Genomic DNA, 56,403 nt, shown 5'->3' on the forward strand with positions numbered 1-56,403 from the left:
GTGGTCGCGACCTCGAGGAGGTGGTCGCGCAGGTCGCCCACGGTCAGGTGCGAGACCGCCGCGAACGCCTCGGCGTCGTGCCGGTCGAGGATCAGGCGGGTGACCTCGTCGTCCTCGGCCGGCACGACCTGCTCGTCGAGGAAGGTCGTCAGGGGCAGGTCGGCCAGCACCCAGGCGGCCGCCGCCCGCTCCGCGTCGGTCTCGGCGGCGCAGCCCGCGAGCTGGTCACCGGAGCGGAGAGGGGTCGCCCGGGCCATGACCTCGACCAGCCCGTCGAACGCGTACGTCGTCCCCGCGACGCTCTGCTTGCGGATCGGCATCGATCCCGCCCTCCGGTCGGCCGGGCCTCAGCCCAGCTCGGACTCCGCGGCCGCGAGGGCGGCGAACTCCTCGTCGGGGGAGTTCGCGACCAGGCGGTGGCGGCTGTAGAGCCCGAAGTAGAGCAGGAACGCGGCGAAGGTGGCCAGGCACCAGAGGGCGGCCACCGGGTCGACCAGGAAGGTCCCGATCACGGCGAGGACGGCGACGACCAGCGCGAAGCCGGTGGTCACGACGCCGCCCGGGGTGCGGTAGGGGCGCGGCATGCCGGGCTCGCGGACCCGCAGCACGATGTGGCTGACCATCATCAGCACGTAGCTCAGCGCGGCGCCGAAGACCGCCATGTTGAGCAGCAGCGCCCCCTGGCCGGTCAGCGACAGCAGGAAGCCGATGACCCCGGGGACGACGAGCGTCAGCACGGGGGCGCGGCGGCGGTTGGTCACCGACAGCGAGGTGGGCAGGTAGCCCGCGCGGGACAGGGCGAACAGCTGGCGGGAGTAGGCGTAGATGATCGAGAAGAAGCTGGCGACGAGCCCGGCGAGGCCGATGTAGTTGACGACGGTCGCGGCCGTCCCGCCGCCCAGGGCCTCGACCAGCGGGTTGCCGGACGCCGACATCGCCTCGGCGCCGCCGGCGCCCGTGGCGAGCACGAGGGTGAGCGCGCAGGTCGCGAGCAGCACGACCATCGCGGCGATGATGCCGCGGGGCACGTTCCTCTCCGGGGCCGCGGTCTCCTCGGCGGCGAGCGGGACGCCCTCGATGGCGAGGAAGAACCAGATGGCGAACGGGATGGCCGCCCAGATGCCGAGGTAGCCCAGCGGCAGGAAGTCCGACGCCCCGGCGGCGTCGGTGGGCGCGATGTCGACGAGGTTGGCGGCGTCGAACTCGGCCAGCGCGGCGACGCCGAAGACGACCAGGCCGAGCAGCGCCACCGACGTGACGACGAACATCACCTTGAGCGCCTCGCCGACGCCGGCGAGGTGGACGCCGATGAACAGCAGGTACGCCGCGGCGTACACCCACCAGCCGTCGGTGATGCCGAACAGGCCGAGCGACTCGACGTAGGCACCGATGAATGTGGCGATCGCGGCGGGCGCGATCGCGTACTCGATGAGGATCGCCGTCCCCGTCGCGAACCCGCCCCACGGGCCGAGGGCGCGGCGGGCGAAGGTGTAGCCGCCGCCCGCGGCGGGCAGCGCGGACGACAGCTCCGCCATGCCGAGCACCAGCGCGAGGTACATGCCGGCGACGATCACGACGGCAATCAGCAGGCCCCCGAAGCCACCCTCGGCGAGGCCGAAGTTCCAGCCGGAGTAGTCGCCGGAGATGACGTAGCTGACGCCGAGCCCGGCGAGCAGGACCCAGCCCGCCGTGCCCGTCCTGAGCGTGCGCTTCTCGAGGTAGTCGTCGCCGGCGACCTGTCCGGTGGCCTGGGTGGGTGCGTGCTGCTGGTCGACCATGGTGTGCCTCCTGGCATCGACCCGAGAGGGGTGGGGGCGACGCTAGACCTCCCGTGTTGCGAGCACGTTGCGTCGCGCTGTGGGCCCCGGCCCGGTCTCAGCCCAGCGGGTCCGCCGAGCCGAGGCGCCAGAGGGCGACGCCGTGCATCCCGAGCCGCTCCGCGAGGGCGACGCGGGCGTCGTACGAGCGGGCGTCGGACCACCACAGGACGGTGCCGTTGCTGAGCCTCGCCGACCACTCCGCGTGCTCCCGGCTCCAGCGGGCGGTCGCGCCGTCCTTCTCGACCAGGTTCCGGGCCTGGGCGACCGTGACGCTGCGCCCCGTCCCCCTCCGCGGCCAGGTGTAGCCGTAGCCGGCGATGCCGAGGTCGAGCTGGTCGGCGGGGACGAAGCGCGAGGCCACCTCGACGGCGTCCTCCTGCCACCCCACGGGGCCGATCGGGCCGGGCTCGGACCAGGTCGGGCCGGAGTAGTCGTAGGTCATGAGCACGACGACGTCGACCAGCCGGCCCAGCGCCTCGAGCTGGTAGCCGTTGTTCCGGTAGCCCCGCGCGGAGCTCGACGCGGACACGTCGATCGACAGCGTCATGTCCGTCCCGAGGGCGTCGTCGAGCGCGCCGGCGAGCTCGACCAGCCCGCCCGCGTCGGTCCTCGGCACCAGCTCGAGGTCGATGTTCACCCCGCCCCAGCCGCCGTCGCGGGCGAGACCGGCGACCTGGGCGGCCACCGCGTCGATCCTGTCCGGGCTGCTGAGCAGGCGGTGCGCGGCGACGGGGTCGAACCCGCCCTTCGCGTTGCTGTAGTTGCTGAGCAGCAGCTCGGTGGCGAGGCCGTGGCCCGCCGCCTTCGAGCGGACCCGCTCCATGTCGTCGGACGGCGGGTCGACCGCGGCGCCGGAGGGTCGCAGGCCCACCGCGGCGACCGTGACCGTGTCGAGCGCTCCGGCGTCTCGGGTCAGCTGCCCGGTGCGCAGGCTGCCGAGGGCGAAACCGGTGACCGCCAGGCCCTCCTGCTGCTGGGCTCGGGCCGGTGCGTCGGCCGAGGCCGAGGTGGCGAGGGCGGGGGCTGCCGCGAGGACGACCGTGGTCGCGAGAGCGACCAGCCGGCGAGCGACGGTCGGGAGGGAGGAGGTCTGCACCCGAGGAACCTACGACCGTCGGCGGCCGTGCCACCTGTGAATCGGGTCCCCGGTCTGGACCGGGCCGGGACTAGCGCGACCCGTGGCGGCGTTCATCCGGCGTGGAGACCTACGACGCCGTCGTGATCGGGGCCGGCCAGGCCGGTCTCTCGGCGTCGTACCACCTGCGGCGGCTGGGGCTGCAGCACGTCGTCCTCGACGCCGACGACGCCCCCGGCGGCGCCTGGCGGCACCGCTGGGACTCCCTGACGATGGACGACGTCCACGGCGTCGCCGCGCTGCCGGGCACCGAGCCGCCGCGGGCCGCCGGTCGGGCCAACGAGGTGGTGCCGGCGTACTTCGCCGACTACGAGCGCCGCTTCGACCTGCCGGTCCTGCGTCCGGTCGCCGTGGACGCCGTCACCGACGACGGCGAGGGGTCGCTCCTCACCCGGGCCGGGGCGCGGACCTGGCGCTCGAGGGCCCTCGTGAACGCCACCGGCACCTGGACGCGGCCGTTCGTGCCGACGTACCCGGGCATGGCGACCTTCCGCGGCCGGCAGCTGCACACCAGCGACTACGACGGCCCGGCCTCGTTCGCCGGACGTCGGGTGGTCGTCGTGGGCGGCGGCGCCTCGGCCGTGCAGCTGCTCGGCGAGGTCGCCCCGGTCGCGGCGGCGACGCTGTGGGTCACCCGCCGTCCGCCGGTGTGGCGCACCGACGACTTCGACCGCGAGGCCGGGCGGGCCGCCGTGGCGCTCGTCGAGGAGCGGGTGCGGCGCGGGCTCCCGCCCGCGAGCGTCGTCAGCGTCACCGGCCTCGCCCTGCGCGACCAGGAGCGGGCCGCCGAGCGGCTGGGCGCCTACCGGCGGCGTCCGGTGTTCGACCGGGTCGTCCCCGACGGCGTCGCGTGGGACGACGGCACCACCTGGGACGCGGACGTCATCCTCTGGGCCACCGGCTTCCGTCCGGCCGTCGCCCACCTCGCCCCGCTCGGGCTGCGCTCGCCGCGGGGCGGCATCCGTCTCGACGGCACCGCGGCCGTGGCGGACCCTCGGGTGCAGCTCGTCGGCTACGGCCCCTCGGCGAGCACGATCGGGGCCAACCGGGCCGGCCGCGCGGCCGCCGTGGCGGTGCGCGACGCGCTCGCGGCGGCAGGCCCGGCGCCGGTGGCGGGGGCGTCGCGGGGCGCCTGACCACTTCGCGCAACCCCCGATATCTGGAAGGTGCAAGCACTAGCGTTCGGGCATGGCCCGTCTCCCTGTCCAGCGCGACGACCTGCCCGGGTCGTGGTGCCTGGACGCGCTCCTGGCGGGCATGCTCCTCGCCGCGAGCGCGGCCTGGGCCGGGGTCCTGGCCGGCGGGGCCGTGATGGTCGACCTGACGCTCGCCGGGTCCTTCCTGGTGGCCTCCCTGGCCTTCGCGTGGCGAGCGGTGCGGGGCCGGCGGCGCGAGCACCGGCGTCCCGACCGCTGGGACCGCTGGGACCGCTAAGCCCGTCGAGTCCGTCGAGTCCGTCGATGGGCCCCTACGGCCTGACGAGGATCCGGACCGGGCTGCCCTCGCGCTCGCGGAGGCGCCGGATGCCCTCGCCGACGTCCTCGAGGTCGACGACCCCGCTGATGGACCGCGACAGGTCGAGGCGACCCGTCGAGATCAGCCGGGCGAGGACGCCGACGTCCGCGACGCTGTAGCCGAGGTGGCCACGCGCCTGCTTGCGGCTGAGGTTGAACACCATGCTCATGCCGAGGCCGAGGTCCTCACCGCTCATCCCCACGCCGACCACCCGGCCGCCGTTGCCGAGCGAGGCCAGGGCCTGCTCGAACGTGACGGCGAGGCCGACAGCGTCGAACGCGGCGTCGAGGCCGACGCCACCGGTGACGTCGAGGATCTTCGCGGGCAGGTCCGGGTCGCGGGAGTCCAGCGCGAGGTCGGCGCCCAGGTCGAGCGCGCGCTGCCGCACCGTCTCGTCGAGGTCGACGGCGACGATGGGCGTCGCGCCCATCAGCCGCGCGATCTGGACGACGTGGGTGCCGACTCCGCCCGCGCCCCAGACCCCGACGGACTCCCCCACCCGCAGGTCGGCGGTGTGGACGACGGCGCCGTACGGCGTGGAGACGGCGTCGGCCAGGATCGCCGCCTGCTCCATGGAGACGTTGTCGGGGATCCGCGTCAGGCCCGCCGCCTGCGCGAGCGTGTACTGCGCCCAGGCCCCGTCGTACGCGAAGGCCATGAGCTGCAGGGCCGTGCACCGGTCGTACTGGGCGCGGCTGCAGTGGACGCACCGCCCGCAGGGCCTGCCGGCGGCGGGGACGACTCGGTCGCCGACCTCCCAGCCCACGACGCCGTCGCCCAGGGCGGCGATGGTGCCGGAGGCCTCGTGGCCCTGGGTGATGACCGGCGGCCCCATCGCGGGGAAGGTGCCGTCGAGCAGGGACAGGTCGGAGTGGCAGATGCCGCAGAACGCCACCTCGAGGAGCACCTCGCCCGGGCCGGGCTCCGGGACCGGCACGTCGGTGACCTCGAAGGTCAGGGTGGTGGTGTCGAGGCGCTGGGCCCGCATGGTGCTCGGGATCGAGCTCATCAGACGGCCACCCTCTCGTCGTGGGCCCCCGCGTCCGCCCCGGCCGGCAGGTCGGCGTGCGCCGTGGTCCGCAGGTCGCGACGCAGGTTCGCGCGCATCGTGGTGAGCGAGTCGAGGACGTAGTTCTGCCGGACCCGCCACGGCCCCGAGTCGCCCTGGCGCGGGAAGGCGTCGATGGAGCGCTGGACGTAGCCCGCGGCCAGGTCGAGGAGCGGACGCTCGGCCAGGTCGCGGTCGGGCGCCGGCTCCACGGCGGCGAGGTCGTGGCGGCCCATCCAGGACAGGACCTTGCACACGAGGCGGTGGGAGAGGTCGGCGCGCAGCGTCCAGGAGGCGTTGGTGTAGCCGATGCAGACCGCGAAGTTCGGGACCCCGGTCATCATCGCGCCCTGCCAGACGAACTGCTCCGACAGCGGCACGCGCTCGCCGTCCACGTGGGGCTCGATCCCGCCGAACGCGAGGAGCTGCAGGCCGGTCGCGGTGACGACGACGTCCGCCTCCAGCACGCGGCCCGAGCTCAGTCGGACGCCCTCGGGCACGAAGGTCTCGATGGTGTCGGTGACGACCTCGGCGTCCCCGGACTTGATCGCCTTGAAGAAGTCCGCCCCCGGGGCGGCGCACAGTCGCTGGTCCCACGGGTCGTACGACGGGGTGAAGTGGTCCGCCACCATCTGCTCGTCGCCGAGGACCTTCGTCGTCAGGCCCAGCAACAGCTTCCGCGCCCGGCTCGGGTAGCGCTGGCAGAACTGGTAGAAGGCCGTGCCGAACGCGATGTTCTTGCCCCGGACCAGCGTGTGCGCGAGCCCGGCGGGCAGGTGGTCGCGCAGCCAGTCGGCCTTCGGGTCCCGGCTCGGGACGGCGCTGATCCAGGTGGGGCTGCGCTGCAGCATCGTCACGTGGGCGGCCCGGCCCACTCCCGACGCCTCGTCGTCACGCACCATCGACGGCACGAGGGTCACCGCGGTGGCGCCGGAGCCGATCACCACGACGCGCTTGCCCGCGTGGTCGAGGTCGGCGGGCCAGAACTGCGGGTGGACGACGGTCCCGGCGAACTCGTCGAGTCCCGGCAGGTCGGGGGTGTATGTGTTCTCGTAGTCGTAGTAGCCGGCGCAGGAGTAGAGGAAGCCGCAGGTCATCGACACCTGCTCGCCGTCGCGCTCCAGCGTGAGGTGCCAGCGGGCCTCGTCGGTGCGGAAGTCGGCGGCGACGACCTTCGTGCCGTAGCGGATGTGGGCGTCGACGCCGGTCTCGGCGGCGGTGTCCTGGATGTAGCGCAGGATCGTGGGGCCGTCGGCGATCGACTTCTCGTCCGTCCACGGCCGGAACTGGTAGCCGAGGGTGAACATGTCGGAGTCCGAGCGGATGCCGGGGTAGCTGAAGAGGTCCCAGGTGCCGCCCAACGCCTCGCGGGCCTCGAGGATCAGGTAGTCACGGTCCCCGACCTCGGTCTGGAGCCGGTAGCCGGCGCCGACGCCGGACAGGCCGGCTCCCACCACGACGACGTCGACGTGCTCGGGCAGCGGGGTGCGGGTCTCGGTCATGGCTCCATCGTCCCGCCGAGCGGGTGGACGGTTCTTGATCGTGCGCGACAAACCGTTGATCCTGGGCGACATGCCCGTGATCCGCTCCGCCGGTCTGCGGGGGTTCCGCACCGTGGTCGAGACCCTGGGCGGGGACGCCGACGACCTCGCCCGGCGCGCCGGCCTCGACCCCGCCGCCCTCGGCACCGACGAGGACCTCGTGGACGACGTCGCGGTGGCCACCGCACTCGAGCTGGCGGCGGGTGAGCTCGGGCGGCCCGACCTCGGGCTGCTGGTCGCCGAGCACCAGGACCTGTCGATGCTGGGCGCCCTCGCCCTCGCCGTCCAGAGCTCGGCGACCGTCGCCGACGCCCTCGAGTGCACCTCGCGCTACCTCTTCGTCCACGCGCCGGCGATGCGCATCAGCGTCGTCGCCGACCCCGAGGGCGCGGCCGGGGTGGACGGGTTGCGCTACGACCTCACCCCGCCCGGCGTCCCGCCCCCGCCGCAGGGCACCACCCTCAGCCTCGGCACGCTCCACCGGGTCATCCGGTCGCTGGTCGGCGGCACGTACGGCCTGCGGACCGTCGACCTGCCCCACCCGCCGGTGGCGCCGCGGTCGACGTACGAGGAGTTCTTCGGCGCGCGCGTGCGCTTCGACCGCCCGGTCGCCCTGCTGCGGCTGCCGAGCAGCCTGCGCGCCCTGCCGCTCGCCGGCCGCGACGACACCGTGCGCCGGGTCGCCCTCGACTACCTGGCACGCCAGGTACCGGCCCCGGGCCAGGACCTCACGCCCCGTGTCCGCGGCGCGGTGCGGCAGCTGCTGGGCACGACGGCCCCGGAGGTCGGGGTGGTGTCGCGCCTGCTCGACCTCCACCCCCGGACGCTCCAGCGCCGCCTCGCCGACGAGGGCACGAGCTTCACCGCCGTCACCGACGACGTCCGCCGCCAGGAGGCCAGGCGCTACCTGACGACGACCGACCTCCCCCTCGCCCGGGTCGCGCGGCTCGTCGGCGTCGCCGACCAGGCCGTGCTCACCCGCCTGGCCCGTCGGTGGTGGGGCAGCACCCCCGCAGCCGTGCGACGTGACGCGCGCAGCAGCACCGGTCGGTCCGTTGCGTCGGACGGATGAGGGACCGACCAGGACGGATATCGATGCCCGCCCACGCTCCCTAGCCTTTCCCCTGGCCCGGCCGGGTCCCCCCCTCCCGGCCGGGTCCGCGAGGCCCCGGGCCCCGGTCGGCCGACGCCGGCAGCAGTGGGATGATGCAACGACCCCCGGCCGGGACCGGCCACGTCGACGAGAGCCCCGCCTCCTGCCATGCCCGCCCTGCTCCAGCGTCACGCCCGACTGCGGACCTCCGACCTCGACGAGGCCCGACGTCGGATCGGCGAGGTCTACTGCTCCCACCGGCTCGACGCCTCCCCCCGTGGCGGCGAGCTCGACGTCGTGCACAACCTGGCCCGGGTCGGCGACGTCGGCGTGCACTACCTGCGCTACGGGACCGAGGCGCACATCGCACCGGAGCCCCTGACCGACTTCTACATGGTCCTGGCGCCGCTCGCCGGCCGCGCCAGGGTGACCTCCGGTGACGAGGTCGTCGTCTCGGACCGCCACCGCGCCTCCCTGCTGTCGCCCGGCCGGACCGTCGACATGTCGTGGTCGCCCGACTGCGAGCAGCTCCTCGTCTACCTCCCCCGCGCGCTCGTCGAGGCCGCCGCCCGCCCCACGCCCGACCTCGGTCCGACAGCGCCGGTGCGCTTCGCGGCGGGCGTGGACCTCGACTCCCCGTCGGTGCGCGGGTGGTGGCGGCTCGTCCACCTCGCGGTGGACGAGCTCGAGCTGGGGGGCGGCCTGCTCACCTCCGACCTCGCCGCCCAGAGCCTTCAGCAGTCCCTGGTCGTCGGCCTGCTCGCCGCGCAGCCGAACGACAGCACCCTCGCGCCGGAGCGCGCCGAGCCGCGGGTGGCCTCGCTGGCCGTCCGGACGGTCCGTGAGCTGATCGAGTCCCGCCCCGAGCACCCGTGGACGCTCGCGGACCTCGCGGCCCAGGCCCGGTGCGCGCCGCGCACCCTGCAGCTCGCCTTCCGTCGCGAGCGCGGCCAGGGCCCGATGGCGGAGCTGCGCGCCGTCCGCCTGGCCCGGGCCCACGCCGACCTCCTCGCGGCCGACCCGCGCACCGGCACGGTGACGGAGATCGCCGCGCGCTGGGGCTTCTTCCACCTGAGCCGCTTCGCCGCCGCGTACCGGGCCCGGTACGGCCTGCTGCCGTCGGAGGCCCTCGGCCGCGACTGACCCGGGGTGGCGCTCCCCCGCGGGACGTCGTACCGTGTTGATGGAACGAAACGGTTTCGTTCCATCGAGTGGTAGGGGTCACATGACGCCGGGCGAGGTCGACACCGAGGAGCGGACCGTCCGTCCGCGGGTGGCCGGCGAGCGTGAGCAGGAGATCCTCGACGCCGCCCTGACCGTCCTGGCCGACGTCGGCTACGACCGGCTCACGATGGACGCCGTCGCCGTGGCGGCCCGGGCCTCCAAGGCCACGCTGTACCGGCGGTGGGCCGCCAAGCCGGAGCTCGTGATCGAGGCGCTGCTGTCGCAGAAGGCCACGCCGGAGCCGGTCGACACCGGCAGCCTGCGGGGCGACCTGCTGGCGATGTTCTGCACCCCCGGCGGTCTCACCGACAGCCGCCAGGCCGCGGTGATGAGCAGCGTGATCACCGCCATCGGCCGCGACCCCGAGTTCGCCGCCGCGTTCCGACGCGACTTCGTCGGCCCCAAGGCCGACCTCGTCGTCCGCGTCTTCCGCCGCGCGCAGCACCGCGGCGAGCTGCACCCCGACGCCGACGTCGACCTGCTCGCCACCGCCCTGCCCGGGATCGTCCTGCACCGCCGCTTCTTCCTCGGCGAGAAGCCGGACGAGGCCCTGGTCACCCAGGTCCTCGACCACCTCGTGCTCCCCGCCGCCACGCACGGACCCGTCACCCACGCCACCGCCACCACAGAACCGAAGGACACCCCGTGACCGACATCGCCTCGTCGCAGCCCAGCGCGGCCGACGACGTACCGACCTCCACCGAGGGGGACGAGAAGGACCTCCACCTCGGGTGGGCCCTCGTGCTGATCTCGCTGGCCCAGCTGATGGTCGTCCTCGACGGCACCATCACGAACATCGCCCTGCCGTTCATCGGCACCGACCTCGGCATCGACCAGGCCAACCTGTCCTGGATCGTCACCGGCTACGCGCTCGCCTTCGGCGGCCTGCTGCTCCTCGGCGGGCGGCTCGGCGACCTCTACGGACGCCGCCGCATCTTCGCCACCGGCCTCGTCGTGTTCGCGATCGCGTCTCTGCTCGGCGGCTTCGCGCAGAACGAGGCGATGCTCCTGGGCTCGCGCGCCCTGCAGGGCCTCGGCGCCGCGATGGCCGCCCCCGCCGCCCTGGCGCTGATCACCACCACCTTCCCGGCCGGACCCGCCCGCAACCGCGCCTTCGCCGTGTACGCCGCGATGTCGGGCGCCGGCGCCGCCGTCGGCCTGATCCTCGGTGGCTACCTCACCGGCCTCGACTCCTTCGTGGGCGTCGAGATGTCCGGCTGGCGGCTGACCTTCCTCATCAACACCCCCATCGGCCTCGCCGCGGCGTTCCTGGCCCCCCGCTTCCTCCGTGAGTCCGAGGCACGACCCGGTCAGATGGACATCCCGGGCGCCGTCACCGGCACCCTGGGCCTCGTCGGGCTGGTCTACGGGCTCACCCGAGCGGGCGACGAGCGGTACGGCTGGGGCGACACCTGGACCCTCGCCAGCCTCGGCGCCGGAGTCGCGCTGCTCGTGCTGTTCGTCGTCCTGGAGTCGCGCCGCGAGCACGCCCTGCTGCCGATCCGCATCTTCCGCAACCGCACCCGGGCCGCCAGCTTCGTCGCGATGCTCGTCGCGCCGGCGGCGATGTTCGCGATGTTCTACTTCCTCAGCCTGTTCATCCAACAGGTCGTGGGCTACTCCTCGCTGCGCACCGGCTTCGCCTTCCTGCCCTTCTCGGTCGGCATCGTGATCGGCGCCGGCCTGTCGTCCAACCTGGTCAACCGCATCGACCCGCGCTGGATCGCCGGCGTCGGCACGCTGCTCGCCGCAGCCGCGCTGTTCATGTTCTCCCGTCTCGACGTCGCCGACACCCCGCGCGAGGTGCTGGGCGCCCTCGCCGCGGGCGACCCGGCCGGCGCCGACATCAACTACTGGGCGCACCTGCTGCCGTGGATCGTCCTCATGGCGGTCGGCATGGGCATGACGTTCGTGCCGCTCACGCTCACCGCGGTGCACCACGTGCGCGCCGAGGACTCGGGCATCGGCTCCGGCGTGCTCAACACCATGCAGCAGATCGGCGGCGCCCTCGGGCTCGCGGCGCTGAGCACGGTGGCGCTGGCCTACACGAACGACCGCGAGGACGCCGTCCGCGCACCGCTCGAGGCCGGCCTCGCCCAGGGCGGCGTCGACCCGTCGGCGCTCGTCCCCGGCACCAACCTGAGCCTCCTCGACGCGGCGACCTTCCAGGCGTCGTTCACCGAGGGCGCCACCCACGCGTTCCTCATCGGGTCGTTCATGATGCTGCTGGCCTCCGCCGTGGTCTGGATCTTCCTGACCGTGAAGCACGACGAGCTCGCCACCGACGGCCCGCCGGTGCACGCCGGCTGACCTGCTCCGACCGGATCTGTGGCGGACATGACCCCGAATCCGGGGTCATGTCCCGCGGGGGCCCCACCCCCCCCCCGGGGGGGGGCCCCCCCCCCCCCCCCGGCGGCCCCCCCCCCCCCCCACACATGGCTCCGTGAACTCACGACCGCCGAGGTGCACACACCGGGGCTAGGTTGGCGGGCACCCGAGCCCGAGGAGACAACCGTGAAGGTCACCGCCGCCGTCGTGCCCAGCAAGGGCGAGCCGCTCGTGATGCAGGAGCTCGAGCTCGACGACCCACGACCCGGTGAGGTGCGGGTCAGGATGGCGGCGAGCGGGATCTGCCACACCGACGCGATCGTGCGGGACCAGTGGTACGAGGTGCCGCTGCCCGCCGTCCTCGGCCACGAGGGCGCCGGCGTCGTCGAGGCCGTCGGCGAGGGCGTCAGCCGTGTCGGGGTGGGCGACCACGTCGTCATGAGCTTCGCGAGCTGCGGGCAGTGCGACCTCTGCCTGAGCGGGCACCCGGCGTACTGCGCCTCCTTCTACGACCTCAACTTCTCCGGACGCCGCCCCGACGGCAGCGCGGCGTACACCGGGGACGACGGCGGGACCGTCACGTCGCACTTCTTCGGCCAGTCCTCGTTCGCGACGCACGCGAACGTCTACGAGCGCTGCCTGGTGAAGGTCCCCGACACCGCTCCCCTCGAGCTGCTCGCCCCCCTGGGCTGCGGCATCCAGACCGGGGCGGGCGCGATCCTCAACCGGTTGGACCCGCCCGCCGGGTCCAGCGTGGTCGTCTTCGGGGCGGGCGCGGTCGGGATGGCCGCGGTCCTCGCGGCCGTGGTCGCCGAGGCCGGCACCGTCGTCGCCGTCGACCCGGTCGCCTCGCGCCGCGCGTTCGCCGAGGAGCTCGGAGCCACCCACACCGTCGACCCCACGGACGGCGACCCCGTCGAGCGGATCCGCGAGATCACCGGCGGCGGGGCGGACTTCGCCCTCGACACCACCGGCGTCCCGGCGGTGTTCCGGCAGCTGTCCGACTGCCTCGGCACCCTCGGCCACGGCGCCATGGTCGGCGCGACCACGCCCGGCACCGAGGGCGCCGTCGACATCGGCACCACGCTGCTGTCCGGCCAGACGCTGCACATGGTCATCGAGGGCGACGCCGTCCCGCAGGTCTTCGTGCCGCGGCTCATCAGCCTCTACGAGCAGGGCCGCTTCCCGTTCGACCGGCTCGTGGAGCACTTCGACTTCGCCGACATCAACGACGGCTTCGCCGCGAGCGAGTCCGGCGAGGTGCTGAAGCCGGTCGTCCGGTACTGACAGGACGACGACGTGGGCTCACCGACCGTGCAGACCTTCACCACGACGCTCGAGGCCACCGGCGGCAACAACGTCGGCATCGTCGTGCCCGACGCGGTGCTGGAGGCGCTGGGGCGCGGCAAGCGCGTGCCGGTGCGGGCCACCGTCGACGGCTACACGTGGACGACGACGACCGGGTCGACGGGCGGTCGCGTGCTCGTCTCCTTCAACGCCGAGACGCGGAGGGCGACCGGGCGCGGCGCAGGCGACGAGGTCGAGGTCCGCCTCGAGGTGGACGACGCCCCGCGCACCGTCGAGGTCCCCGAGGCGCTCGCCGCCGCGCTGGACGCGCAGCCCGGGGCCCGGGCGGCCTTCGACGCGCTCGCGCCGAGCAGGCGCAGGGCCCACGCCCAGGCCGTGGCGTCGGCGAAGGCCGAGGCCACCCGCGACCGGCGGATCGCGGCGGTGCTGGAGTCGTTGGCCTAGTCCGACGGACCGGCCGGGCGCCGGGCCCAGCCGGGCACCCGCTCGGGACGGGGTCCGACCCCGATCAGGGTGGCGGGCACGCGGGTGAGCGCCGGCAGCCGGCGGACCAGCCGGACCAGGGGCGCGGGCAGACCCTCGACGTGTCCCGCGACGGCCGGCTCGATCAGGCGGCGGTGCAGGACCCGCTGCAGCGTCTGGATCGCGACGGTCGGCATCCGGCGCCTCCGCTCGACGGCGGCCACGGCGGCGGTCGGCCACGCACCGCGGGAGAAGGCGCCCGTGCGCAGCGGCGTGGCGAGGAGCCGGGCGGCGGCGATCGCGTCCTGGATCGCGAGGTTGACCCCGACCCCGCCGACCGGCGACATCGCGTGGGCCGCGTCGCCCAGGCACAGCACGCCCGGCGCCGCCCAGCGCCGCAGCCGGTCGAGGCGCACGTCGAGCACCTTCACCTCGTCGAGGGACTCCACGGCGGCGAGGTCGCCGGCGAGCTCCGGCACGATCGCCGCGATGCGCCGGCGGAACGCGTCGAGACCCTCCGCGCGGAGCTCCGCGTCGCGGCCCTTCCGGTCGAGGTACGCCGCCTGCAGGTAGCCGCGGCGCGGGATCCCGATCAGCACGCCCGCCGGCGTCAGGCGCGGCACCAGCGACCCCGCCACGCGGTGCCGCGTGGGGATGCGGAACCACCAGACGTCGAAGCCGACCCTGAACGAGCGGACGGCGAGCCCGGAGGCCTCCCGCACCACCGAGGTGCGGCCGTCGCACGCGACCACGAGGTCGGCGGCCAGGCTGCCGGGGCCCGTCGGGGCGTCGTACGCCACGCCCGTCACGCGGCCGGCGGGACCGCCCTCGCGGAGCAACCCGGTGACGGCGTGCTCGCGGCGCAGCGTGAACGTCGGCTCGGCGGCGGCGGCGTCCGCGAGGAGGTCGAGCAGGTCCCACTGAGGCACCATCGCGACGTAGGGGTGCGGCTCGCGCAGCCGGCCGAAGTCCGCCATGACGACGTCGCCGGACGGCGTCGGGACCGCGACCTGCCGCAGCCGCGTCTGCGGCAGCGCGTCGAACCGCTCGAACAGCCCGAGGTCCTCGAGCGCGGTCAGCGTGGAGGGGTGGACGGTGTCCCCGCGGAAGTCGCGGAGGAAGTCGGCGTGCTTCTCCAGCACGGTGACCTCGACGCCCGCGCGGGCCAGCAGCAGCGCGAGCACGAGCCCCGCCGGGCCGCCGCCGACGACCGCGCAGGTGGTGCGCTCCCCCTCCCCGGCGTCCACCTCAGGACCTCGGCACCCGGCCCAGCAGGTAGAACTCCGGGTTGGGCCGGATGTTCGCGACGTTCGCGAGCCGGTTCGACATGCCGAAGAACCCGGCGATCGCGGCGATGTCCCAGACGTCCGCCTCGGTGAAGCCGTGACCGGCGAGGGTGGCGAAGTCACCCTCCCCCACGTCGTACGACGCGGTGGTGACCTTCACGGCGAAGTCGAGCATCGCGCGCTGGCGCTCGGTGATGTCGGCCTTGCGGTGGTTGACCGCGACCTGGTCGGCGACCAGCGGGTCCTTCGCGCGGACGCGGAGGATCGCGCCGTGGGCGACCACGCAGTACTGGCAGCGGTTGAGGTTGGAGGTCGCGACCACGATCATCTCGCGGTCGGCCTTCGACAGGTTGCCGTCGGACTCCATGAGGGCGTCGTGGTAGGCGACGAAGGCCCGGAACTCCGCGGGCCGGTGGGCGAGCGCGAGGAAGACGTGGGGGACGAAGCCCGACTTCTCCGCCACGGCGAGGATGGTCTCGCGGACGTCGGCCGGCACGTCGGCGAGGTCGGGCACGGGGAAACGGCTGACGCTCGGGTCGCGGTCGGTCATGACGTCTCCTCGCGGTCGGGATGTGCCGGCCCGGGCACGATAGGCCCGACCGCCCCCTCCGGCTCCGGCCGGACGACGCGAGGAGCACCCGTGGCCCACCCAGCGCTCTCCCGGCTCACCCTCGAGGAGAAGGCGGGGCTGCTGTCCGGCGCCTCGTTCTGGCGCACCCGCGGGGTCGAGCACGCCGGGGTCGAGGCCGCCGTCCTCACCGACGGCCCGCACGGCGTCCGGCTGCAGCGCGGGGCCGGCGACCACCTGGGCCTGGACGACAGCGAGCCCGCGACGAGCTTCCCCACCGCCGCGGCGACCGGCTCGTCGTGGGACCCCGACCTGCTGCGGGAGATGGGCGCCGCCCTCGGGCGGGAGGCGCGGGCGCTGGGCGTCGACGTGCTGCTCGGGCCCGGGGTCAACCTCAAGCGGTCGCCGCTGTGCGGGCGCAACTTCGAGTACGTCGCCGAGGACCCGCTGCTCGCCGGCGTCCTCGGGGCGGCGTGGGTGGAGGGCGTGCAGGCCCAGGGCGTGGGCGCCTCGGTGAAGCACTTCGCCGCCAACAACCAGGAGACCGACCGGATGCGGGTGTCCGTCGAGGTCGACGAGCGGACGCTCCGCGAGACCTACCTGCCCGCCTTCGAGCGGGTGGTCACGCAGGCGTGGCCCGCCACCGTGATGTGCTCCTACAACCGGGTCAACGGCACGTACGCCTCGCAGCACCCCTGGCTGCTCACCGACGTGCTGCGCGACGAGTGGGGCTTCGACGGGTACGTCGTGTCCGACTGGGGCGCCGTCGTCGACCCCGTCGCGGCCGTCGCCGCCGGGCTGGACCTCGAGATGCCCGGCACCGGTGGGCGGAGCCCGGCCGCCCTCGTCGCGGCGGTGCGCGCCGGCGCGCTGGAGGAGGCCGTGCTGGACACCGCGGTCGAGCGGGTCCTCGGCGTCCACGAGCGGCTGCGGGCGGGACGCGCCGGCGAGGTGCCGGCCGTCGACCACGACGCCCACCACGAGCTCGCCCGTCGGGTCGCGGTGTCGTCGACGGTGCTGCTGTCGAACGACGGCGGGCTGCTGCCGCTCGACCCCGCGTCCGGCGGCACCATCGCCGTCGTCGGGGAGCTCGCCACCACCCCGCGCTACCAGGGCGCGGGCAGCTCGAAGATCGTCCCGACCCGGCTCGACACCGCCCTGCGCGCGCTGCGGCAGCGCACGGACCGCGAGGTGCTCTTCCAACCCGGCTACAGCCTCGACCCGGACCCTCGCGACGACGTCGACGAGGACCTCCACGAGGACGCGGTGACCATCGCCGAGCGCGCGGACGTCGTCCTGCTGTTCCTCGGCCTGCCGCCGCAGGACGAGTCGGAGGGCTTCGACCGCACCCACCTGTCGCTGCCGGCGACGCAGCTGCGGCTGGCCGAGCGGGTCCTGGCCACCAACCCCCGCACCGTCGTCGTCCTCGCGAACGGCTCGGTCGTGACGCTCGACGGGGCCGTCGGCCGCGCGCCGGCCCTGCTCGAGACATGGCTGGCCGGGCAGGCGGGCGGGTCGGCGACGGCCGACGTCCTGCTCGGCCGCGACGAGCCGGGCGGGCGGCTCGCCGAGACGATCCCCCTGGCGCTGGAGCACACCCCGGCCCACCTGAACTGGCCCGGCAGCGACGGCGTGGTGCGGTACGGCGAGCGGGTGTACGTCGGCTACCGCCACTACGACGCCACCGACCGCGAGGTCGCCCGCCCGTTCGGGTTCGGGCTGGGCTACACGACGTTCTCGTACGACGACCTCGTCGTCGAGGTCGACGACCCGGCCGTGGCGCGGGCCCGGGTCGAGCTGTCGCTCACCAACACCGGTTCGCGCGGGGGCAGCGAGGTCGTGCAGGTCTACGTCGAGGACGTCGAGGCGTCGGTCGACCGTCCGCCGCGCGAGCTGCGGGCGTTCACCAAGGTCCACCTCGCCCAGGGTGAGCAGCGCACCGTCGTGCTCGACCTCGACGAGCGGGCGTTCGCGTTCTGGTCGCCCACCGGCTGGCGGGTCGAGCCGGGCACGTTCCGCGTCTGGGTGGGGTCGAGCTCGCGCGACCTGCTGCTGCACGCCGACCTCGAGCTCGCCGTCCCCGCCCCGGTCGACCGCCTGGACGAGGCCTCCACCCTCGACGAGTGGCTCGCCCACCCCACCGGCGGGCCCGTGGTCCGCGCCGCGCTCGGGGCCGTGCCCGGCGCCGACGCGATGGTCACCGACCGCGGGACCCGCGCCCTCGTCGGCCCGATCCCGCTGCGGACGCTGCTGGGGATGACGGGCGGCGACACCGACCCGGACGCCGCGGTCACGGCGCTGCTGGCGCAGGTGTCGTGAGCATCGGCGGAGGCCATCGGTGTCTCTGAGAGACAACGATCACCTCCGCTGATCAGGCGCAACGCGGGCAGGGGTGCGGCTCACCCGTCCACCCGCGCTGTTGCAGGATGCGCCCGACCCGCACAGCGGTCGCGCACGGCCGGCCCAGCACCTGGCCGTGGCCGAGCCGAGCGGTGACGAGCCCGTCGACGACGGCGTCCAGGTCGCGGTCGAGGTCGCGGTCGCGGTCGTGCAGACGGGTGTGGTCCGCGCGGCCGTCGAGCTCGATGACGACGCCGAAGGCGCGATAGAGGACGTCGCGGAAGATCGCGCCCCGCGAGGAGGCCCTCACCTGTCGTCCGGCGCGCGGCAGGCCGTGTGCCCGCTCGACGTCCCGCAGGTAGGCCCGTTCCAGCACGGAGCAAGCGCCCTCGTCGAGGTCGGCCACCACCGCTGCGAGGATGCGGCGGCGGCGCTGCCGGTGCCGTCGTCCGAGGGTCTCGGCGAGGCGCGCCGCCGTGGTCCGCCGGGCGCAGACCACCTCGGCGAGGACCGCGAACGTGGCCAGGTCGTCGTCCGCGGCCCCGGCGACGTCGAGGGCCGCCTCCTCGAGACGGACCCGGGGAGGCCGGCGGTTCCACTGCACCCGGGCGTCCAGGTGCCGCGTCTGACCGATGACCACACCCTCGGGCGGTTCGAGGGTGCGGCCGTGCTCGACCTCCACCGCGATCGGCGCCCGGGCGTCGAGCTGCCTGGAGGCACCCAGCGTCGCGAGCAGGGAGGAGGTGCCGGCCAGTGCTGCGGGCGCGGCGTACAGGACGGCGGCCCACGCCCGCTGGCACCACGTGGGCTCACCGGTGTGGTCGACGTACACGCCCGGGTGGACCGTCACCAGGAGGCGGTGCCGGAGCCAGCAGCGCAGGTCCGAGCCCGTCGCACCGAGCCCGATCAGCTGCCGCCGTGACACGACACCGTCCTGCTCCGCGAGGAGCGAGGTGACGGGGGGCGGCAGGGCGGGCACGAGGCGAGCGTCGCCGTTCGGCGCTCGGCCCGCCAGCGGCTCTCCACAGCCCCTCGACGGAGGCGATCGCTGCACCTGGGAGACACCGATCGCCTCCGTTGCCGCGGGTGGAGGTCAGCGCCGCCCGGCGCCGCGCTGGTCCAGGAACTCGGCGACGACCTCGTCGAACGAGGCGGGCGCGGTGAGGCCGAGGGCCTCGGCGCGCGGGGTGACGAACACGCCCGGCCAGCTGCCGACGATGGCCTCGACGGCGGGGTCCGGCTCCCAGTCGAGCAGGTCGGCAGCGCCCGGCACCGCGCGGTCCAGCGCGGCGGCCATCTCGGCCGGCGTCACGGTGAGCGACGGCAGGTTCATCGCCGTCCGGCTCCCCCACGTCTCGTCGTCGACGGCCGCGGCGCGGAGGATCCCCTCCAGCGTGCGCGCCGGGGAGGACAGGGCGACGGGGAGGTCGGGTCGCACGGGCACGACGGCCCGCTCGCCCGCCACCGGCTCCCGGACCATCGACGACAGGAAGCTCGACGCCGCCGCGTTCGGCCGTCCCGGGCGCACCGTCACGGTCATCAGCCGCACGGACCGGCCCCGGACGAAGCCCTTGCGCGCGTAGTCGGCGACGAGCTGCTCCCCGACGTACTTCTGGACGCCGTAGCTCGACTGCGGGCGCGGCATCGTGTCGTCGTCCACCACGTCCGGGGGCGGGTGCGCGGGGTCGGCGCCGAACACCGCGAGCGAGCTGGTGAACACCAGCACGGGCGGCTCGGGCCGCGCCCGGCACCACTCGAGGACGGCGCGCGTGCCGTCGAGGTTGACCCGCACGCCGAGGTCGAAGTCCTGCTCGGCGGCACCGCTGACGACACCGGCGAGGTGCAGGACGAGGTCGGCGTCCTCCAGCCCGCCGAGCGTGTCGGCCAGCTCGCCGGTGCGGACGGCGACCCGCGGGTCGGCCACGACGTCGTCCGGCGGCCCCACGAGGTCGAGCACCTCGACGCGGCTCACGTCCGCCGGGGCGGCGCCGCCGACGGCGACGGGCTCGGCCAGCAGCCGGCGGACGAGCGCGGCGCCGAGGAAACCGGCCCCGCCCGTGACGACGACGCGCACTGCCCTAGCGCCGGGTGAGGGCGAGGACGGGGATGGTGCGGGTCGTCCTCTCCTCGTAGGAGCGGAAGCCGTCGCTCATGTCCGTGAACTTCCGCCACGCGGTGTCACGGTCGTCGCCGGTCAGCTCGGTGACGTGCACGTCGACGACGCCGTCGTCCGGGGTCTCGATCGTGACGTCGGGGTGGGCGAGCAGGTTGTGGTACCAGGCGGGGTTGTCGGGCGCCCCGGCCTTGGAGGCCGCGACGAGCCAGGTGTCCTCGGAGTCGCGGACCGGCACGAGCGGCGTGACGCGCTCCGTGCCAGACCGGGCCCCGACGTGGTGGACGAGGATCAGCGAGCGGCCGAAGCCCGCCGTCGTGACCGTGCCGTCGTTCTGGCGGAACTCGGCGATGACCTGGCTGTTGAAGTCACTCACGCCGTCCACTCTGCCGCCTCGGTCACCGCGGCGCCACGACACCGCGGTGAGAGGTCCCGCCGACCCCCTCCTCGCCCGAGGCGATGGCGCGGGGACGGTCTCAACTTGCCCGGCAACAGGCCGACCCTTCAATCTCTAGCGAGTCACTACTGTTAGTCCGTCGACCCGCAGGAGACCCCGTGACCGTCCACGACGTCCCCACCGACGCGCCCCGGCCCGCCGGCACCGCCGCCGACGACGGGCCCGACCCACGCCGCGTCGCCGCCGCGTCGTCCGTCGGCGCCGTCATCGAGTGGTACGACTTCTTCCTCTACGGCACGGCCGCGGGCCTCGTCTTCGACCGGCTCTACTTCAACGGCCTCGACGGCCCCGCCGCGCAGTTCGCCGCGTTCGGCACGTTCGCCGTCGGCTTCGTGGCCCGCCCCGTCGGCGGGCTGATCTTCGGCCACTTCGGCGACCGGGTCGGCCGCAAGAAGATGCTGATCTGGACGCTGCTGATCATGGGCCTCGGCACGACCGCGGTCGGCCTGCTCCCGACGTACGACCAGATCGGGGTGTGGGCGCCGATCCTGCTCGTCGTCCTGCGCATCCTCCAGGGCATCGGCATCGGCGGCGAGTACGGCGGCGCCGTGCTGCTGGCGGTCGAGTTCGCCCCCGAGGAGAAGCGGGGCTGGTTCGGCAGCTTCGCGCACATCGGCGTGCCCGGCGGGCTCTTCCTCGCCTCCGGGGCCTTCACGATCGCCAGCCAGCTGCCCGACGAGCAGTTCCTCGCGTGGGGCTGGCGTGCCTGCTTCGTCGTGTCGATCGTGCTGCTGGCGGTCGGCGCGTGGATCCGCCTGAGCATCGCCGAGACGCCGTCCTTCCAGAAGGTGCAGGAGCAGAAGCACGTCAGCGCCACCCCGGTGCTCGACGTGATCCGCTCGCAGCCGCGCCACCTGCTGCTGGGCATGGGCACCCGCTTCATCGAGGGCTTCACCTTCAACCTGTTCTCGGTGTTCTTCCTCGCCCACGCCGTCAACGTCGTGGGGGTCGACCGCTCGACCGTGCTCGGCGCGATCATGGTCGGCGCCGCGCTGGGCGTCGTCCTGGTGCTCGTCTCGGGCGGGCTGTCCGACCGGTTCGGCCGCCGCCCGGTCTTCGCGGTCGGCGCCGTCGCCGGGCTGCTGTTCGCCGTCCCCGCCACCCAGCTCGTCGCCGGCGGCACCGCGTGGGGGGTCCTCCTCGTCATGGTCGGCGGCCTCGGCGTCGTGTACGGCGTGGTCTACGGCCCGCTCGCGGCGTTCTGGAGCGAGCTGTTCGACACCCGCTACCGCTACTCGGCGCTGTCGTTCCTCTACCAGATGTCGGGTGTCGTGGCCTCGGGCCTGACGCCGCTCGTCGCGGTGTGGCTGGTGCAGCGCGCGGACGGCGGCCTCGGCCTCGTCGCCGCCTACGCGGTCGGGGTCGCGCTGCTCAGCCTCGTCTGCGCCTGGCTGCTCCCGGAGACCCGCGGTCGCGACCTGGCCACCGACGAGGTCGCCCCCGTCACCCAGCCCGTCACCCGGCCCGTCACTCGGTCCGCGGCGCGCGGCTGACCACCCGGCGGCGCACCCCCCACCAGGCCAGCACCCCGAGCACGACGACGCCGCTGACGAGGGCGGCGTACCGCTGGAAGACCTCGATGAGGCCGACCGCCTGCTCCCCGACGGCGTAGCCGAGGCCGATCACGACCGTCGCCGCGAGCGTGACGCCGAGCAGGTTGAGCAGGAGGAAGACCGGCAGCCGCATGCCGCCGGTCCCCGCGACGGCGTAGACGAGCTGGGGCGGCACGGGGATGAACTTCGCCAGCACCACCCCGGCCGGGCCGAGGCGGTGCATGGCCGCGTGCGTCCGCTCGATGCGCTGCGCGCGACGGCGGCTGTCGTTGCGTCGGGTCAGGAGCTCGAGCGCCCGGTCGCCCCAGCGGCGTCCGGCGAGCCAGTAGAGCCAGTCGGAGGCGAGCCACAGCGGGATCGCGGCCCCGATCGCCAGCAGCCACGGGGTGTCGCCGACCCGGACCTCCACGCCCAGGGCCACCTCGGCGACGGTCGAGCCGCTGAGCAGCGTCAGCAGCAGCGGCCGGGTGGCGATCAGCGCGGGGATCAGCGGGAGCATCGCGACCCCGTAGGCGGTGCGGAGGCCGATCCCGGCGAGCAGCAGCTTGTCGACCCGTCCCCAGCCGGGGCCGTCGTCGGGGGCGGCGGTCACGCCACCATCGTGACCGACGACTGGCTACCGGGCGGCCGCCCTGCCCACCAGGCGGCCGCGGGCCACGAGCTCGACGGTGATCGCCACCGCGACGGCCTGGGCGTACAGCAGACCGACGAGCACCAGCAGCTGCGCCGCGCCGGCGTCGACCGCCGACCCACCGCCCAGGAGGACGCCGACGAACGCGCCGGGCAGGGTCACGAGCCCGACCGTGCGGGTCTGGTCCAGGCCGGGCACCAGCGCCAGGCCGGCGGCGGGTCGGCCGAGGAACCGCACGGCCTGCGGCTCCGTGAGCCCGAGCGCCAGGGCGGCCTCGAAGGGGCCGTGCTGCTCGACCAGCCGCTCCGTCACGCGCGTGCCCGCGAGGGTGGTGGCCGTCATCGTGCCGCCGACGACGATGCCCCCGACCGGCAGCACGGCCACCGGCTCGAGCGGTAGGACGCCGAGCAGCAGCGCCGCCCCGACCGGCGGCACCACCCCGGCGGCGACCGGCAGCACCAGCCAGGCCGCGCCCGGGCCGAGCCGGCCGGTGACGCGCCGGTACGACGTCGCGGCGGCCACGCCGGTCATCAGGGCGAGGAAGGCGAGCGTCAGGACCATCGATCGCAGCACCCCGGCGATCACGAGGCTGACGACGGCGAGCTGCACGCCCGCCCGGGCGGAGGCCACCAGCGGGTCACGGACCGTCCCGACCCCGCCGACGCGGACGACGAGGGCCGCCGCGGCGACCAGGACGACCAGCAGGACCAGCAGCGGCCACCCGACCTCGAGGGGGCTCATGGGCCCATGCCACCACGGCGACCCCGCCCGGGGTCGCACCCGGCGCGGGGAGGCACGGCCCGACGGGCACCCACCCAGCGGTGTGCACCGGGGGCGCCGCGCGGTCCTACGCTCGGGCGGTGACCACGACCGCGGGACCGGACGACGACCTCCGCTGGGCCGGGGTGGCAGGGCAGGCGACGGCGGCCCGGGAGGGCCGCGTCTCCTCCGCCGAGCTCGTCGACGCCGCCCTCGCGCACATCGCGGCCCACGACGCTCGGCTGAACGCCTTCACCGTCGTCCTGGCCGACGCGGCCCGGGCGGAGGCTGCCGCCCGCGACGCGGTGCCGGCCGCCGAGCGAGGACCGCTGCACGGCGTCCCCGTCGCGATCAAGGAGGAGGTCGACGTCGCCGGCACCGTGACGACGTACGGCGGTCGCGGCAACAGCACACCCGCTCGGGAGGACGCCGAGCTGGTGCGGCGCCTGCGCGCAGCGGGCGCGGTGGTGGTCGGTCGGACGGCGATGCCCGAGTTCGGGCAGTGGCCCTTCACCGAGTCGGAGGCCACGGGTTCGCGTGGCGCGACCCGCAACCCGTGGGACCTCACCCGCAGCCCGCTCGGCTCGAGCGGCGGGACGGCCGCCGCCGTCGCGGCCGGGCTCGTCCCCGTCGGGATCGGCGGGGACGGCGGCGGGTCGATCCGCCTCCCGTCGTCCGCCTGCGGGCTGTTCGGCCTGAAGCCGCAGCGCGGCCGGGTCACCTCCGCCCCGCACCCCCACCTGTGGTGGGCGCTGGGGACGGCCGGGCCGCTCGCGAGGTCGGTGCTCGACAGCGCCCTGGTGCACGACGTGATCCGCGGCGCCACGCCCTCCGACCGGTTCAGGGCCGGCGACGTCGGCTCGTTCGTCGAGGCCGCCGGGCGAGAGCCCGGCCGGCTGCGGATCGGGGTCTCGGTCGCCTCCCCGGCCCGTGGCGTGCGCCCCGACCCCGAGCACGTCCGGGCCGTCCACGCGACCGCCGACCTGCTCGACCGCCTCGGCCACCACGTCGAGCAGGCGCACCCGACGTACCCGGACACCACGGCCGCCTTCGTGCCGCAGTACGTCGGCGGCGTCCGCCACGAGGTCGCCACGCTCGAGCACCCCCACCTCGTCGAGACCCGGACCCTGGACGTGCTGCGCGTCGGCGCGTGGGCGACCGACCGGGTCGTCGAGTGGGCCGTGCGTCGTGGCGAGGCGATCGCCGCCCGGGTGAACCGCGTCTTCGACGGCTACGACGTGCTGCTCACGCCCGTCGTCCCGCACCGGCCGCCACCCGTCGGCGTGCTGGACGGCGCCCGCCTGCCCCGCGCCGCCCTCCGCTCGCTGCCGGTCACGGCCTACACCGCCCTGTGGAACGTGACCGGCAACCCGGCGGCGTCCGTGCCCGCGGGGTTCGCGACCGACGGGCTGCCCCTCGCCGTCCAGCTCGTCGGGCCGCCGGACGGCGAGCCGGTGCTGCTCTCGCTCGCGGCCCAGCTGGAGCGGGAGCGGCCCTGGGCCGACGCCCGCCCGCCCGCCTGAGGCGAAAACCGGTGTCGCCGGCGGCACCCCTCGGGGACCCTGGTCGGCGTGGTCACGAAGGACAGCACGAAGCGACTGAAGATCTGGGCCTCGATCCTGGAGGACGGCACCCGCCGCCAGGCCGAGGTCTCCGCGAGCATGCCCTTCATCCACCCCCACCTCGCGCTCATGCCCGACGCCCACCTCGGCAAGGGAGCGACGGTCGGCTCGGTCATCCCCACGCTCGGCGCGATCATGCCCGCCGCGGTGGGGGTCGACATCGGCTGCGGGATGATGGCCCTGCGCCTCGACGTCGGCCGCGGTGACGTCGACGGGCTCGACCGGCGCGCGCTGCGGGTGGCGATCGAGGGCGAGGTCCCGGTGTCCGCGGGCGGCTACAACAGGTCCGAGTGGGGTCCCGGCACCGCCGAGCGCATCGCGGCGCTGGAGGGCCTCGCCGTCCAGCGCGGCCTCGACCCCACGTCGTACGCCGCGAACTGGCGGCTGCAGCTCGGCTCGCTCGGCTCCGGCAACCACTTCATCGAGGTGTCGGCCGACGAGTCCGACCGGCTCTGGCTGTTCCTGCACTCCGGCTCGCGGGGCGTCGGCAACAAGATCGCGATGCACCACATCGCCGTGGCGCAGGAGCAGTGCGCGCGGCGGTGGATCACGCTGCCCGACAAGGACCTCGCCTACCTGGTCGAGGGTGAGCCGGAGTTCGACGCCTACGTCGCCGAGCTGGGCTGGGCGCAGGAGTTCGCACGCCTCAACCGCGAGGAGATGATGTCGCGGGTCCTCGCCTGCTTCACGGACTGGACGGGACGCGACGTCGTGGTCGAGCGCGAGGTGCAGTGCCACCACAACTACACCGAGCGGGAGCGGCACTTCGGCAAGGAGGTGTGGCTGTCACGCAAGGGCGCGATCAGCGCCCGGGAGGGCCAGTGGGGCCTGATCCCGGGCTCGATGGGCACCCGCTCGTACGTCGTCACGGGCCGGGGCGACCCGGTCGCGCTGCAGAGCGCCCCGCACGGCGCAGGCCGCACCCACTCGCGGTCGGCGGCGCGCAGGCGGTTCACCGGCGACGACCTGCGGGCCGCGATGGGTGACATCGAGTACCGCGACACCGACGCCTTCGTCGACGAGATCCCGGCGGCGTACAAGGACATCGACCAGGTGATGGCCGACGCCGCCGACCTCGTGCGCGTGGAGCACGTCCTGACCCAGCTGGTGAACGTGAAGGGGGACTGAGCCCCGCGCCGTCGCGACGGCACGGGGCCCGTCCCGCGCCTCAGCCGCCGACCGCCAGCGGCGGGGTCCTCCGCACCTGGTCCCGGGCGTGGCCGGTCTCCGCCCAGACGCCGAAGCGCGCCCGGGAGACGGGGACCCACTCGGTGGTGAAGGAGACCTCCAGGACGCCGGGCCGGCCCGGACGGCCGGGGACCACGTCGACCGACCACTCCTCCGGGTCGGGGACCCGCACGGTGTCGTGGGCACCCTCGCGCAGCTCGGAGGCCTCCAGGTCGCCGGCGTTGTCGACGACCACCGACCAGAACCGGCCGTCGCGGGCCGTCATGGTGACGCCGAGCTCCTGCGACCGCTCCCCGCCGGCGCCGTCCAGGAGCCGTGGCCACGCCACGCGGACCGCCACCGGGCCGTCGTCGGTGCGGGGCGTGAGGTACCGCACCCGCCGCAGGTCCGTGAGGCGACGTGTCTTCGCCGAGCCCATGAACGCGTCGTCGCGGGGGTCGACGACGACGCAACGGAACGCCGACTCGCAGGTCGCCACCGGCGCGGCCGCGACGGGCGCCCCGACCACGGGGGCCAGGCCGAGCACGGCGGTCGGGAGCAGGAGGCGCAGGGAGCGTCGCACGGGGGTCCTCGGTGTCGGGCGGCCGGGCGGTCCGGGCCGAGCGCACCGGGGCCGTCATCGTCACCGGGCCGGGGCGCGTTGTCCAGGCCGCGGCACCGGGTCGGTATACACGTGCCCGTGCCCCCACCCGAGACCGTCGACCAGATGCCCGTCCTCGCCGGCGGCCCGGAGGACCTGTTCCGCCTCGGGCCCGTCACCACCACCGGGGACGGCCTGGCCGGCTCGATGCCGGCGGGTCCGTGGCTCGCCGGCGCCGACGGCTCGACCGCCGCCGGGTCGCTCGGCGTCCTGGTGGACGACGTCCTCGGCTACGCCCTCATCGGGGCGCGGCCCGAGGGCGGGTGGTCGGTCAGCGCCGAGATCACGCTCGACCTCCTCGCCCCGCTGCCGACCTCCGGCGCGATCCACTGCACGGGGACGCTGCTCCACGCCGACGCCCTGGGCGCGTACGCCGAGGGGCGGGTGACCGACGACGACGGGCGTCTGGTGGCCGTCACCAGCCAGCGCGGGCGGTTCGTGCCGCTGGCCTCCGAGCCCGTCCCGGCGTCGTACGAGCCCGTCGCCGACGCCGACGACGCGATCGGGTGGCTGGCCCGGGCCTTCGCCGACGGCGAGCCGTTCGTCGTGCCGGACCTGCTCGCGAACCCGCTCGGGACCGTCCACGGCGGCATGTCGTTCTGCCTGTCGGAGCTCGTCGCCCGTCGGTCGGTGGCGGCCCACCTGACCACGGCGTCGGTCCGGGTCGCCTACACCCGGGGCATCCGCGCCGGCGACACGCTCACCTACGTCACCGACGTCCGTCACGCCGGCCGCTCGCTGGCCGTGATCGACGTGACGGGAGTCGTCGACGGCCGCACCGCGACTGCCGCCCGGGTGTCCCTGCACGCGGGCCCCGGCGCCGCCTGATCAGACGTTCAGCTGGATGTCCGCGTCCTCGCGGAGGTCCTGGGCGAGTCGCTGGGCGACCTGGGCCTGCTCGCGGCCCACGGCCTGCTGGCGCAGCTGGCCGCGCACCTGGTCGAACGGCGGGACCTCCTGCTGCTGGTCCTCACCGAGCTGCGAGTTCAGTTGCTCCTGCTGCTGCCGCGCCTGCTGGTAGAGCGAGCGGAGCTCCTGCGTGGTCGGGTCGAGGGGACCCTCCTCGTCGACCACGAGCCGCTCGATCTGCAGCTGGGTGCCGACCTGGGCGCGGACGTCGTCCTCGGACAGGCCCTGCTCCTCGACCGCGTCGACGAACTCGCGCACGGAGCCGACCTGGTTCTGCTCGGCGAGCTCGCCCAGCTCGGCCTGCACCTGCTGGGGGGTCACCGTGATGCCGCGCGCCTCGGCCTCCTGGCGGAGCAGCTCGGCGTCGACCAGGGCGTTCGCGGTCTGCTCACGCACCGCGTCGACGTCCGGCGTCTGTCCGCCGGCGGAGGCCTGCTGCAGCTGGCCCTCGTACGCCGCGACGAACCGCTCCTTGCCGATCTCGGTGCCGTTGACCTCCGCGACCACGTCGGGGATGTCGCCCAGGTCGGGACCGGCCTCGCTGGAGGACTCGTCGGCCGACGGGGAGTCGGCGTCGTCGCCGGACCCGCCGCCGCAGGCGGTCAGGGTCAGCAGGGCGGCGGCCAGCAGGTGGCCGAGGACGAGCGGAGCACGGCGGATCTTCATCACCCTCGACCGTACGGCGGGATCCTGAGGCGTCGTTCAGGAACCCGCGGCGAGGGCGTCGCGGCACCGGCCGAGGAGCGCGAGCAGCTGGGCGACGTCCTCGTCGGCGAGGTCCCCGGTCATCGTGTCGACCACCCGCCGCACCGCGGCGCCCGCCCCGTCCAGGGCGGTCCGGCCGGCCGGGGTCAGCACGGTCTCCCGCTCGCGGCGCGGGCCCGGGACGTCGGAGCGCTCGAGCATGCCCTGGCGCTCGAGGCCCTGGACCATCACGTTCATCGCCTGACGGGTCACGAACACGCGCCGCGCCAGCTCCGACCCCGTGGCACCGGGTGAGGCGGACAGCGTCTGCAGGCAGGCGTACTGCGCCACGCTCAGGCCGAGCGGTCGCAGCGCCTCGTCCATCCGCTGGTGCAGGACGGCCTGCGTCTCCTTCACGAGCCGGCCCAGCTGCTCGGCGGGCGAGGCCAGTCCGGGGCTTGTCATGTCAAGAGTTTGTCACTACCGTCGGAGTGTCACAACCTTGACACTGACTCTGACCCACGAGGAGCTCCCATGACCATCGGCGGACCCGACTTCGTCTCCTTCCAGGTGCGCGACCTCGACGCGTCGGCGCGCTTCTACGCCGACGTCGTCGGCATGACGCGCATCCCCGTCCCCAACCCCCACGCCGTCGCCTTCTCCGACGGCACGACGACCTTCGCCGTCCGCACCCCCGTCGAGGGCATGGACCTCGACGCCGGCGACCTGGGCCGCGGCATCGGGGTCTGGTTCCGCGACCCCGACGCCGCGGCGCTGCACCGCCGGCTCGTGGACGCCGGCGTGCCGGTGGTGGCGGACCCGGTCGACGGGCCGTTCGGCGTCACCTTCGCCTTCGCCGACCCCGACGGCTACACCGTCACCGTCCACGAGCGGGCCTGAGGCCGGCTCGCGCCCGTCACACCGCGACCGGCGCAGTGGTGGGCTCAGAACTCCGACATCTTGTCCCAGCCGTCGCGGTCGGGGACGTCGACGTAGAGGATGTCGGGCCGCTCGGCGACGTACTGCTTGCTCGGGTCGTGCTCGAGCAGGGCCTGGAAGTGCTCCGAGGCGACGTGCGCCTCGCCGGCGGCGGCGTCGTCGAAGGCCTCGATCGTCAGGACGGTGTCGGGGTCCTCGACGCTGCGGTAGTGCTCGAACCACTTGTTGCCGGGCTCGGCGCGCGTGGCCTCGAGGAAGGGCCGGGCGGCCTCCAGGTAGGCGTCGGCGGTGCCGGGCTTGAGCTTCTTCTTGACGGTGATGTAGATCAACGCGCCGCTCCTCGGGACGTCAGGGATGGGCCTCCAGCATGGCGGCGGGGTGTGCGAGGTACTCCTCGAGGTGCTCGGCGGGGAACCCCGGGAGCTCCAGGTACTCCCGGGGCCTCGGCCCGACACCCGGTCCGCCAGGCCACCGCTCGGCCGGGCTCGAGCACCAGGACGGCACCTACCCCCGGAGCTCGCGTCGCAGGATCTTGCCGGTCACCGTCTTCGGCAGCTCGTCGATGACCTCGACGGTGCGCGGGTACTTGTAGGCCGCCATCCGCTCCTTGCAGTGCGCGATCAGCTCCTCCGGCGTGACCTGCGAGCCCGGGACGAGGCTGACGAAGGCCTTGACCGTCTCCCCGCGCTTCTCGTCGGGCACGCCCACCACCGCGGACTCGCGGACGGCGTCGTGCTCGGCCAGCACGTCCTCGACCTCGCGCGGCCACACCTTGTAGCCGGACGCGTTGATCATGTCCTTCTTGCGGTCGACGATGTAGATCCAGCCCTCGGCGTCCATGAAGCCCACGTCGCCCGACCTGAGTGCCCCGCCCGGCAGGTTCGCCGCCGTCTCCTCCGGCTTGCCCCAGTAGCCCGCCACCACCTGGGGGCCGTCGGCCACGATCTCGCCGACCTCCCCGAGCGGCAGGTCCTCGCCGGCCTCGTCCTGGATCCGGACGACGGTGCTCCAGATCGGGACGCCGACCGACAGCGCCCCGGAGCCCGGGTCCACCGGGGACGGCGTCCCGCGCGGCGTCAGCGTCATGGGGCTGGTGGTCTCGGTCAGGCCGTAGGCGTTGTGGACCTGCAACCCGGTCGCCTCGCGGAACCGGCGCTCGGCCGCGGGCGAGATCGCCGCGCCGCCGGAGTAGACGGTCCGGAAGGACTCGACGTGCTCCCGCGTGAACCGCGGGGAGCCCAGCAGGGCGTTGAGCGCGGTGATCGCCCCGATGGTGTACGCCGGGCGGTGCTCCAGCATCGCGTCGAGGACGACGTCCGTCTCGAACCGGTAGGCCAGCACGAGCGGCATCGGCGCCGCGAAGCTCACCGCGACGTGGCCGATCAGCCCCGTGATGTGGAACAGCGGCGCGATGCCCAGCATCGACCCGCCGGCCTCGAACCGGGCCCAGTCCCGGTAGGTCTGTGCCGTGAAGACCACGTTGCCGTGGGTGTTCATCGCGCCCTTGGGCACCCCGGTCGTGCCGGAGGTGTAGGTGAGGAACGCGACGTCGTCGGGCGCGAACGAGACGGCGGGCGGCTGCTGGCCCCGGTGCTCGTCGATCAGCTCGGCGAGGTCGGTCGTGCCCTCGTGCCGGCGTCGCTCGAGCCCCGCGAACAGCCGCTCGTCGTCGCGGGTCTGGTGGTCCAGCGGGCTGGTGGTGAGGACCAGCCCGACCTGGTGGCCCTCGCCGGCCAGGACGTCGCGGGCCACCTCGTCGTACAGGTGCTCCAGGCAGACCAGCACCGTCGCGCCGGAGTCGGCGAGCAGGTAGGTCAGCTCGCGGGCGCGGCTCATCGGGTTGATGGACACCATCGTCCCGCCGGCCTTCCAGGTCGCCACCAGGCACACGACGAACTGCGGCACGTTCTGCAGGTACACCGCGAGGCGGTCCCCGGCGCCGAAGCCCCGCGCCAGGAGCGCGCTGGCGAGGGCGTCGCTGGCCTCGTCGAGCTCGCGCCGGGTGACGACGCCGTCGAAGTAGTGCACGGCCACGCCGTCCGGGTCGGCCGCCAGCCCGGCGGCGAACAGCGACAGGCCGTCGGCGTGCTCGGGGGTGATGTCCGGCGCCAGGTCGCCGTACAGCCCGAGCCAGGGCCGCTCGTCGTAGACGCTCACGGTCGCGCCCTCTCCCTCGGTCCGCGCTACTTGATGGCGATCGGGTTGACCGGCGAGCCGCTGCCCTTCGCGACCTTCAGCGGCGCGGCGGCGTAGAAGAACTCGTAGCGCGAGTCCTCGGCACAGTCCGCGGCGAGCTCCTCGAGGTCGACGATCTCGGTGAGCGTGACGCCCAGGTTGCGCATCAGGGCGTTGTGCAGCACCAGCGCGACACCGTTGTTGGGGTCGAAGGTGATCTCGTTGGCGATGGTGTCCGTGACGAGGTTCGGGATCTCCATGTCGGCGAACCACTGGACGAGCTCGGGGCTGTAGACCAGGCCGGGCTCGCAGAAGCCCTCGTAGAACTTGTCGCCGAGCTCGAAGAAGCGCTGCAGGTAGTTGGTGCGGATGACGAGGATGTCGCGCTTGCGGATCTCGTGGCCCTGCGCGGCCGCGCAGGCCTCGAGGTCCTCGTGGGTGAACGGCTCGGCGGAGTCGAGGTAGGTCTTGCCGCGGAAGCGGGCCATGTCGAGCAGGACGGCGCGGCCCACGACGCCCCTCTCGGCGATGGGCTGGACGCTGGCCTTGTCGAGGCCGCCGATGGTCGTGCGGGCGTCGTAGCCGTTCCAGATCTTGCCGCCGTACCAGACGTGGCCGAGGGCGTCGTACTGCGTGGAGCCCTGGAGGAAGCAGTTGATCTTGTCGTCGGCGTAGTGGAGGCCGCCGGGGAACGAGGCGCCCTTGCCGCCCTCGTCCCAGTCGCTCTCGTCGAGGATCTGCGTGCGCTCGGCGGGCGAGCGCCCGGGCCAGACCGGGTCGCCCTTGGGGTCGCCGATGAGCCGCTGGATGGTGAAGACCTTGCCCGCGCTGATGAGCGACGCGGCGGCCACGACCTGCTCGGGGCCCAGGTAGTTCAGGGCGCCGACCTCGTCGTCGTCCCCCCACTTGCCCCAGTTGCTGGGCGCGTCGGCGAGCAGCTCGGTCAGGTCGGGGGCGGTCTTTTCCTCGGTCACGGTGGCCTCCTGGGCGCGCGCGGGACACCGAGCGTGCGCTCGGTACGGGCTATGACGCACGTCACCTTCGTGCGACCAGGTCCCGATGTCAAGGCTCGCCGGGCACCGCGCCGGACACGCCGCGTGTTCAGGATTCCTGAACACTCAGCAGCCGACCTGGCGTAGGTTCGCGGTGATGACCGAGGAGGCGACGGGGCTCGACGCGCGGACGGCGCACCGCGCCGTCCTGGGCCGCACCGTGCGGGAGCTCCGGCTCGCCCGGGGCCTGACCGTGCGCGGTCTCGCGGGCGCGCTCGGGGTGAGCCCGGCGACCCTGAGCGCGGTCGAGAACGGTCGGACCGGGGTGTCGAGCGCGCGGGTGGCGTCGATGGCCGCGGCCCTCGAGGTCCCGGTGCAACGGCTGCTGGCGCCGGGGCCGGGCGGCACCGGGCCGTCGCCGGTGCCCGTGGGCCGACCCGTCGACGCGGTGCACGGTGACTGGCGGGTCTTCGAGCCCCTCGTGCTGCCCGCCGCGCTGGCCGGGGCGCTGTCGTCGTTCCTGGAGTTCGGCTACCACGGAGCGACGATGCGGACGATCGCCGAGCGCGCCGGGCTCTCCGTCCCGGGTCTCTACCACCACCACGCGAGCAAGCACGAGATGCTCGTGGCGATCCTCGACCTCACCATGACCGACCTGGTCGCTCGCGCCACGGCCGCCCGGGACGAGGGCGACGACGCGGTCACCCGGTTCGCGCTCCTCGTCGAGTGCCTCGCCCTGTTCCACACCCACCGGCGCGACCTCGGGTTCGTGGGGTACTCCGAGATGCGCAGCCTGGAGCCCGCCGCCCACGCCCGCGTGGCCGCCGTGCGGCGGGGCGTGCAGCACCTCGTCGACGTCGAGGTCGAGGACGCCGTGGCCGCCGGCCACTTCGGCACCGACCGGCCCCACGAGGCGGCACGCGCCGTCGTCACGATGACCACGGCGATGCCGCAGTGGTTCCGCCCGGACGGGCCCGCGAGCGCCGAGGAGGTCGCCGCGCAGCACGTGCGCTTCGCGCTCGACCTGGTCCGGCACCGGGGCGGGGACACGGGCGGGGCGGTCCCTACGATCGGCGGGTGAGCGCGCACCTGGTCGTGTCCGGCCTGGCCGGCGGGTACGGCCACCGCACCCTCTTCGAGGGTCTCGACCTGACCGTCGCCCCCGGGGACGTCGTCGGCGTCGTCGGCGCCAACGGGGCCGGCAAGAGCACGCTGCTGCGGGTCCTCGCCGGTGACCTCGCCCCGCTCGAGGGCACGGTCGCCGCCGCGCCGAGCGACGCGTTCGTCGGGTGGCTGCCCCAGGAGCACGAGCGGCGCGACGGCGAGACGGTCGCGGCCTACGTCGCCCGGCGCACGGGGTGCACGGAGGCGACCGCGGCCATGGAGCGGCTGGCGGTGGCGATGGGCGAGCCTGGCGCGCCCGCCTCCGTGGCCGACGACTACTCCCGTGCCCTCGACCACTGGCTCGCCACCGGGGCGCCGGACCTCGACGAGCGCCTGCCGCCGGTGATGGCCGACCTGGGCCTTGACGTCGGGCCGGAGGCACCGATGACCTCGCTGTCCGGCGGTCAGGCCGCCCGCGCCGCGCTGGCCGCGCTGCTGCTGAGCCGGTTCGACGTCGTCCTGCTCGACGAGCCGACCAACGACCTCGACCTGGCCGGCCTCGACCGGCTGGAGCGCTTCGTCGAGGGGCTGCGCGCGGGCGTCGTCCTCGTCTCGCACGACCGTGAGTTCCTCTCGCGGGTCGTCACGCGCGTCGTCGAGCTGGACCTCGCGCAGCACCAGGTCGCGACCTACGACGGCGGGTACGACGCCTACCTGGAGGAGCGGGCGGTCGCGCGCCGGCACGCGCGGGAGGCGTACGAGGAGTTCGCCGACCAGAAGGCCGACCTGGTCCGCCGCGCACGGGTGCAGCGGGAGTGGAGCTCGCAGGGCGTCCGGAACGCGATGAGGAAGTCGCCCGACAACGACAAGATCCGCCGCCGCGCGCAGTCGGAGTCGTCGGAGAAGCAGGCGCAGAAGGTGCGGCAGATGGAGTCGCGGATCGCCCGGCTGACCGAGGTCGAGGAGCCGCGCAAGGAGTGGGTGCTGCAGTTCACGGTGGCCCGGGCCCCACGGTCGAGCTCGGTGGTCGCGACCCTCGACGCGGCGACCGCGGAGCTGGGGTCGTTCACCCTGGGCCCGGTCTCGCTGCAGGTCAGCGCGGGCGACCGGATCGGCGTCACCGGACCCAACGGCGCCGGCAAGACCACCCTGCTGCGCCTGCTGCTGGGCCGGCTGGCCCCCACCTCCGGACGCGCCTCCCTCGGCGCCTCGGTCGCCGTCGGCGAGATCGACCAGGCCCGCACCGGCCTCGCCGACGACCTGCCGCTCGGCGACGCCTTCGGCCTCGCCGTGCCGGACTGGACGCCAGCCGACGTCCGCACCCTGCTGGCGAAGTTCGGCCTGAAGGCCGACCAGGTCGCCAGCACCGTCGGCGCCCTCTCCCCCGGCGAGCGCACCCGGGCCGCGATGGCGCTGCTCCAGGCCCGCGGGGTCAACCTGCTGGTGCTCGACGAGCCCACCAACCACCTCGACCTGCCCGCGATCGAGCAGCTGGAGCAGGCGCTCGAGTCGTACGACGGGGCGCTGGTCCTGGTCTCCCACGACCGGCGGCTGCTGGAGTCCGTCCGCCTCGACCAGCGCTGGCACGTCGACGGCGGGCAGGTCACCGTCACCCACCTGTAGGCCGAGTCGGCACGTCTGCGCAGCCCACGGGGCTCGAGTCGGCACGTCTGCGCAGCCCACGGGGCTCGAGTCGGCACGTCTGCGCAGGGCTGCAGGGGTCTCGACAGGCTCGACCGGCGGTGGCGCGGGTCGGCCTCCGCCCCACCCGGTCTCGAGGCTCGGCCGCGGACGGCCTCACACCTCGACCACCGTGAGCGGCGGTGCCGGCGAACCACGCCGGACGGAGCAGAGGCGTAGGGGCGTCGTCAGGATCCTCGCGCGGGCCGTTAGGGAACCGTCAGGACCGTCCAGGAGGGCCGATCGCCGGTCGTACGAATGACGCATGACTGATCTCCTGTACGTCGCGGCGACGATCGTGGCGTTCGTCGGACTGGCCCTCCTCGTGGGCGTCCTGGACCGGCGCGAGCGCCGTGCGACCCGCACCTCCTCGACCCGCGACGCCCGGTGAGCGAGGTCCTCCCGGCGCTCGGTCAGATCGCGGCACTGGTCCTCCTGCTGGTCCTCACCGTCCCCCTGCTCGCCCGCCACCTGGCCACCACGTACACCGGCGAGCGCCACCTCGCGGTGGAGCGCCTCGCCTACCGCGTGCTGCGCGTCGCCCCCGACGCCGACCAGCACTGGCGCACCTACGCCCTGTCGGTGCTCGGGTTCAGCCTCGTCGGCGTCCTCGCGCTCTACGCACTCGGCCGTCTGCAGCAATTTCTGCCGCTGTCCCTCGGCTTCGGCGCCCTGCCCGCGGACGGCGCCTGGAACACCGCCGTCAGCTTCGTCACCAACACCAACTGGCAGTGGTACTCCGGCGAGGCCGCCCTCGGACACCTCGTGCAGGCCTCCGGCCTGACCGTCCAGAACTTCGTCAGCGCCGGCGTCGGGATGTCCGTGGCCGCAGCCTTCGCCCGCGGCCTGGCCCTCGCCGACAACGGCGGCCGCGTCGGCAACTTCTTCACCGACCTCGTGCGCACCGTCGTCCGGGTGCTGCTGCCGATCGCCCTCGTCGCCGCCGTCGTGCTCGTGCTGCTCGGCGTCGTCCAGAACCTCTCCGGCGACCGCGTGATGGACACCCTCACCGGCGGCACCCAGGTCCTCACCGGCGGACCCGTGGCCAGCCAGGAGGCCATCAAGGAGCTCGGCACCAACGGCGGCGGGTTCTACAACGTCAACTCCGCGCACCCCTTCGAGAACCCGAGCCCGCTGTCGAACCTGCTCGAGATGTACCTGATCCTGCTCGTCCCGTTCGCGATGGTCGGCGCCTTCGGCCGCATCGTCGGCGACAAGCGCCAGGGCTGGGCGGTCGGCGCGGTCATGACGGTCCTCCTCGGCGCCGTCGTCGCCGCCACCACGTGGGCGGAGATGGCGGGCCCCGGCAGCGCCCCGCAGCTCGCCGGCGGCGCGATGGAGGGCAAGGAGGTGCGCTTCGGCGAGGCCGCGTCCGCCCTCTTCGCCGCCGTCACCACGGGGACGTCGACCGGCGCGGTCAACGCCATGCACGACTCGTTCACCGCCGCCGGCGGCGGCACCGTCATGTTCGCGATGATGCTCGGCGAGATCGCTCCGGGCGGCGTGGGCTCCGGCCTCTACGGCATGCTCGTGCTCGCCGTCGTCACCGTCTTCCTCGCCGGGCTCATGGTCGGCCGCACGCCGGAGTACCTCGGCAAGAAGATCAGCCAGCGCGAGATGGGCCTGGTGGCGGCGTACGTGCTCACCACCCCCGTCCTGCTGCTGGTCGGCATCGCGGTCGCCGTGTCGTTCGACGCGGGCCCCGCCGGCGTCCTCAACTCCGGGCCGCACGGCTTCTCCGAGATGCTGTACGCCGTCACCTCGGCCGCCAACAACAACGGCTCGGCCTTCGGTGGCCTCACCTCGGGCACCCCGTTCTGGAACACCCTGCTCGGGGTCCTCATGCTGCTCGGTCGCTTCGTGCCGATCGTGCTCGTGCTCGCGCTGGCCGGACGGTTCGCCGCCGCCCGTCGGGTGCCCGCCGGGTCCGGCACGCTGCCGACCCACCGGCCCCTGTTCGTCGCCCTCCTCACCGGCGTGGCGCTCGTCCTCGTCGGCCTCACCTACGTGCCGGTGCTCCTGCTCGGCCCCGTCGTGGAGTCCCTGTCGTGACCGTGACCGAACCCTCCCCCGCCGCCGAGCCGCGGACCGCGTCGTCCTCGGGGGTCCTCACCCCCGCCCAGCTCGCCGAGGCCCTACCGGGCGCGCTGCGCAAGCTGGACCCGCGCGAGCTGCTCGCCACGCCGGTGATGCTCGTCGTCGAGGTCGGCGCCGTCGCGACCACCGTCCTCTCGGTGCTCGACCCGTCCGTCCTCGGCTGGTTCGTCACCGTCTGGCTGTGGCTCACCGTGCTCTTCGGGACCCTCGCGGAGTCCGTCGCCGAGGGCCGGGGCAAGGCGCAGGCCGCGAGCCTGCGCGCGCTCCAGACCGAGACCTCGGCCCGCCGGCGCACGCCGTCCGGCGAGGTCGAGGACGTCCCCAGCACCAGCCTGCACGTCGGGGACGTCGTCCTCGTCGCCGCCGGGGAGCGCATCCCCGGCGACGGCGAGGTGATCGAGGGCGTCGCGTCGGTCGACGAGTCCGCCGTCACCGGCGAGTCGGCCCCCGTCATCCGGGAGTCCGGGGGCGACCGCAGCGCAGTCACCGGCGGCACCACGGTGCTCTCCGACGAGATCGCCGTCCGGATCTCCTCCGAGCCCGGCCAGTCGTTCGTCGACCGCATGATCTCCCTCGTCGAGGGCTCGGAACGTCAGCGCACGCCCAACGAGCTCGCGCTCAACGTGCTGCTGTCGGCGCTGACGGTCGTGTTCGTCGTGGTCTGCGTGACCCTGTGGCCGGTCGCGAGCTACAGCGGCGCCCGCCAGTCGGTGCTCGTGCTGCTCGCCCTCCTCGTCTGCCTCATCCCGACGACCATCGGGGCCCTGCTGTCGGCCATCGGCATCGCCGGCATGGACCGCCTCGTGCGCCGCAACGTCCTCGCCATGTCGGGCCGGGCGGTCGAGGCCGCCGGGGACATCGACGTCCTGCTCCTCGACAAGACCGGCACCATCACGCTCGGCAACCGCTACGCCACCGAGCTGCTGCGCACCGACGGCGTCACCGAGGAGGAGCTCGCGGAGGCGGCCCTGCTCTCCTCGCTGGCCGACGAGACACCGGAGGGTCGCAGCGTCGTCGACCTCGTCGACGGCCTCGTCGACGGCCCTGGCACGACCGGCGCCGGATCGGGCGGACGCCGCCACGAGGTGCCACGCGGCACCACCCTGGTGGAGTTCAGCGCCACCACCCGCATGAGCGGGGTCGACCTGCCGGACCGCGAGATCCGCAAGGGCGCCGCCTCCGCGGTGAAGGAGTGGGTGGGTCACGGCGACGACCTCCTCGACGAGCTCGTCGACCAGGTCAGCCGCAGCGGCGGGACCCCGCTGGTCGTCGCGGAGTCCCGCGACGGCCGGGGCCGGCTGCTCGGCGTCATCCACCTCAAGGACGTGGTGAAGCCGGGCATCACCGAGCGGTTCGAGGAGATGCGGGCGATCGGCATCCGCACGGTCATGATCACCGGCGACAACGCGGTCACCGCGCAGGCGATCGCGAAGGAGGCGGGCGTCGACGACTTCCTGGCCGAGGCCACGCCGGAGGACAAGCTGGCCCTGATCCGCCAGGAGCAGGAGGGCGGCCGCCTGGTCGCGATGTGCGGCGACGGCACGAACGACGCCCCCGCCCTGGCCCAGGCCGACGTGGGCGTCGCGATGAACACCGGCACGGTCGCGGCGAAGGAGGCCGGCAACATGGTCGACCTCGACTCGGACCCGACGAAGCTCATCGACATCGTCGAGATCGGCAAGCAGCTGCTCATCACCCGCGGCGCGCTCACGACGTTCTCCGTCGCCAACGACGTCGCGAAGTACTTCGCGATCCTGCCCGCCATGTTCGTTGTCGCGTTCCCGCAGCTCGACGTCCTCAACGTCATGCGGCTCTCCAGCCCGGAGTCCGCCATCGTCAGCGCGGTCGTCTTCAACGCGCTCGTCATCGTCGCCCTGATCCCCCTCGCCCTGCGGGGCGTGACCTATCGGCCCTCGTCCGCGGCGGCCCTGCTGCGGCGCAACCTGCTCGTCTACGGCGTCGGCGGCCTGCTCGCCCCGTTCGTCGGCATCAAGCTGCTCGACCTCGTGATCTCCCTGGTCCCCGGTCTCTGAGCGAACGAAGGAGACTCCTGTGAACGTCCTGACCGACCTCTGGCGCCAGAGCCTCGCCGGCCTGCGTCTGCTCGTGGCCGCCACCCTCGTCCTGGGCGTCGTCTACCCCGCCGTCGTCCTCGGCTTCGGGCGCGTCGCCGCCCCGTGGCAGGCCGAGGGCTCCCTGGTCACCGCCGACGGGTCCCGCACGACCGACGTGTCCGAGGCCGCCGGGTCGTCCCTGCTCGGGCAGGTCGTCGACGACCCGGACCTGTTCTGGAACCGCCCGTCGGCCGCGGGCGAGGGCTACGACACGCTGTCGACGTACGGCTCCAACCTCGGGCCCGAGGAGCCGGCCCTGCTCGACGCTGTCCGGGAGCGGCAGGCGGAGCTCGCCGAGGCCAACGGCGTCGACGTCTCCGAGCTCCCGCCGGACGCCGTGACGGCGTCGGGGTCCGGCCTGGATCCGCACATCTCGGTTGCCTACGCTGAGCTGCAGGTCCCGCGGGTCGCCGAGGCGACCGGGATCGACGAGGACACCCTGAGGGGACTCGTCGAGGAGCACACCCAGGGCCGCACCCTGGGCGTGCTCGGAGAGCCGCGGGTCGACGTGCTGGGCCTCAACACCGCGGTCCTGCAGGAGGACGGGAGCTGAGGTGCCACAGCCAGCGGACCAGGCCCGGGCCGAGCGGGTCGTGCGGCGCCGCGGGCGCCTCACCGTCTACCTGGGCGCCGCGCCCGGGGTCGGCAAGACGTACGCGATGCTCGGCGAGGCGCACCGGCGGGCGGAGCGCGGCACGGACGTCGTGGTCGGGATCGTGGAGACCCACGGGCGTGAGCGCACCCGGCTGCAGCTCGGCGACCTCGAGGTGGTCCCCCGGCGCCGCGTCGAGCACCGCGGCACCGTGCTCACCGAGATGGACGTCGACGCCGTCCTCGAGCGGCAGCCGGACGTCGTCCTCGTCGACGAGCTCGCCCACACCAACGTGCCGGGCAGCCGCCACGAGAAGCGGGCCGCCGACGTCGCGGACCTGCTGGCCGCCGGCATCGACGTGATCACCACCGTCAACATCCAGCACCTCGAGTCCCTCAACGACGAGGTGGAGGACATCACCGGGGTCCGCCAGCGCGAGACCGTGCCCGACGAGACGGTCCGGGCGGCGGAGAACATCCAGCTCATCGACATGTCGCCCGAGGCGCTGCGACGGCGCATGGCGCACGGCAACATCTACAAGCCGGACGCCGTCGAGGCGTCCCTGACGTCGTACTTCCGGGTCGGGAACCTCACCGCGCTGCGCGAGCTCGCGCTGCTCTGGCTGGCCGACCGGGTCGACGACCAGCTCGACGACTACCGCCGCGCCCACCGCATCGTCGAGACCTGGCCCGCGAAGGAACGCATCGTCGTGGCCGTCACCGGTGGGCCGGAGAGCGAGACCCTCGTCCGGCGCGGCGCGCGCCTCGCCAAACGGGCCGCCGGCTCCGAGCTGCTGGCCGTGCACGTGCTGGCCACCGACGGCCTGCGCAGCAAGGACGAGCGCGACCTCGGCGCCGTGCAGCGCCTGGTCGCGGACGTCGGCGGCACGTTCCACACCGTCGTCGGCGAGGACCGCGCCTCGGCGATCGTCGAGTTCGCCGAGGGCGTCAACGCCACGATGGTGCTCGTCGGCGTCTCCCGCCACGGGCGCCTACGCCGGGTGGCGGCGGGGACGACCGGCGACCGCATCGCCTCGCTCGCCGGTCGCATCGACGTCCACCTCGTCACCCACGACCAGGTCAGCCGCCGGACGGTGGCCCGGCCGGCGCTGTCCCCGCTGTCGCCGAGCCGGCAGGTGGCCGGGTGGGTGGGCGCCGTCGTCCTCCCCCTGACGCTGGCCTGGCTGCTTCACGGGTTCGCCGACACCGACGACCTGGCCCTCGCCACCCTCGCCCTGCTGGCGTGCACGGTGGCCGTCGCCCTGGTCGGGGGCCTGTTCCCCGCGGTGCTGGGCGCCGTCCTCGGCTTCGGGGCCCTGAACTACTGGTTCACCCAGCCGACCGGCACCCTGACGGTCTCGGAGCCCCGCAACCTGCTGGTGCTCGCGGTGTTCGTCGCCGTGGCGGTCGGGGTCGCGACGGTCGTCGACCGCGCCTCGCGGCGGGCGGCGGAGGCGCTGCGCGCGCGGACCGAGGCGGCGACGATGAGCAGCCTGTCGCAGTCCGTGCTCACCGGCCAGGACACCGCGGAGGCAGTCGTCGAGCGGGTGCGGGAGACGTTCGGCCAGCGCGCGGCGTCGCTGCTGACCCGGGCGGACCCCGGCACCGACGTCGCGAGGACGGGCTGGACCATCACCGCCTCGTCCGGCTCGCCCTGTGCGGCGACCCCCGACGGCGGCGACACCCGGGTGGCGGTGGACGACGACCACGTCCTCGTGCTGTGCGGCGAGCCGCTGCGGGCCAGCGACCAGCGCGTGCTCAACGCCTTCGCGACCCAGGCCGGTCTCGTGCTCGAGCACCGCCGCCTGAAGGAGCGGGACCTGAGGGTGCAGGCGCTCGAGCGCGCCGAGGCCACGTCGACGGCGCTGCTGCGGGCGGTGTCCCACGACCTGCGGACCCCGCTGGCCTCCATGAGGACCTCCGTCGACGGCGCCCTGACCGCCTCGGTGTCCGCCGAGGACCGGGCCGAGCTCCTGCGCACCATCGCCACCTCCGCCGACACGCTCGAGCGGCTCATCGACGACCTGCTCGACCTGTCGCGCCTGGAGAGCGGCCTCGTGAGGCCGGTGCTGAGGCCGCGCAGCCTCGACGAGGTCCTGCCCGTCGCGGTCTCCGGCCACGACCCGTCGCTGGTCTCGCTCGAGGTCGACGAGTCGGTGCCCCACGTGCTCACCGACGCGGGGCTGCTGACCCGGGTGGTCGCCAACCTCGTCGACAACGCCGTGAGGCACGCGGGCGGCCTCCCCGTCCGCGTCCTCGCGCACGTGCTCACGACCACCGTCGAGGTCCTCGTCGTCGACCGCGGCCCGGGCGTCGACGAGCAGCGGCGCGCCCGCATGTTCGAGCCCTTCCAGCGGCTCGGCGACACCTCGTCGGGCGGCCTCGGCCTCGGCCTCGCCGTCGCGCGCGGCCTGCTCGACGCCCTGGGCGGCACGCTGAGCGCCGAGGACACCGCCGGGGGTGGCCTCACGATGGTGGTCAGCCTGCCCCGCGCCACCCCGGACGGCCCCGGCGGCGCCGGAGGCCCGGACCCGCAGGCAGTCGTGCCGGCCCTGCCGGCCGTGTCGGCCGGGGAGGCCCCGGTGGCCCGGACGTGAGCGCCCCCTCCCCCCGCGTGCTGGTCGTGGACGACGAGCCGGCGCTCGCCCGGGCGCTGGCCATCAACCTGCGCGCGCACGGCTGGGACGTGCTGGTCGCCCACGACGGCCGCAGCGCCCTCGACACCGCGGTCACCGGCCACCCCGACGTCGTCCTGCTCGACCTGGGCCTGCCCGACATGGACGGCACCGAGGTGATCTCCGGGCTCCGCGGCTGGACCTCGGTGCCGATCGTCGTCCTCTCGGCGCGCCAGCACGGCGAGGACAAGGTGGAGGCCCTCGACCTCGGCGCCGACGACTACGTGACGAAGCCGTTCGCGATCAACGAGCTCATGGCGCGGCTGCGCGCCGCCGTCCGCCGCAGCAGCGCCCCGTCGCCGGCGGTCTCGGAGGTCACCGTCGGCGACCTGGTGGTCGACCTCGGGCGCAAGCGGGTGTCGAAGCGCGGCGAGGACGTCCGCCTCACCCCCACCGAGTGGTCCTTCCTCGAGCTCCTCACCCGCCACGCCGGCAAGCTCGTGAGCCGCGAGCAGATCCTGCGGGAGGTGTGGGGCTTCGGCTACGAGGACAGCTACCACTACCTGCGCCTGTACGCCGCCCAGCTGCGCCGCAAGCTCGAGGACGACCCCGCGCACCCGCGCTACCTCACCACCACCGCAGGCCTGGGGTACACGCTCGAGACGGGCTGAGTCCGCCAGGCCGGCTCCGCCGCCCCGGCCGCGGTCCGCGGTTCACCACGCGAGGTGGGCGAGTGCCAGGACAGCGCGGTGAGCTCGCCTCGCCACCCGTCGACCCACCCACCTAGCGTGGTGGGCCCACGCGGCCCCGACCCTCCGGCCGCCGCGCTCACCGAGGCGAGGAGCACCCGTGATCGACCCCACCGGCCAGGACCTCAAGGCGTTCCTCGAGGCGGGACCCGACGAGCCCGTCGTCATGCTCAACCTGCTCCGCTTCGCCGAGGGCGGACAGGCCGGTTACCTGGAGTACCTGCGCCACTTCCGGCCCCACGCCGAGGCGCGGGGGGCCCGGGTCCTGCACTACGGCCTCGGTGGCGACGCCCTGGTGGCCGAGGACGGCCAGGCCTGGGACGCCGTGCTGGTGGTCTCCTACCCGACCCGCCGCAGCTTCTCCGAGATGGTGCGCGACCCGGCGTACCGGGCGGGCGCGCACCTGCGGACTGAGTCGCTCGTCGAGGCGGTGCTGCAGCCGACCGTGCCGGTCGACCTCTAGGCCCGGGTCGGCGCACCCGCCGCACCGGCGGCGGACCGCACCCTCCGTCGGCCCACCGCATCCCGAGCCTCGGGCGGCCTCGTGCCCCGACCACCGGCCACGGGCTGCGGGTCACGGGGCGGCGGGACGACGGGGCTGCGGGACGTTCGGTCGCGCGGCAGGATGGAGGAACACCCCGCAGACCCGGCCGGGGTGCCCGAACACCGCTCGACGTCGAGGAGAGCCCGTGCCCGACGACCACGCCCTGCCCGCCCCACCACCCCAGCCGGCGCCCCTGCTGATCGTGTGCAGCGCCTCCCACCCCGACGACCTCCGGCTGCCGCTGCGCCGCTACGACGCCGAGTACGACGTCCGCTGGTGCACCTCGACCGATGAGACGACCGCGCTCCTCGAGTCGCTCGAGCCGCAGCAGCAGGTCGCGATGATCCTCCTCGAGGCCGACGAGCCGGGCACCGGACCGCTCGCCGCGATGTACCACTGGCGCTCGCTCGCCCGGTCCGCCAAGCGGGTCGTCGTCGCCCACGTCGGGGTGTTCCGCGACCGCGCCGAGCAGCTGCGCAGCGGCATGGCCGCCGGCAAGTACGACGCGTTCCTTCTGATGCCCCGCGGCCCCCGCGACGAGGAGTTCCACGCCGTCCTCACCGAGCTGCTGTCGGACTGGGGCTCCACCATCGCCGTGCCCACGGCCGTCATGAACCTCGTGGTCGCACCCGCCGGCGACGCGCTGGCCGTGCAGATCCGCGACTTCTTCTACCGGATGGGCATGCCGACGAAGCTCTGCACGCCCGACTCCGAGAAGGGCCGGGCCGTGCTCCGCGAGCACGACGACCTCGGCCTGGGCCCGGCGACGTACCCGATCCTGCGCCCCGTGACCGGCGGGCCCCGGTGCGTCACCTCGCTGCAGGAGGTCGCCGCGTCCGTGTACGGCGCACCCTCCGACGTGGACGTCGACGAGGTGGTCGACGTGGCCGTGGTCGGCGGCGGGCCCGCCGGGCTGGCGGCCGCGGTGTACGCGTCGTCGGAGGGGTTGTCGACGGTGATGCTCGAGGCCGGCGCCATCGGCGGCCAGGCGGGGACGAGCTCGATGATCCGTAACTACCTCGGCTTCCCGCGCGGCGTCTCCGGGATGCGGCTGGCGCAGCGCGCGCGGGGCCAGGCGCTGCGGTTCGGCACGCGCTTCTTCACCGGCGCGACCGTGCACCGGCTCGAGGCCGGCGACGGCGGGGCGCCGCACCACCTCCACACCCCCGGCGGGACGGTGCGCGCCCGCAGCGTCGTCGTCGCCACCGGCGTCGCCTACCGACGTCTCGGCGTCGAGACCGTCGAGGAGCTCATCGGTCGCGGGGTGCACTACGGCGCGGCGGCCGCGGCCGCCCACGAGTGCGCCGACGTCGACGTGGTCGTCGTCGGCGGGGGCAACTCCGCCGGGCAGGCCGCGATCCACCTCGCCCGCTTCGCGCGCTCGGTGACGATCGTCGTCCGCCGGCCGGGGATCGCGGAGACCATGTCGGACTACCTCGTCGGCGAGATCCGCTACACCCCGAACATCGACGTCCGGCCCTGCGCCCGGGTGGTCGACGGCGGGACCGGCGCGTCCGGCGAGCGGCTCGGCTGGCTCGAGCTGGAGGACGTCGAGACCGGGGCCCGCGAGCGGCGGGAGGTCGGCGGGCTGTTCCTGCTCCTGGGCGCGGAGCCGCACTGCGACTGGCTGCCCGACGCGGTCGCCATGGACGAGCGGGGCTTCGTGCTCACCGGACGCGACGTCCCGCGCGCCCACTGGCACGGCGAGCGGCCGCCCGCCGCCCTGGCGACCACCGTCCCCGGCGTCTTCGCCGCCGGCGACGCCCGGTCCGGGTCGATGAAGCGGGTCGCGTCGGCGTCCGGCGAGGGCGCGAGCGTCGTCCCGCTCGTCCACGCGCACCTGGCGTCGCTGACCGGCCCCTAGGTCGTCGCGGTCCGGACGCTCTCGAGGCTGTCGATGAGCGTCCGGGCGTCGTGCGGGCCGAGGTGGCGCACGCCGTCGACGAAGAACGTCGGCGTGCCGCGGACGCCGCTGCGGTGGGCGCTGTCGGCGTGCGCCTGCACCACCGCGGCCAGCTCGGCCGACTCGAGGTCGGCGGCGAACACGTCCACGTCGAGACCCAGCTCGTCGGCGTAGGTCACGAGGTCGTCGTCCTCGAGGGCGTCCTGCCGGCTGAACAGCAGGTCGTGCATCTCCCAGAACGCGCCCTGCCGCCCGGCGGCCTCCGCCGCGGCGGCGGCCCGGCGCGCGTGCGGGTGCAGGCCGTCGAGCGGGACGTGCCGGACGACGTAGCGCAGTTCCGTGCCGAAGTGCTGCTTGAGGTCCCGCCACATGCCGGTCGCGCGGGCGCAGAAGGGGCACTCGAAGTCGAAGTACTCGACCACCGTGAGCGGGGCGTCCGGGTTGCCTCGGACGTGGTCGCGGTCCGGGTCGACGGGCGGGTCCAGCAGGGTCGGCAGGTCGGCGGTCGTCTCCCCCATGAACCGGGCGGCGACGGCGAACACCGCCCACCCGAGCAGGAGCGCCAGCACCATCGCGAGCAGCACGCCGACGGTGGCCTGGCCCGCCATCGGGGTGCCGTCGAAGGCGAGCTCGACGACCAGCAGCGACACGGTGAAGCCGATGCCGGACAGCGCCGCGCCGCCGAGCACGCTGCCGCTCCCGACGCCGTCCGGCAGGCGGCCGAGGCCGAGGCGCACCGCGACCAGGGTCACCGCCGCGATGCCGACGAGCTTGCCGACGACCAGGCCGAGGACGACGCCCCACGTCACCGGGGAGCCGAGCGCCTCGCCGAGCAGCCCGCCCCGCAGGTCGACGCCGGCGTTGGCGAGCGCGAACACGGGGACGATGACGAGCGTCGTCGGCCCGCGCAGCGAGTGCTGGAGACGGGCGTTGACGGAGATGGAGCGCGACAGGCTGCTGCGCACCGCCTGCGCGGCGACCGCCTGGGGCGACTGCCAGTAGTCCCGGAAGTCGGACTTCGCGAGCTCCACCGAGTGCCGCTGCGTGGCGTACGCCGGGACGAGCAGCCCGGCGACCATCCCGGCCAGCGACGGGTGCACGCCCGCCTGGACGGTCGCGTACCAGAGCACCGCCACCACGGCGACGTACGGCGAGCTGCGCCACTGCCGGGTGCGTCCGAGCAGCCACAGCGCCACGAGGCAGGCCAGGGCCAGGAGCAGCCACCCGGGCCGCAGCTCGTCGCTGTAGAACAGGCCCATCACGGCGACGGCGAGGAAGTCGTCGACGACGGTGAGAGCCAGCAGGAAGACCCGCAGCTGGTTGGACATCGCCGGCCCGACCACGGCCAGCGCCCCGAGCAGGAAGGCGGTGTCGGTGCCGACCACGACGCCCCAGCCGGCCGCGCCCTCGCCACCGTTCGACACCACCACGGCCAGGTAGATCAGCACCGGGAGGACGACGCCGGCGACACCCGCCGCCATGGGCAGCAGGGCGGCGCTGCGGTCGCGCAGCGAGCCCTCGGCGAGCTCGTGGCGCACCTCGAGGCCGACGAGGAAGAAGAACAGCACCATCAGGCCGTCGTTGACCCAGTGGTGCAGGTCCATCGAGACGCCGAGCGGACCGAGGCTGAACTCGGCGTGCACGTGCCACAGGTCGTCGTACAGCCCGGAGATGGGCGTGTTCGCCCACACCAGCGCCAGCAGGGTGACCACGGCCAGCAGGCCCGCGGCGCCCGCCTCGGTGCGCACCCGGTCGGACAGTCCTCGCAGCAGCCTCATCCCGCCTCCTTCCCCCGGGCCCGGCCCGGTCCTCGCGGGGACACCGAACATCCTGGGGGTCCGATTCAGTCCCGGGCTAGCGTGGACGGATGCAGATGCGCACCCTCGGCACCCACGGGCCCACCGTCTCCGCGCTCGGACTCGGCTGCATGGGCATGAGCCAGTCGTTCGGTCCGCGCCCGCCCCGCGAGGAGATGATCGCCTTCCTCCGGGCCGCGGTGGAGCGGGGCGTCACGTTCTTCGACACCGCCGAGGTCTACGGGCCGTTCCACAACGAGGAGCTCGTCGGCGAGGCGCTCGAGCCGGTGCGCGACGACGTCGTCCTCGCCACCAAGTTCGGCTTCGCCTTCGACGCGGACGGCAGGCAGAGCGGCGTGACGAGCCGACCCGAGGACATCCGGTCCGCGGTCGACGGCTCGCTGCGACGGCTGAGGACCGACACGATCGACGTCCTCCACCAGCACCGCGTCGACCCCGACGTGCCCATCGAGGACGTCGCCGGGACGGTCGGCGAGCTCGTCGCCGAGGGCAAGGTGCGCCACCTGGGGCTGTCGGAGGCCGGGGCCGGCACCATCCGTCGCGCCCACGCCGTCCACCCGGTGACGGCGCTGCAGAGCGAGTACTCGCTGTTCTGGCGGGAGCCCGAGGCCGAGATCCTGCCCACCCTGGCCGAGCTGGGCGTCGGCTTCGTGCCGTTCAGCCCGCTGGGCCGCGGCTTCCTCACCGGCCAGGTGGGTGCGGACGCCGAGTTCGGCGAGGGCGACATCCGCGCCACCCTGCCCCGCTTCGAGCGGGAGGCCCTCGAGGCGAACCTGGCGCTGGTCGACCGCGTGCGCGTCGTGGCCGACCGCCGCGGGACGACGGTGGGGCAGGTCGCGCTGGCCTGGCTGCTCGCCCAGCAGCCGTGGGTCGTGCCCATCCCCGGCACCCGTCGCCTCGAGCGGCTCGACGAGAACCTCGGCGCCGCGGACGTCGTCCTCACCGCCGACGACCTCGCCGAGCTGGACCGCGCCTCCACGGAGGTGCGCGTCACCGGCGAGCGCTACCCCGAGGCGATGGCGAAGCTCATCGACCGCTGAGGGCGGTCGACTGCTCGACCACCTGAAGGCCACGTTGGTGGAGCAGCACGCGAGCCCCCGGCCCTCAGGTGGTCGAGCAGCGCGCGAGCGCAGCGAGCGCGCATCGTCGAGACCACGGCGAGAGACCCAGGTCCGGTCCCGGTGGTCTCGACGACGCGGAGCCGCTGGCGCGGCTCGGCTGCTCGACCACCTGAACGCCGAAGGTGGTCGAGCAGCCCGCGAGCCCCCGGCCCTCAGGTGGTCGAGCAGCATGCGAGCCCCCGGCGAGCGCGCGTCGTCGAGACCACGGTGAGAGACCCAGGTCCGGTTCCGGTGGTCTCGACGCCGCGGAGCCGCTGGCGCGGCTCGGCTGCTCGACCACCTGAGATCGCGCGCTCGGCTGCTCGACCACCTGAGAACGGGGGGCTCGGCGATCAGACGGGCGCCGCGGCGCCCGCGGCGCGGGCCTGCTGCACCAGCGAGCGGACCTGCGAGCGGAGGTTGCGACGGTTCGTCGCCGCCAGCCAGCCGTTGGGCAGCGAGAGCCGCACGACCTTGCGCCACGCGCTGGTGACCTGGGTGGCCAGCGGCGCGGAGTGGTAGCGCAGCCCGTACCGCTCGAACACCGCTCGCACGGCCGGGGCGATCTGCTGGTAGCGGTTGCTGGGCAGGTCGGGGAACAGGTGGTGCTCGATCTGGTGCGACAGGTTCCCCGCCATCAGGTGCAGCGCCGGGGAGCCGGAGATGTTCGCCGAGCCCAGCATCTGACGCAGGTACCAGTCGCCGCGTGTCTCGTCCTCGGGCAGCGTCTCGCGCTCGAAGGTCTCCACGCCCTCGGGGAAGTGCCCGCACATGATCACCGAGTGGCTCCACACGTTGCGGACCAGGCAGGCGGTGAGGTTCGCCGCGAGCGTCGCCCGCCAGCCGGGCCCCGACAGCAGCGGGTGGACGACGACGTCCTTCGTCAGCTGCTGGCCCGCCTTGCGCAGCGTCGCCCGGCTGCGGGTCTTGAGGTCGTCGGAGAACCCCTCGCCCGCCCGCAGCTCGTCGCCGACGTTGAGGTCGTACAACGCGATGCCGTACTCGAAGAAGCAGGCGTTGACGAGGTTCCAGAAGGGCTGGACGAGGTGCCGCGCGCGCCACGGCTGGTCCTCGTCGACCCGCAGGATGCCGTAGCCGAGGTCGTTGTCCTCGCCGAGGATGTTCGTGTAGGCGTGGTGCTCCTCGTTGTGCGCCTTCTTCCACTGCTCGACGGGCGAGGCGTGGTCCCAGTCCCAGGTCTGCGAGTGGATGCGCGGGTCGCGCATCCAGTCCCACTGCCCGTGGAGCACGTTGTGGCCGATCTCCATGTTGTCGAGGATCTTGGCGGCGGCGAGGGACGCGGTGCCGAGCACCCACGCCGGTCGCCAGCGGCCGGCCAGCAGGACGACGCGACCGCCCCACTCCAGCCCGCGCTGGACGGCGATGACCCGTCGGATGTACGCCGCGTCGCGGGCGCCGCGCGTGGTGAGCACGCCCTGGCGGATGGCGTCGAGCTCGCGGCCGAGCGCCTCGACGTCGGCGTCGGTGAGGTGCTCCGCGGGACCTCCGCGGGCGGGCGCCTCGGTGGGCGCGATCTGCGCGGTCGTCATGTCGAGCCTCCTGGACGATGGGCTGGAGGGCAGTACCCAGCATCGCCCAGGCCGTGCACGGCCGCCGTGGCGGGGCCGGGTGAGGTCCGGCAACGGGCATCTCGTGGGCGAGGGCGGGGGTACCGTGGGGGAGCGGCGCCTCGCGGGACCTCCCGCGGCTCGGGGACGCGTGATCGAGGTGGAGGGGCACGCGCATGGGGAACGACCTCCGAGGTGTCCCGACGGACGCCCTCGAGGCGCGACGCCAGGCCGCACTGGCGGAGTACGGGGTGCTCGACGAGCACCACGCCTCGCGCGCCGAGCTGCACGCGCTCGTGGCGCTGGCGGCGGCGGCGTCCGGCGTGCCCAAGGCCGCCATCAACCTGCTGACGGAGGACGAGCAGCACCAGATCGAGGCCGTGGGCTTCGAGGGCGGTGTCACCCCGCGGTCGGAGTCGCTGTGCTCGGTGGTCGTCGACGAGCCGGAGCCGGTGGTGCTGAGCGACGCCAGCCAGGACCCGCGCTTCGAGGACAACCCGTGGGTCACCGGCTCGGCGGAGGTCCGCTTCTACGCCACGTTCCAGCTCCGGACGCCGGCGAAGGTCGCCGTCGGCACCCTCTGCCTGTTCGACTCCCGACCCCGGCAGCTCACCGAGCAGGACCGCCGGCTGCTCCAGGTCCTGGCCGCGCGGGTCGCCGACGTCCTGGAGCTGGAGCTGCAGTCACGGCGCTGGCAGCGGACGGTCCGGACGCTGGAGCGCACGAACGCCCGGCTGGTCGACTTCGCCGCCACCGTCAGCCACGACCTGCGTGGCCCGCTGGCGACGGTCGAGATGGCCCTCGGGATCCTGGAGGAGCAGCTCGAGGCGGCGTCCGGACCCGGCGCCACGAGCGGCGGGGCCTTCGGCACCCGGGACCTGCTCGCCCGTGCCAGGCGGTCCACCGAGCGGATGTCGTCGACCATCGGTCACCTGCTGGCGGAGTCCCGGATGTCCGACACCGACCGGGTCCGACCCACCTCGTGGCGCCGGGTGGCGGCCGACGCCGTCGAGGACCTGGGCCACGAGGTCGACGGCCTCCAGGTCACCCTGGACCCCGCCGACGCCCTGGTGTGCTGCCGTCCCGTGGGCCTGCGCCTGGTCCTGCAGAACATCCTGTCCAACGCCGCGCGGTACGCCGGCCCGACCGATCCCCGCATCGAGGTCGGGTGCCGACCGGTCGACGGTGGCGGGTCCGAGATCTCCGTCGTCGACCACGGGCCGGGCGTCCCCCGGGCCGACCGGCACCGCATCTTCGCGTCGCGTCAGCGGGGCAGCGACACGGCCGGCGACGACGAGGGCCACGGCCTCGGCCTCGCCACCGCCCACCGGCTGCTCGCGGAGATGGGCGGGCGGCTGGAGGTGCGCGACACGCCGGGTGGCGGGGCCACGTTCGCGCTGTGGCTCCCGGACCCCGCCGGAGCGTAGGCGGTCGGCGCGGGCCCGGCCGGCCCTGACGCCGGGTCCCCGCCGGAGCCCGCGACCTGTCACCCTGGGCTCGGTCGCTCCCAGTCGAGCGCGACCGAACGACCCCGACGGGGTCACGGCAGGAGCGGACATGACCGACCACGGCCCCTTCGGGGCGACCCTCGAGCTCCGCTACCAGGCGGCGCTGCCGTCGCTGGTGCCCCTCATGGCGGAGGTGGACTCCTCGACGATGCTGCGGGGGCGGTTGACCAGCGTCAGCGAGAACCGGTGGTCGTCGCTCACCGTGCTCGTCGAGCCCGGGCACGACGTCGGAGAGAGCCTCGCCGCCCTGACGGCGTTCCACGCCGTCGCGGTCGACCGGCTGGGCTGACGCAGAACCGCCCCGCCCGGCATGGGGTCCGGGCGGGACGGCGGTCAAACCTTAAACCATTGGTAACCACATGTTCTAGTCCTCGGGGGCGCCGGACCACGGTCCGGCCGACGGAGGCGGTCGGGACGGTCCGTAGGGTCGGGGTGTCAGCGGCGTCCTGGGCGTCGTCCACCACCCCGGAGGTCCCATGCGTCGTGTCTCCTCGGCGGAGGCCACCGCGGACGGCGGCGAGAGCGCGCGACAGCCCGGGGCCGCGGCGACGAGGCCCGTCGTCCCCGGACCGACGGGCGGGGACATGCTCCGCGCGATGCGGGGCATCCGCCGCGACCCGATCGCCTTCCTCGCCGAGACGGCCGAGCGCCACGGCGACCTGGTCGGGTTCCCGGTGCCGGGGCCGCCCGCCGTCCTGCTGAACGACCCCGCCGACGTCGCTCGCGTGCTGCGGACGGCGTCGCGCTCGTGGTCGAAGGACACGCGGCAGTGGTCCGCGCTCGCCGAGGTCACCGGACCGGGGCTGCTGGCCTCCGACCAGCCGGCCTGGATCACGCGGCGCCGCGCCGCGGCCCCCGCCTTCCACCACCAGCGCCTGGAGGCCCTCGGCGCCGACGTCGTCGAGGCCGCCGACTCCGCCGTCCACGCCCACCTGGCCGGGCACCGCACGGGGCCGGTCGACGTCGCCGTGCTGACCCACCAGGTCGGCCTGGACGTCGTGGGCCGTCTGCTCTTCTCGCAGGACCTCTCGGGCCACGCCACCTCCGTGCTGCGGGCCACGAGCGCCGGGTCCGAGGCCATCGTCCGCTCGGCGCGGTCGATGCTGCCGCTCCCCCGGTGGGCGCCCACCCTCGCCAACCTCCGCCTGCGCAGCGCCCGGCGCCGGCTGACGGCGGCGACAGCAGCGATCATCGAGCGGCGCCACGTCGACACGCAGGGCCGGGGCGCCGCGTCGTACGGCGACGACCTGCTCGGACTCCTGCTGGACGGCGGGCTGACCGACGCCGAGGTCGGCGACGAGCTGGCGACGATGGTGGTGGCCGGGCACGAGACCGTCGCGTCGGCCCTGACCTGGACCCTGATGCTGCTGGCCGAGCACCCCGAGGTCCAGGACCGGGTGGCGCAGGAGGTCGCCGCCCTCGACGGACCGCCGTCCCTCCTCGGCCACCAGGCGACGCTGCCGTGGACCCGGGCGGCCGTCGACGAGGCCCTGCGGCTCTACCCCCCGGCGTGGCTCATCTCGCGCCGGGCGCGGGAGCCGGTGACGCTGGGGGGCCAGCAGTTCCCCGCGGGCACGCTGGCGATCATCAGCCCCTTCGTGCTGCAGCGCCGCGCACAGCACTGGCCCGACCCGCTCACCTTCGACCCGCAGCGCTTCCTCGGCTCGGGCGGGCGGCACACGGCGTACCTGCCGTTCGGGGACGGCCCGCGGCTGTGCATCGGCCGCGAGCTCGCCCTGGGCGAGATGGTCGTCGTCCTCACCCGCCTGGTGGCGCGGTTCCGGGTCGAGGTCCCCGACGGGTGGGTCCGGCCCCGCTACGAGATCGGGGCAGCGATCCACCCCCACGGGGGCATGCCCCTCGTGCTGCGCAGCACGACCTGACGCCGACCGGCCGACCCGCTCTAGTCGAGGGCGAGGAGCTCGCTGGCGCTCAGCTGGTTGTCGGGCGCCGCCGCACGCTCGAGGATGCGGCGGCCGCGAGCCTCGTCGACGTCACTGGGGACGACCAGCAGGCGCAGGGCACGGTCCGGCGAGAGCCGGACGACCATGAGGTGGGTGTCGTCGGAGGGGAACGACCCGACCTTGACCGGGCCGCGCGCGGCGCGCACGCGGTGCAGGCTGCGGACACCCGGCTCGGCGTTCCAGTCGGGTCGGGAGAACAGCAGTCGTGCGGGCCGGCCGGCCTCGGCGGGGAAGTGGTCGACGAGGTCGGCGGCCTCCACGGCGAGGTCGCGGGACCGCGGGTGCCAGGCACCCTCGAGCGGGGTCCCACGGACGGGGGCCCGCACCGCGATGCGGAGGCCCTCGGCGCCGGTGGTGCGGGGGGCCACGGTGGTGGCGGGACGTTCGGACGGTGACGTCGTCATGACGCCGACCTCTCTTGGCCGACCTCGGTGCTCGGCGAGCACGGTCGCGGTCGGACCGGTTGCTCGACGGTAGCGCGCCCGGGTCCTCGTCCCCTCTTCCTCGACCCGCGGAGCCCTGCCTGCCACGCCGCCGGGGGAAGCCCCCGGGTCCGGACAGCGTTGCCCCGGGGTGAGGCTCTCCCTGCTCGACCGCTCGCGGACCCGGTCCGGCGAGACGGACGCCGCGGCCGTCGCGGCGACGGTGGCGCGGGCCGTCGACGCCGAGGCCGCGGGCTACCACCGCTTCTGGGTGGCCGAGCACCACGCCGTCCCCGGGATCGCGTCGGGGGCGCCGCCGGTGCTGCTCGCCGCCATCGGCGCGCGCACCGACCGGATGCGGATCGGCTCCGGGGGCGTGATGCTCCCGCTGCACCAGCCGCTCGTGGTGGCGGAGCAGTTCCTGCTGCTCGAGGCGCTGCAGCCCGGCCGGGTCGATCTGGGCCTGGGCCGTTCCCTCGGCTTCACCCCTCCCGTGCGGCGGGCGCTGCGGCGGGAGGACCAGGACCCGCAGGACTTCGTGGACGACCTCACCGAGCTGCGCGCCCTGCTCGACGGCACCGGCGAGGTGACCGCGCGGCCCGCCACCGCCGGGCGCGTCCCCATGCACGTGCTCGCGGTCCGCGACGGCGTGGAGGTGGCCGCGCGGCTGGGGCTCCCCGTCGTCGTCGGCGGGCCGGCCGTCGGCTCGGAGGAGATGGCCCGCACGCTCGCCGACTACCGCCGCACCTTCCGGCCCGCGCACGGAAGTCGGCCCTCGGTGACGATCTCGCTCGACGTCACCGTCGCCGACGACGACGCGACGGCCCGGGAGCTGGCCCTCCCCGAGGCGTGGGCGATGGCCTGGTCCCGCCGGAGCGGCGAGTTCCCGCCCCTCCAGCCGGTCGCCACGATCCGCGACCAGCCGTGGCCCGACCAGGTCAGGGACCGCGTCGAGCGCTCCCTCGACGGTGCGGTCGCCGGCGGGCCGGCGGCCGTCCGGCGGCGCCTGGAGCGTCTCGTCGAGCGCACCGGGGCCGACGAGATCATGGCCAGCACCTCGACGTACGACGTCGATGCGCTGCGCTCCTCCGACCGGATGCTCCGGGACCTGGTCGCCTGAGCCGGCCCGGCCCGGCCCTGTCCGACCCGCCCGGTCCGACCCGGTCAGCCGGTCCGGTCGGCGGGCCGGGTGTAGACGGTGACGCCGTCGTGGTCGGCGCGCACGAGCTCGCCGCGGGCGGCGAGCAGCTCGAGGTGGGCGCGCGTCTCCATGGTCGCGAGACCCGCGTCGAAGGTGTTCAGCTCGCCGAGGCTGCGGGCGTGACGGGTCCAGGGCAGCGCCGTGGCCACGTCGTGCGCCGTCGCGGACCCGTCCGCCGCGACCGTCTCGCGGCAGGCGGCGAGCCGCTGCTCGTGGTGGGCGAGCAGCTCGTCGACCCGGGCGTGGCTCGAGTCGGTCACGGGCCCGTGGGCGGGGAGGAGTCGCAGGTCGGGCAGGCCGCGCACACGGGCGAGCGAGGTCAGGAAGTCGCCCAGCGGGTTCGCGACCGGCGCCGGCTCGAACCCGATGGACGGCGTGATGGTCGGCAGCACGTGGTCCCCGGCGAACAGCAGGCCGGCCGCGCGGTCGGCGAAGACGACGTGACCGCGGGTGTGGCCCGGCGTGGGGACGACGTCCAGCGCCCGGTCCCCCACCTCCAGGACGTCGTCGCCGTCGAGCCAGGCGTCGGGGTGGCCCCACTCGGAGAGGTCGACCCGCAGCCCCTGGGCGTGCCGGACCCACTCGGCCGCGAGCCCGGGCGCCCCGCACCGCCGGAGGACCACGGCGCTGCCACCCCCGGACGGCGTCCCGGTGGGGCCGGCGTCGTGCATGGCGTCCAGGTTCGCGCGCTCCCCGGCGCCCAGGCTGACGTGGGCGCCGACCTCGCGGGCGAGGACGGTGGCCAGCGTGTAGTGGTCGCGGTGGGCGTGGGTGACGAGGAACCGGCCGATGTCGCCCACCGCGGCCCCGATCGTGGCGAGCCCGGCCTCGAGCCGCTCCCGGGCGGCCTCGATCGCCCATCCCCCGTCGACCAGCGTCAGCCCGCCCTCGGACTCCAGCACGTACACGTTGACGGCGCGCAGGCCGTCGTTCGGCAGCGGCAGCGGGATCCGGTGCACACCGGGCGCTGCCGGCCAGGCACCCGCGACGCTCCACGGGGCACCGGAGTCGGGCGAGACCGCTCGCGCGGTCGACGAGTCGGTCACCGGCCGATCCTCGCACCGACGCGCCGAGCGGAGCCGACACCCCGACGGGG

The 56,403-nt window shown here is 74.6% G+C and carries 51 protein-coding genes (1 of these 51 running past the window's edge); 29 read left to right on the plus strand and 22 right to left on the minus strand.

The window, feature by feature from the left end; translation table 11 throughout:
* From MJ876_RS06530 to MJ876_RS06540, 3 genes are all read right to left on the minus strand, one after another.
* Positions 1-320 carry the 5' end (the start) of an ethanolamine ammonia-lyase subunit EutB gene (locus MJ876_RS06530; RefSeq protein WP_240235419.1) on the minus strand. 1,099 nt of this gene lie to the left of the window's left edge, so the window shows 320 of its 1,419 coding nt (coding positions 1-320); its start codon is at positions 318-320; its stop codon lies off the left edge, out of view.
* A 27-nt stretch (positions 321-347) separates the two neighbouring features.
* On the minus strand, positions 348-1,778 hold the full coding sequence (gene eat / locus MJ876_RS06535; RefSeq protein ID WP_240235420.1) for an ethanolamine permease: 1,431 nt from the start codon (positions 1,776-1,778) through the stop codon (positions 348-350).
* A 97-nt stretch (positions 1,779-1,875) separates the two neighbouring features.
* Positions 1,876-2,916: a glycosyl hydrolase family 18 protein gene (locus MJ876_RS06540; protein ID WP_240235421.1), complete on the minus strand. Its 1,041-nt coding sequence runs from the start codon at positions 2,914-2,916 to the stop codon at positions 1,876-1,878.
* 101 nt (positions 2,917-3,017) lie between these two features.
* Here MJ876_RS06540 and MJ876_RS06545 point away from each other — a divergent pair, with 101 nt between their 5' ends.
* Both MJ876_RS06545 and MJ876_RS06550 read left to right on the plus strand, forming a co-directional pair.
* Positions 3,018-4,091 (plus strand): FAD-dependent oxidoreductase, encoded by a 1,074-nt coding sequence (locus tag MJ876_RS06545; RefSeq protein ID WP_240235422.1) that lies wholly within the window; start codon positions 3,018-3,020, stop codon positions 4,089-4,091.
* A gap of 52 nt (positions 4,092-4,143) precedes the next feature.
* Entirely contained in the window at positions 4,144-4,389 is a 246-nt protein-coding gene (locus MJ876_RS06550) for a hypothetical protein (RefSeq protein WP_240235423.1), read from the plus strand.
* 34 nt (positions 4,390-4,423) lie between these two features.
* Here the strand turns inward: MJ876_RS06550 and MJ876_RS06555 are convergent, their stop codons facing one another.
* Entirely contained in the window at positions 4,424-5,470 is a 1,047-nt protein-coding gene (locus tag MJ876_RS06555; protein ID WP_374202460.1) for a zinc-binding dehydrogenase, read from the minus strand.
* Between the two features lie 8 nt (positions 5,471-5,478).
* The gene (locus MJ876_RS06560; protein WP_240235425.1) at positions 5,479-7,020 is read right to left on the minus strand and encodes an NAD(P)/FAD-dependent oxidoreductase; all 1,542 of its coding nucleotides are present in this window, start codon (positions 7,018-7,020) and stop codon (positions 5,479-5,481) included.
* A gap of 40 nt (positions 7,021-7,060) precedes the next feature.
* On the opposite strand from MJ876_RS06560, the gene MJ876_RS06565 reads away from it, so the two are divergent.
* The 6 genes from MJ876_RS06565 (at position 7,061) to MJ876_RS06590 (ending at position 13,456) form a co-directional block, all read left to right on the plus strand.
* Positions 7,061-8,131 (plus strand): AraC family transcriptional regulator, encoded by a 1,071-nt coding sequence (locus tag MJ876_RS06565; RefSeq protein WP_240235426.1) that lies wholly within the window; start codon positions 7,061-7,063, stop codon positions 8,129-8,131.
* 189 nt (positions 8,132-8,320) lie between these two features.
* Complete coding sequence (locus tag MJ876_RS06570) at positions 8,321-9,295, plus strand: AraC family transcriptional regulator (RefSeq protein WP_240235427.1); 975 nt, start codon at positions 8,321-8,323, stop codon at positions 9,293-9,295.
* An 82-nt stretch (positions 9,296-9,377) separates the two neighbouring features.
* Positions 9,378-10,025, plus strand: coding sequence for a TetR/AcrR family transcriptional regulator (locus MJ876_RS06575; protein WP_240235428.1), 648 nt, complete (start codon positions 9,378-9,380; stop codon positions 10,023-10,025).
* Positions 10,022-11,686: an MFS transporter gene (locus MJ876_RS06580; RefSeq protein ID WP_240235429.1), complete on the plus strand. Its 1,665-nt coding sequence runs from the start codon at positions 10,022-10,024 to the stop codon at positions 11,684-11,686. Before MJ876_RS06575 ends, MJ876_RS06580 begins: the two co-directional genes overlap by 4 nt.
* A 204-nt stretch (positions 11,687-11,890) precedes the next feature.
* The gene (locus MJ876_RS06585; protein WP_240235430.1) at positions 11,891-12,991 is read left to right on the plus strand and encodes an NAD(P)-dependent alcohol dehydrogenase; all 1,101 of its coding nucleotides are present in this window, start codon (positions 11,891-11,893) and stop codon (positions 12,989-12,991) included.
* Between the two features lie 12 nt (positions 12,992-13,003).
* The gene (locus tag MJ876_RS06590; protein WP_240235431.1) at positions 13,004-13,456 is read left to right on the plus strand and encodes a YdeI/OmpD-associated family protein; all 453 of its coding nucleotides are present in this window, start codon (positions 13,004-13,006) and stop codon (positions 13,454-13,456) included.
* Here MJ876_RS06590 and MJ876_RS06595 read toward each other — a convergent pair.
* Together MJ876_RS06595 and MJ876_RS06600 are read right to left on the minus strand one after the other, a co-directional pair.
* Complete coding sequence (locus MJ876_RS06595) at positions 13,453-14,721, minus strand: FAD-dependent oxidoreductase (RefSeq protein WP_240235432.1); 1,269 nt, start codon at positions 14,719-14,721, stop codon at positions 13,453-13,455. The genes MJ876_RS06590 and MJ876_RS06595 overlap by 4 nt on opposite strands.
* 1 nt (position 14,722) lies before the next feature.
* The gene (locus MJ876_RS06600) at positions 14,723-15,310 is read right to left on the minus strand and encodes a peroxidase-related enzyme (protein ID WP_240235433.1); all 588 of its coding nucleotides are present in this window, start codon (positions 15,308-15,310) and stop codon (positions 14,723-14,725) included.
* 90 nt (positions 15,311-15,400) lie between these two features.
* On the opposite strand from MJ876_RS06600, the gene MJ876_RS06605 reads away from it, so the two are divergent.
* Positions 15,401-17,647: a glycoside hydrolase family 3 C-terminal domain-containing protein gene (locus MJ876_RS06605; protein ID WP_240235434.1), complete on the plus strand. Its 2,247-nt coding sequence runs from the start codon at positions 15,401-15,403 to the stop codon at positions 17,645-17,647.
* Positions 17,648-17,699: 52 nt separating this feature from the next.
* Here the strand turns inward: MJ876_RS06605 and MJ876_RS06610 are convergent, their stop codons facing one another.
* From MJ876_RS06610 to MJ876_RS06620, 3 genes are all read right to left on the minus strand, one after another.
* Positions 17,700-18,647, minus strand: a complete 948-nt coding sequence (locus MJ876_RS06610) for a hypothetical protein (RefSeq protein ID WP_240235435.1) — start codon at positions 18,645-18,647, stop codon at positions 17,700-17,702.
* A gap of 114 nt (positions 18,648-18,761) precedes the next feature.
* Positions 18,762-19,742 (minus strand): D-erythronate dehydrogenase, encoded by a 981-nt coding sequence (gene denD, locus MJ876_RS06615; protein ID WP_240235436.1) that lies wholly within the window; start codon positions 19,740-19,742, stop codon positions 18,762-18,764.
* A 4-nt stretch (positions 19,743-19,746) separates the two neighbouring features.
* Entirely contained in the window at positions 19,747-20,157 is a 411-nt protein-coding gene (locus MJ876_RS06620) for a nitroreductase/quinone reductase family protein (RefSeq protein ID WP_240235437.1), read from the minus strand.
* A gap of 179 nt (positions 20,158-20,336) precedes the next feature.
* Between MJ876_RS06620 and MJ876_RS06625 the strand changes: the two genes are divergently transcribed.
* Positions 20,337-21,731 (plus strand): MFS transporter, encoded by a 1,395-nt coding sequence (locus MJ876_RS06625; protein ID WP_240235438.1) that lies wholly within the window; start codon positions 20,337-20,339, stop codon positions 21,729-21,731.
* On the opposite strand, the gene MJ876_RS06630 is transcribed toward MJ876_RS06625, so the two are convergent.
* Together MJ876_RS06630 and MJ876_RS06635 are read right to left on the minus strand one after the other, a co-directional pair.
* Positions 21,706-22,383 (minus strand): DedA family protein, encoded by a 678-nt coding sequence (locus tag MJ876_RS06630; protein ID WP_240235439.1) that lies wholly within the window; start codon positions 22,381-22,383, stop codon positions 21,706-21,708. The two genes, MJ876_RS06625 and MJ876_RS06630, sit on opposite strands and share 26 nt — an antisense overlap.
* Positions 22,384-22,407: 24 nt before the next feature.
* Positions 22,408-23,163 (minus strand): ABC transporter permease, encoded by a 756-nt coding sequence (locus MJ876_RS06635; RefSeq protein ID WP_240235440.1) that lies wholly within the window; start codon positions 23,161-23,163, stop codon positions 22,408-22,410.
* Positions 23,164-23,282: 119 nt separating this feature from the next.
* Between MJ876_RS06635 and MJ876_RS06640 the strand changes: the two genes are divergently transcribed.
* Together MJ876_RS06640 and MJ876_RS06645 are read left to right on the plus strand one after the other, a co-directional pair.
* Positions 23,283-24,704, plus strand: coding sequence for an amidase (locus MJ876_RS06640; RefSeq protein ID WP_240235441.1), 1,422 nt, complete (start codon positions 23,283-23,285; stop codon positions 24,702-24,704).
* A 48-nt stretch (positions 24,705-24,752) separates the two neighbouring features.
* Positions 24,753-25,931: an RtcB family protein gene (locus MJ876_RS06645; RefSeq protein ID WP_240235442.1), complete on the plus strand. Its 1,179-nt coding sequence runs from the start codon at positions 24,753-24,755 to the stop codon at positions 25,929-25,931.
* 40 nt (positions 25,932-25,971) lie between these two features.
* On the opposite strand, the gene MJ876_RS06650 is transcribed toward MJ876_RS06645, so the two are convergent.
* Positions 25,972-26,553: a hypothetical protein gene (locus MJ876_RS06650; RefSeq protein WP_240235443.1), complete on the minus strand. Its 582-nt coding sequence runs from the start codon at positions 26,551-26,553 to the stop codon at positions 25,972-25,974.
* A gap of 117 nt (positions 26,554-26,670) precedes the next feature.
* Between MJ876_RS06650 and MJ876_RS06655 the strand changes: the two genes are divergently transcribed.
* Complete coding sequence (locus MJ876_RS06655; protein ID WP_240235444.1) at positions 26,671-27,459, plus strand: PaaI family thioesterase; 789 nt, start codon at positions 26,671-26,673, stop codon at positions 27,457-27,459.
* Here MJ876_RS06655 and MJ876_RS06660 read toward each other — a convergent pair whose 3' ends face one another.
* Positions 27,460-28,206: a SurA N-terminal domain-containing protein gene (locus MJ876_RS06660; RefSeq protein ID WP_240235445.1), complete on the minus strand. Its 747-nt coding sequence runs from the start codon at positions 28,204-28,206 to the stop codon at positions 27,460-27,462.
* A 36-nt stretch (positions 28,207-28,242) separates the two neighbouring features.
* Positions 28,243-28,689 carry a MarR family winged helix-turn-helix transcriptional regulator gene (locus MJ876_RS06665; RefSeq protein WP_240235446.1) on the minus strand — a complete coding sequence of 149 codons (447 nt, stop codon included), beginning with the start codon at positions 28,687-28,689 and terminating at the stop codon, positions 28,243-28,245.
* A 69-nt stretch (positions 28,690-28,758) separates the two neighbouring features.
* On the opposite strand from MJ876_RS06665, the gene MJ876_RS06670 reads away from it, so the two are divergent.
* Positions 28,759-29,124: a VOC family protein gene (locus MJ876_RS06670; RefSeq protein ID WP_240235447.1), complete on the plus strand. Its 366-nt coding sequence runs from the start codon at positions 28,759-28,761 to the stop codon at positions 29,122-29,124.
* Positions 29,125-29,168: 44 nt separating this feature from the next.
* Here MJ876_RS06670 and MJ876_RS06675 read toward each other — a convergent pair whose 3' ends face one another.
* The 3 genes from MJ876_RS06675 to MJ876_RS06685 all read right to left on the minus strand — a co-directional run bounded on the left by MJ876_RS06675 (position 29,169) and on the right by MJ876_RS06685 (position 32,312).
* The gene (locus tag MJ876_RS06675; RefSeq protein WP_240235448.1) at positions 29,169-29,492 is read right to left on the minus strand and encodes a putative quinol monooxygenase; all 324 of its coding nucleotides are present in this window, start codon (positions 29,490-29,492) and stop codon (positions 29,169-29,171) included.
* Positions 29,493-29,667: 175 nt separating this feature from the next.
* Positions 29,668-31,320: an AMP-binding protein gene (locus MJ876_RS06680; RefSeq protein WP_240235449.1), complete on the minus strand. Its 1,653-nt coding sequence runs from the start codon at positions 31,318-31,320 to the stop codon at positions 29,668-29,670.
* 26 nt (positions 31,321-31,346) lie between these two features.
* Entirely contained in the window at positions 31,347-32,312 is a 966-nt protein-coding gene (locus MJ876_RS06685) for a cyclase family protein (RefSeq protein ID WP_240235450.1), read from the minus strand.
* Positions 32,313-32,487: 175 nt separating this feature from the next.
* Here MJ876_RS06685 and MJ876_RS06690 point away from each other — a divergent pair, with 175 nt between their 5' ends.
* From MJ876_RS06690 to MJ876_RS06730, 10 genes are all read left to right on the plus strand, one after another.
* The gene (locus MJ876_RS06690; protein ID WP_240235451.1) at positions 32,488-33,411 is read left to right on the plus strand and encodes a helix-turn-helix domain-containing protein; all 924 of its coding nucleotides are present in this window, start codon (positions 32,488-32,490) and stop codon (positions 33,409-33,411) included.
* Positions 33,408-35,057, plus strand: coding sequence for an ABC-F family ATP-binding cassette domain-containing protein (locus MJ876_RS06695; protein WP_240235452.1), 1,650 nt, complete (start codon positions 33,408-33,410; stop codon positions 35,055-35,057). The genes MJ876_RS06690 and MJ876_RS06695 overlap by 4 nt, the downstream gene beginning before the upstream one ends.
* A 322-nt stretch (positions 35,058-35,379) precedes the next feature.
* Positions 35,380-35,505 carry a hypothetical protein gene (locus tag MJ876_RS21560; RefSeq protein WP_275694463.1) on the plus strand — a complete coding sequence of 42 codons (126 nt, stop codon included), beginning with the start codon at positions 35,380-35,382 and terminating at the stop codon, positions 35,503-35,505.
* Positions 35,502-37,166, plus strand: coding sequence for a potassium-transporting ATPase subunit KdpA (kdpA, locus tag MJ876_RS06700; protein WP_240235453.1), 1,665 nt, complete (start codon positions 35,502-35,504; stop codon positions 37,164-37,166). Before MJ876_RS21560 ends, kdpA begins: the two co-directional genes overlap by 4 nt.
* A complete protein-coding gene (kdpB, locus tag MJ876_RS06705) occupies positions 37,163-39,244 on the plus strand; it encodes a potassium-transporting ATPase subunit KdpB (RefSeq protein ID WP_308192571.1) in 2,082 nt (693 codons plus the stop codon). The genes kdpA and kdpB overlap by 4 nt, the downstream gene beginning before the upstream one ends.
* Before the next feature lie 19 nt (positions 39,245-39,263).
* The gene (kdpC, locus tag MJ876_RS06710; RefSeq protein WP_240235454.1) at positions 39,264-39,878 is read left to right on the plus strand and encodes a K(+)-transporting ATPase subunit C; all 615 of its coding nucleotides are present in this window, start codon (positions 39,264-39,266) and stop codon (positions 39,876-39,878) included.
* 1 nt (position 39,879) lies between these two features.
* Positions 39,880-42,513: an ATP-binding protein gene (locus MJ876_RS22140; RefSeq protein WP_240235455.1), complete on the plus strand. Its 2,634-nt coding sequence runs from the start codon at positions 39,880-39,882 to the stop codon at positions 42,511-42,513.
* Positions 42,510-43,202, plus strand: coding sequence for a response regulator transcription factor (locus MJ876_RS06720; protein WP_240235456.1), 693 nt, complete (start codon positions 42,510-42,512; stop codon positions 43,200-43,202). The genes MJ876_RS22140 and MJ876_RS06720 overlap by 4 nt, the downstream gene beginning before the upstream one ends.
* Before the next feature lie 178 nt (positions 43,203-43,380).
* Entirely contained in the window at positions 43,381-43,743 is a 363-nt protein-coding gene (locus tag MJ876_RS06725) for a DUF1330 domain-containing protein (RefSeq protein WP_240235457.1), read from the plus strand.
* Between the two features lie 226 nt (positions 43,744-43,969).
* The gene (locus MJ876_RS06730) at positions 43,970-45,688 is read left to right on the plus strand and encodes an FAD-dependent oxidoreductase (protein WP_240235458.1); all 1,719 of its coding nucleotides are present in this window, start codon (positions 43,970-43,972) and stop codon (positions 45,686-45,688) included.
* On the opposite strand, the gene nhaA is transcribed toward MJ876_RS06730, so the two are convergent.
* Positions 45,685-47,505, minus strand: coding sequence for a Na+/H+ antiporter NhaA (nhaA, locus tag MJ876_RS06735; RefSeq protein WP_240235459.1), 1,821 nt, complete (start codon positions 47,503-47,505; stop codon positions 45,685-45,687). The two genes, MJ876_RS06730 and nhaA, sit on opposite strands and share 4 nt — an antisense overlap.
* 89 nt (positions 47,506-47,594) lie before the next feature.
* On the opposite strand from nhaA, the gene MJ876_RS06740 reads away from it, so the two are divergent.
* A complete protein-coding gene (locus MJ876_RS06740; RefSeq protein WP_240235460.1) occupies positions 47,595-48,584 on the plus strand; it encodes an aldo/keto reductase in 990 nt (329 codons plus the stop codon).
* Between the two features lie 413 nt (positions 48,585-48,997).
* On the opposite strand, the gene MJ876_RS06745 is transcribed toward MJ876_RS06740, so the two are convergent.
* The gene (locus tag MJ876_RS06745; protein ID WP_240235461.1) at positions 48,998-50,194 is read right to left on the minus strand and encodes an acyl-CoA desaturase; all 1,197 of its coding nucleotides are present in this window, start codon (positions 50,192-50,194) and stop codon (positions 48,998-49,000) included.
* Positions 50,195-50,388: 194 nt separating this feature from the next.
* Between MJ876_RS06745 and MJ876_RS06750 the strand changes: the two genes are divergently transcribed.
* The 3 genes from MJ876_RS06750 (at position 50,389) to MJ876_RS06760 (ending at position 53,603) form a co-directional block, all read left to right on the plus strand.
* Positions 50,389-51,639 carry a GAF domain-containing sensor histidine kinase gene (locus MJ876_RS06750; RefSeq protein ID WP_240235462.1) on the plus strand — a complete coding sequence of 417 codons (1,251 nt, stop codon included), beginning with the start codon at positions 50,389-50,391 and terminating at the stop codon, positions 51,637-51,639.
* Between the two features lie 130 nt (positions 51,640-51,769).
* Positions 51,770-52,009, plus strand: a complete 240-nt coding sequence (locus MJ876_RS06755; protein WP_240235463.1) for a hypothetical protein — start codon at positions 51,770-51,772, stop codon at positions 52,007-52,009.
* A gap of 187 nt (positions 52,010-52,196) precedes the next feature.
* Positions 52,197-53,603: a cytochrome P450 gene (locus tag MJ876_RS06760; protein ID WP_240235464.1), complete on the plus strand. Its 1,407-nt coding sequence runs from the start codon at positions 52,197-52,199 to the stop codon at positions 53,601-53,603.
* A 20-nt stretch (positions 53,604-53,623) separates the two neighbouring features.
* Here the strand turns inward: MJ876_RS06760 and MJ876_RS06765 are convergent, their stop codons facing one another.
* Entirely contained in the window at positions 53,624-54,088 is a 465-nt protein-coding gene (locus MJ876_RS06765) for a DUF5994 family protein (RefSeq protein WP_240235465.1), read from the minus strand.
* Between the two features lie 169 nt (positions 54,089-54,257).
* On the opposite strand from MJ876_RS06765, the gene MJ876_RS06770 reads away from it, so the two are divergent.
* Positions 54,258-55,226 carry an MsnO8 family LLM class oxidoreductase gene (locus MJ876_RS06770; protein WP_240235466.1) on the plus strand — a complete coding sequence of 323 codons (969 nt, stop codon included), beginning with the start codon at positions 54,258-54,260 and terminating at the stop codon, positions 55,224-55,226.
* A gap of 44 nt (positions 55,227-55,270) precedes the next feature.
* Here the strand turns inward: MJ876_RS06770 and MJ876_RS06775 are convergent, their stop codons facing one another.
* Positions 55,271-56,353: an MBL fold metallo-hydrolase gene (locus tag MJ876_RS06775; protein WP_240235467.1), complete on the minus strand. Its 1,083-nt coding sequence runs from the start codon at positions 56,351-56,353 to the stop codon at positions 55,271-55,273.
* Positions 56,354-56,403 lie beyond the last annotated feature (50 nt).

This window comes from Nocardioides sp. CFH 31398 (assembly GCF_022436705.1).
Lineage (GTDB): Bacteria > Actinomycetota > Actinomycetes > Propionibacteriales > Nocardioidaceae > Nocardioides.

Coding starts and splice junctions, on each gene's coding strand:
- MJ876_RS06660 (WP_240235445.1), bottom strand. CDS start 28,206: ATGAAGATCCGCCGTGCTCCGCTCGTCCTCGGCCACCTGCTGGCCGCC.
- MJ876_RS06750 (WP_240235462.1), top strand. CDS start 50,389: ATGGGGAACGACCTCCGAGGTGTCCCGACGGACGCCCTCGAGGCGCGA.
- eat (WP_240235420.1), bottom strand. CDS start 1,778: ATGGTCGACCAGCAGCACGCACCCACCCAGGCCACCGGACAGGTCGCC.
- MJ876_RS06765 (WP_240235465.1), bottom strand. CDS start 54,088: ATGACGACGTCACCGTCCGAACGTCCCGCCACCACCGTGGCCCCCCGC.
- MJ876_RS06570 (WP_240235427.1), top strand. CDS start 8,321: ATGCCCGCCCTGCTCCAGCGTCACGCCCGACTGCGGACCTCCGACCTC.
- MJ876_RS21560 (WP_275694463.1), top strand. CDS start 35,380: ATGACTGATCTCCTGTACGTCGCGGCGACGATCGTGGCGTTCGTCGGA.
- MJ876_RS06600 (WP_240235433.1), bottom strand. CDS start 15,310: ATGACCGACCGCGACCCGAGCGTCAGCCGTTTCCCCGTGCCCGACCTC.
- MJ876_RS06670 (WP_240235447.1), top strand. CDS start 28,759: ATGACCATCGGCGGACCCGACTTCGTCTCCTTCCAGGTGCGCGACCTC.
- MJ876_RS06550 (WP_240235423.1), top strand. CDS start 4,144: ATGGCCCGTCTCCCTGTCCAGCGCGACGACCTGCCCGGGTCGTGGTGC.
- MJ876_RS06755 (WP_240235463.1), top strand. CDS start 51,770: ATGACCGACCACGGCCCCTTCGGGGCGACCCTCGAGCTCCGCTACCAG.
- MJ876_RS06560 (WP_240235425.1), bottom strand. CDS start 7,020: ATGACCGAGACCCGCACCCCGCTGCCCGAGCACGTCGACGTCGTCGTG.
- MJ876_RS06665 (WP_240235446.1), bottom strand. CDS start 28,689: ATGACAAGCCCCGGACTGGCCTCGCCCGCCGAGCAGCTGGGCCGGCTC.
- MJ876_RS06745 (WP_240235461.1), bottom strand. CDS start 50,194: ATGACGACCGCGCAGATCGCGCCCACCGAGGCGCCCGCCCGCGGAGGT.
- MJ876_RS06635 (WP_240235440.1), bottom strand. CDS start 23,163: ATGAGCCCCCTCGAGGTCGGGTGGCCGCTGCTGGTCCTGCTGGTCGTC.
- MJ876_RS06760 (WP_240235464.1), top strand. CDS start 52,197: ATGCGTCGTGTCTCCTCGGCGGAGGCCACCGCGGACGGCGGCGAGAGC.
- nhaA (WP_240235459.1), bottom strand. CDS start 47,505: ATGAGGCTGCTGCGAGGACTGTCCGACCGGGTGCGCACCGAGGCGGGC.
- MJ876_RS06575 (WP_240235428.1), top strand. CDS start 9,378: ATGACGCCGGGCGAGGTCGACACCGAGGAGCGGACCGTCCGTCCGCGG.
- MJ876_RS06690 (WP_240235451.1), top strand. CDS start 32,488: ATGACCGAGGAGGCGACGGGGCTCGACGCGCGGACGGCGCACCGCGCC.
- MJ876_RS06740 (WP_240235460.1), top strand. CDS start 47,595: ATGCAGATGCGCACCCTCGGCACCCACGGGCCCACCGTCTCCGCGCTC.